The sequence below is a fragment of the Pseudomonas sp. TWI628 genome (assembly GCF_039673865.1).
Lineage (GTDB): Bacteria > Pseudomonadota > Gammaproteobacteria > Pseudomonadales > Pseudomonadaceae > Aquipseudomonas.
This window is the reverse complement of sequence record NZ_JBDJMM010000004.1, coordinates 56,819-112,716: the sequence shown is the minus strand read 5'-3', so window position 1 is coordinate 112,716 and position 55,898 is coordinate 56,819. Positions and strand designations below refer to the sequence as shown.

Sequence of the window (55,898 nt, the reverse complement as noted above, 5' to 3'; positions counted from 1 at the left end):
GCACGCTTGGCGATGGCCTGGCCAACCGCGCCGAGGCCCAGCAGGCCCAGGCGCTTGCCACTGACCGACGGGCTGATCACCCGGTTCCACTCGCCACGACGGGTGCTGGCGTCTGCGCGAGGAATGTCGCGCAGCAGCGCCAGCAGCATGGCCAGGGTGTGGTCGGCAACTGCCGCAGCATTGGCGCCGGCGCCATTGGTGACAGTGATGCCACGGGCGGCAGCGGCGGCCAGGTCGACCTGCTCGTAGCCAGCACCGATCACGCAGATGATCTGCAGCTTGGGCAAGGCGGCGATTTCAGCGGCGGTCAGGCCCAACGGGCCACGGGTCAGCACGGCATCGATCTCGCCAGCATGGCGAAGGATGGCGTCGGCGCGCATTTGTGGGGATGGGGCACGGATCAGGCGGTAGCCGGCCTGTTCGAGTAATGGCAGATAATCGTCGACGGTTTCTACCAGTACCAGGACTGTCTTGCTCATGCCACCTCCTTGATTATCAGAGGGGCATTATGCGGAGTCACCAGCCAGTACAGTCAACTGAAATATCCAGCTAAAACTGTACTGTACCGGCACAAGGATTACTGCCCGTAGGCGCGCCCCAACCCACCCGGCACACCACTGCTGTCGGTCTCCTGCCATGGCCCATCCGGGTTCAGCGACCAGCTCCAGCCGTTGTCATAACGGTAATAGGTACGCTGCCGGTAAAAGACATTGGTCTTGTTCTCCAACACATATACCCCGAGCTTCGGATCCCAATGGCTGGCGCCACCCGGCGGTGGCGCGAAGCTGGCGGAGGTGCGTGGCATCGGCTTGGGAATGGCCGCTGGCTTGCTCGGCTGCGTCGATGGCTGCCCGCCCGGCAACGGCTTTACCGCAGGCCCCTGGTGCGGTGGCACGGTCTCGATGGGAGGCGACGGCTGCTCATACGGCTGCTGCGAGGTACAGGCGGACAAACCCAGGGCCAGGGTAATCAGGGTCAGGCGGACGGCGCTATGCATGGCGTTGCTCTCTTACTGGTCTGGGCTGTCGATGGTCAGGTGCTGGGTGGCCTGGGTGGTATTGGCCAAAGGCGCGCCCTGGCCGATCCATTCGCCGCGGGTCGGCTGGCCGGCGCGGGATACACGTGCAACCAGTTGGACTTCGGCGAACTGGGACAGTTTCATCTGCGGCAGCATAGCGTCAGCGTCGGACAATTCCACTTCCAACGGCAATTGCGCCACGGTGACCCGCTTTGCCGCCAGCGGCATGGGCGGGCCGTTGCTGGCTCGGGCAAAGATGAACACGGTGTCGTCAGGCTTGACCTTGTCCTTGAGCGCCGCCGCCAGCTCCACCCGCACCTTCAGCCGGGCTGCCGCAGTAGCCTGCGGTTTCGCGCCGCTGCCCAGGCGCTCTGCCGCGCGGTCGATGCCGCCTTGCAGCGCCGCCCGCGAGGCATCACCTTCGGGCAGTTGCGCCAGCAGGCGGTTCCAGTAGTCGATGGCTTCCTGGTAGCGCTCGCCCTCGAAGGCAGCGATGCCCCTCAGGCCCAGGCTGGTGACCTCGTTCGGGTCGGCCTTGAGCGCTTCGTCGGTCAGCGCCTGCACCTGCGGGCTCCATTTCTTGTCTGCCGCGAAGTACAGCGCCTGGGCCCACTGGCCCAGCAGCTCGGGCTGGCGACCGGCCAGGGCGACGGCGCGCTCGTAGGCCCGTGCCGCATCAGCTGGGCGCTGCTGGGCCATGTAGGCCCTGCCAAGGAAGTACAGGCCTTCGGCCGAGTCCGGCTGAGCCTCCACGGCACGCTCCAGGCGCGTGGTCATTTCGTCCATGGTCTTCGGTGCGGCGGCGAATTCCTGGGTCAGCTCGACCTTGTCCGCCGCGCCGAAGTGCAGGTACAGCCCCAATGCAAGGGCTGGCACCAGCACTGCCGCCAGCAATGGCAGGGCCTTGCCCAGGTGCCCCTGGCGCGCGGGTTCCGCGCCTTCGGTGTCAGCCAGCAGCTCACGGGCCGCCTCATCGCGGCCCTTGGCCATTTGCGCCTCGTCGAGCACGCCAGCGGCCTGCTGGGCGGCCAGTTCGGCGACGCGCTCCTGGTACAGGGCGACGTTCAGGGCGGTGCGGTCTTCTTCCTGCTGCTGGCGACGGCCACGCAGGATCGGGATCAGCAGAAAGCCGAGGGCAGCGAGCAGCAGCAGGCCCGCGCTAAGCCAGAATTCAGTCATGGGTCTGTTCTTTTTCCAGCAGTTTGGCGAGACGCTCGCGTTCTTCGACGGACAGTTCCTGTGCAACCTGGGTCGCCGGGCCACGGCGGCGGCGGACAATCACCGCCAATACCACGAAGCCACCGGCCAGCAGGATGCCCGGGCCGAACCACAGCAGCCAGGTGCGGCTGCTGAGCGCCGGTTTGTAGCGCACGAAGTCGCCATAGCGATCGACCATGAAGTCGACGATCTGCTGGTTGCTCTTGCCTTCGCCGAGCATGCGGAAAATCTCGCGGCGCAGGTCGGCGGCGATCGGTGCGTTGGAGTCGGCGATGTCCTGGTTCTGGCACTTGGGGCAGCGCAGTTCCTTGGTCAGTTGCTGGTAACGCTCGCGCTCGGCGTCATCGCGGAACTGGTAGGTATCGATGGCCGCCTTGGCCACACCGGCCAGGCTCATGCCCAACACGGCGGCTGCCAGCCAGCGCCTCATGGCTTGGCCTCGTCAACCAGGCCCTGGTACAGCGGCGCCAGTTGCTCGCGCCAGACGTCGGCATCGACGATGCCGACATGCTTGTAGCGGATGATGCCCTTGGCGTCGATGAGGAAGGTTTCCGGCGCGCCATACACGCCCAGGTCCAGCCCCAGGCTGCCCTGCTCGTCACGGATATCCAGCTGGTACGGGTTGTGGAATTCGGCCAGCCACTTCTGCGCGGCAGCGTTGTCGTCCTTGTAGTTGATGCCGTGAATCACCACGCCCTGCTGGGCCAGCTGGTTCAGGTACGGGTGCTCGACCTTGCACGACGGGCACCAGGTGGCCCACACGTTGACCAACGCCGGCCGGCCGTGCAGGTCGGCCTGGGTCAGGTTGCGGTCACCCTGGGTCGATGCCAGGGCGAACGCCGGGAACGGCTTGCCGATCATCGCCGATGGCAGCTCGTCGGGCTTGAGGAACAGCCCCTTGTAGAGGAAAACCGCCATCAGCAGGAATACCGCCAGTGGCACGACCATGATCCAACGCTTCATGCAACAGCTCCAGACACGCCCAGGGCCTCGCGCACCTGGGTCTTGACCTTGACGCGATAACGCCGGTCGAACGCCGCCAGCAACCCGCCCAGGCCGGTCAGCAGACCGCCCAGCCAGATCCAGCGGACGTAAGGCTTGATATGCACGCGCACCGCCCAGGCGCCGTTTTCCAGCGGCTCACCCAGGGCAACGTACAGGTCGCGGGTGAAACCGGCATCGATGCCGGCCTCGGTCATCATCGACTGCTGCACGGTGTACAGGCGCTTTTCCGGATGCAGGGTGGTCACTTCACGGCCGTCGCGGGTGACCACGATGGTGCCCTTGTCGGAGATGAAGTTCGGCCCCTCGAAGTGCTTGGCGCCCTCGAACAGGAAGTGATAACCGCCCAGCTCGACGCTCTCGCCCGGCGCCATGCGCAGGTCGCGCTCGGCGCTGTTGTTGCTCGACAGCACCACGCCCAGGGCACACACCGCCAGGCCCAGGTGCGCCAGCTGCATGCCCCAGTAGCTGCGGGTCAGGCCGCGCACGCCCTTGGCCAGGCCTTTGTGGCGGGTCTTGTCGACGATGTCGCGCAGGCCGCCGAGCACCACCCAGGCCGCCAGGGCGAAGGCGCTCAGCACCGGCCAGTCGAGATCGTCGACGATGAAGCCGGCAACCGGCGCCAGCACCGCGCTGCCGATCAGCACCGGGGTCATCATGTTCGCCAGCCATTTGCCGGGGGTGTCTTTCCAGCGCACCACCACACCCACGCTCAGCACCACCATCAGCAGCGCCATCAGCGGCAGGAACAGGGCATCGAAGTAAGGTGGGCCGACCGACAGCTTGGCCCCGGTCAGGGCATCGAGCACCAGCGGGTACAACGTACCCAGCAGGATCATCGAAGCCGCCACCACCAGGATCAGGTTGTTGGCCAGCAGCAGGGTTTCACGCGACCACAGAGCGAAGCCGACCTGGCTCTTGACCACCGGGGCGCGCAGGGCGAACAGGGTCAGCGAGCCACCGACCACGAACAGCAGGAAGATCAGGATGAACACGCCACGCGCAGGGTCGGCAGCGAACGCGTGCACCGAGGTCAGCACACCGGAGCGGACCAGGAAGGTGCCCAGCAGGCTCAACGAGAACGCGGCAATCGCCAGCAGCACGGTCCAGCTCTTGAACACCCCGCGTTTTTCCGTCACCGCCAGCGAGTGGATCAGCGCGGTACCCACCAGCCACGGCATGAACGAGGCGTTCTCCACCGGGTCCCAGAACCACCAGCCGCCCCAGCCCAGTTCGTAGTAGGCCCACCACGAGCCCAGGGTGATACCCACGCCGAGGAAGGCCCAGGCGACGATGGTCCAGGGCCGCGACCAGCGCGCCCAGGCCGCGTCCAGGCGCCCGCCAAGCAGCGCGGCAATGGCAAAGGCGAAGGCCACCGAGAAGCCTACATAGCCCATGTACAGCATCGGTGGGTGGACGATCAGGCCGAAGTCCTGCAGCAATGGATTGAGGTCACGGCCGTCGGTTGGCACCTGCGGCAGCAGGCGCTGGAACGGGTTGGAGGTGATGATCAGGAAGCTCAGGAAGCCGACGCTGATCATGCCCATCACCGCCAGCACACGGGCCAGCATCACCTGCGGCAACTGGCGCGAGAAGATCGACACGGCGAAGGTCCAGCCGCCGAGGATCAGTGCCCACAACAGCAACGAACCTTCGTGGGCGCCCCACACTGCACTGAACTTGTAGTACCACGGCAAGGCGCTGTTGGAGTTGCTGGCCACGTAGGCGACCGAGAAATTGTCGGTCATGAAGGCGTGGGTCAGGCAGGCAAAGGCGAAGGCCAGAAAGGTGAACTGGCCCCACGCTGCCGGGCGCGCCAGGCTCATCCACAGGCTGTCACCACGCCAGGCACCAAGCAGCGGCACCGTGGCCTGCACGGCAGCGAAGCAGATCGCCAGGATCATCGCCAGCTGGCCGAGTTCGGGGATCACCAGTGCCGCGTTCATGGCTTGGCCTCCGCACCGCGGGCCGCCTGGCCGCTTTCCTTCAGGGCCTTGGTGACCTCCGGTGGCATGTACTTCTCGTCGTGCTTGGCCAGCACTTCGTCGGCCACCACCACGCCGTCGCCGTTGAGCTTGCCGAGGGCAACGATGCCCTGCCCTTCACGGAACAGGTCCGGCAGGATGCCGCGGTAGGTGATGGGCACGGACTTGTTGAAGTCGGTGACCACGAAACGCACATCGAGCGAATCGGAGGAACGCTGCACCGAGCCCTTCTCGACCATGCCACCGGCGCGGATGCGCGTGTCCAGCGGCGCTTCGCCGTTGGCGATCTGGGTCGGTGTGTAGAACAGGTTGATGTTCTGCTGCAGGGCGCTCAAGGCAAAGCCGACGGCAACCGCAACCCCGGCCAGCAGGCCGAGGATAATGAACAGGCGTTTCTTGCGCTGCGGATTCACTGGTTGTTCTCCCGGCGCAAACGGCGCGCCTCATCTTGCAGGTAGCGACGGCGGGCCAACAACGGTGTGGCGACATTCAGCGCCAACACCGCCAGGCAGATGCCATAAGCCGACCAGACATACAGGGCATGGTGGCCCATGGCGAGAAAATCGCCGAAGGAAGCGAAACTCATCGCACGGCCCTCCGCCCCAGGCTGTTCATCACTTCATCCTTGACCCAACTGGCGCGGGCCTCGCGCTTGAGCACCTCAAGGCGCATGCGCAGCAGCAGCACGGCACCGAAGAAGCAGTAGAAGCCCAGCGCCGTGCACAACAGCGGCAGCCACATCTCGGCCGGCATCGCCGGTTTTTCGGTGAGGGTGAAGGTGGCGCCCTGGTGCAGGGTATTCCACCACTCCACCGAGTACTTGATGATCGGGATGTTGATCACGCCGACGATGGCCAGCACCGCGCAGGCCTTGGCCGCGCTGTCGCGGTTGCTGATGGCCTGGCCCAGGGCAATGATGCCGAAGTACAGGAACAGCAGGATCAGCATCGAGGTCAGCCGTGCGTCCCAGACCCACCAGCTGCCCCAGGTCGGCTTGCCCCAGATGGCCCCGGTGACCAGCGCCACGGCGGTCATCCAGGCGCCGATGGGCGCTGCGCATTGCAGGGCGACATCGGCCAGTTTCATCTTCCACACCAGCCCCACCACGCCGGCCACCGCCAGCAGCACATAGCAGGACTGCGCCAGCATCGCCGCCGGCACATGGATATAGATGATGCGGAAGCTATTGCCCTGCTGGTAGTCCTCGGGGGCGAAAGCCAGGCCCCAGACCACGCCGGTGACCAGCAGCAGCACGGCGGAAACGGCCAGCCATGGCAGCATGCGGCCGCTGATGGCATAGAACCATTTCGGCGAACCCAGTTTGTGGAACCACGTCCAGCTAATTTTCATCAGGTACATCCAGGGTATTAGCCGGGCTTGAGAGCCCGGGACTCGTTATTCACCGACGCTGATCTTCAGGCCGGCCGCTATCGCAAAGGGCGCCAGGGTGACGGCCAGGGCTGTCAGGCTGGCGAGCCAGAGCAGATGGCCGGTCGCAGGCATATTCTGCAATGCCGCCTGCAACGCACCACTGCCCAGGATCAATACAGGGATATACAACGGCAGAATCAGCAGCGCCAGTAACAAACCACCACGCTTGAGACCGACCGTCAGCGCAGCGCCAACCGCGCCCAGCAAGCTCAACACCGGCGTGCCCAGCAGCAGTGAGCCGAGCAGCACCGGCAGGCAATGGCTGGGCAAGCCCAGCATCAGCGCCAGCAATGGCGCCAACAATACCAGCGCCAGCCCGGAAAAGATCCAGTGTGCCAGCACCTTGGCCAGCACCAGCATGGCCAGCGGGTGCGGTGACAGCACCCACTGCTCCAGCGAACCGTCCTCGAAATCGCTGCGGAACAGGCCGTCGAGCGACAGCAGCACGGCCAGCAAGGCCGCGACCCAGACCAGTCCAGGCGACAAGGTTTGCAACAATTGGCTTTCCGGGCCAACCGCCAGCGGGAACAGCGCCACGACGATGGCGAAGAACACCAGCGGGTTGGCCAGCTCCGCCGGGCGGCGGAACAGCAGGCGCGCTTCACGGCGCAGCAACAGAATGAATACGCTCATGCCGCCCATTGCCCCAGATTGAGTTCCCGGTAGCCGGACGGCTTGCGCTCCAGCGTGTGGTGCGTGGTCAGCACCACCGTGCCGCCTTGTTCGCAGTGGGTGGCCAAATGCGCTTCGAGCTGGGCCACGCCTTGCTTGTCGAGGGCGGTGAAGGGTTCGTCGAGGATCCACAGCGGCGGGCTGTCCAGGTGCAGCCGGGCCAGGGCCACGCGGCGCTGCTGGCCGGCCGACAGGGTATGGCAGGGAACATCTTCGAAGCCGCGCAGGCCGACCGCCGCCAGCGCCGCCCAGATCGCTTCGGCGGTGGCCGGCTGATGCAGGGCGCAAAGCCAGGTGAGGTTCTCCTCAGCCGTGAGCAGGTCCTTGATGCCAGCCGCGTGGCCGATCCACAGCAGGATGCTGGCCAGGGCATGGCGCTGTTCGCCAAGCGGCTGGCCACCCAGCAGGATCTGCCCGGCAGTAGGCTGCATCAGCCCGGCCAACAGGCGCAGCAGGCTGGTTTTGCCACTGCCGTTGGGGCCGCTGATCTGCAGCATGTCGCCGGGGCGCAGCTCGAAATCGAGGTGCTCGAACAACAGGCGCCAGTCGCGCTCGCAGGCCAGGCCCACGGCTTGGAGGTGAAGGGTCACGGATTCGCCTTATCTAGATGCTTCTCAAGTCGCCCACCTCGCTGCCGTTATACTGGCAGTGACAGGCGGCAGGCATTATTACATGTGCTGCCACGCTGCCAAGAGGGCGGGCTCCACAGGTTGTATACAATCATGACTGAAATCAATAGTCTCGGCGCACAAACCGCCATCAATCCCCAGGCGCTCAAGGCACAGCTGACCGGTGAACTGCTCAACCTGACCCAGGCGCAGCCGGGCCTGCTCAAACCGGGCGAGACCGCTCAGGCCGAAGTGCTGACGATGCGCCAGAGCGGCAGTACCTTCCAGCTGGTGCTGCAAGTGATTCAGGCCAGCGGCAGCCAGACCCAGGTCCAGGCCACTGCCAACCAGCCGATCCCGCAAGGCAGCCAGTTCACCGTCAGCCAGCCGGAAAGCAATCGTCTGGCCGTGATGGTGCAGCAAGCCAGCGCCAGCAATATCGCCACCCTCACCCAACTGGACACCAGCAAGGTGCCGGTCGGCACCCTGCTGCAGGGCAAGGTCCTGACCAACCAGCCTCTGCCCCAAGCGGCGGGCGAAGCGGCCAGCTTCCGCTCACTGGTCAGCCTGCTCAACACCGCCCAGGCCGGCGCCACGCTGGCCATCGACAGCCCGCGCCCGCTGCCGATCGGCAGCCTGCTCAGCGCCCTGGTGCAAGGCGATCAGTCGCTGCGTTTCGTGCCGCTCAGCGGGCGCCAGGAGCAATTGAACATCGCCCAGCAGTTGCTTGCCCAGCAAGGCCGTCAGGCCTCCTTGCCTGGCCTGCTCAGTGCGTTGCAGCAGCTTGCCAACAGCCCGAGCAGCGACGGCGAACTGCGCAGCACCGCCAACAGCCTGCTGGCCAACCTGCCGGATGCCCGCCAGCTCAGTGACGGCAAAACCCTCGCCCAGGCCCTGAACAACAGCGGTGCCTTCCTTGAGGCCAAACTGCTCGGCGGCCTTGGCGCCAGCGTGGTCACCGACCTCAAGGCGCAGCTGGTGAGGTTGGTGGCGCAGGCTTCGATGGCCGCGCCAAACAGCCCGGTGATCGCCACCACGCCCCTGATGCAAGTGCTGCCGGCCATGGCCCGTGGTGCATTGGGCATGCTCGACCGGGTCGGCCCGAGGACGCTACCCGGCGCATTCCCGCTGCCCTCCCGGCTGTTGCAAGCAATGGAGAACGAAGGCGACCTGCAACAACTGCTGCGCCTGGCCGCCGCCGCCATCTCGCGCCTGCAGAGCCACGCCCTGAGCAGCCTGCAGCAATCCGGCACGCTGGATAACGGCAACCTGCAGACCACCTGGCAAACCGAAGTGCCGATCCGCCATGGCCAGGAGTTCATTCCCTTGCAAGTGAAGCTGCAGCGCGAAGAAACCCCGGAGCAGCAGGCCGAGCGCCAGCAGCGCGAACAGCAAGCCCCTTTGCAGGCCCTGTGGCGGATCGACCTGGCGTTCGACCTGGCGCCACTGGGCCCTTTGCAGGTCCAGGCACAACTGAACCAGGAGCGCTTGTCCGGCCAACTGTGGGCCGAGCGCGAACAGACCGCCCGGCTGATCGGCAGCCAGCTCGGCGAACTGCGCGAGCGCCTGCTTGCCCGTGGCCTGGAAGTCGGCGACCTGGAATGCCACCTCGGCATCCCGCCACAGGGCCCGCGCACGCGGGTGGAACAGCGCTGGGTGGATGAAACCGCATGATCGACAAGCAACCGCGCCAGGCCATCGCCCTGAACTACGACGGCCAGCAGGCCCCCACACTGACCGCCAAGGGTGACGACGAGCTGGCCGAGGCGATTCTGGCCCTGGCCCGCGAGCACGAAGTGCCGATCTACGAAAACGCCGAGCTGGTGCGGTTGCTGGCGCGACTTGAACTGGGTGAGCAGATCCCCGAAGCGCTGTACCTGACCATTGCCGAGATCATCGCCTTTGCCTGGCAATTGCGCGGCAAGGTGCCGGTCGGCTTCAACGACGAGCCACCTGGCGAACGCGATATCACCCCCGACCTGCTGCACCTGCCGCCTGGCCGGGTTCGCTAGATATCTACCACCGTTAGCCGGTCACCACGTAGCAGCCTTGCCAGCTCCTCCGCAAGCAAGGCCATACCTATGTCCGGTAACATCAATGCCAGCGGCGTGCAGTACGTCCGCGACCATCTGAGCAACCTCCCGCGCCCGGATCGCGAAGCCAACCGCCTGATTCGCGCATGGCTCGCGCAACGTGGCTTCGACCTGGACCCGCGACAGATCGACGTGGTGACGCTGCACTACCGCGCCGATGGCGAGGGTGGCCACCTGGCCGCCGTCACCCAACGACAAGACCTGGTCCAGGCCCTGCTGGGCAACTGGCAGGGCGAGTCGAACAACGATCTGTTCGGTACGCTGATTGCCGGGCCTTGGGCCGGCACCCTGCCCACAGGGTCGATTCGACTCGTCGAAACCCTCCCCGCCCCCGGGTTCAATCACTATGGTGCCGAGCATTCCGTGTTCAACGGCTTGTTCAGGCGCACCGAGCCGACCCGTTATGACACCTCGACACACCTGCCGATCAGCGCCGAGGCATTCCAGCAGTTCATCGAGCAACTGGACTTCCAGGCGCCGTTCAGGGCCATGCTCGACAGCTACTGGGGCAGTCATCTAAAGAGCTATCGGTTGTCCTGCAAGCTCAGTTTCGTCACCGCCTGCAACCTTCAGGTCGAGCACGGCAGCCTCAGCGATGCCGGGCGCCAACTGGCCTGGCGCGCCGCCGATCTGCTGCCCAGAGGCAAAGGCCTGCGCCTGAGCACCCTGAGCATCTATGGCTACGCGGCAACCGACCTGCTGTACATCAACGACGCCAGCACCGACCTGACGCTGCTCTACGCCCCGGGCAACAGCGCACCGCTACTGGAGTTCACCAGCGAAACGCTACTCAAGGACTGGGTCGGCCAGCAATGCAAGGACCCCGCCCGGCGCCAGGCACTCAGGCAGCACTTCAGATTGGCCGATGGCCCTCAGGGCCTGGACTTCAGTGGCCTGGACACCGCACTGGAGGGTTTGGCCGAATACCCGCACAGCCATCGCCTGCCGCCGGAACACGGCTTTTTCAACGACGATGGCGTCTGGTCACCCCAGACTTATGTGAACTACCGGCCGGGCAAGTACAACCCCAGGATTACCGGTGACCTGTTCCAGGCGCTGGCCGAGCGGCAACGCCAGCGCAGCTACGACGATGCCGACTTCATCATCACCGCCGACAGCGAGATCACCAAGGCACGCTGGCGCGGCTACCTGGCCACCACACTCAATCTGGTGGCACCGCTGAGCCTGGTGGTGCCGGGCCTGGCACCGCTGCTTGCCCTGGGTGGCATTGCCCAGCTCGGCCTTGGCCTGGACCAGGCAATCAACGGCAAGCACCTGCAGGACAAACAGGACGGTGTCGCCAATATCACCTGGGGCCTGCTCAACGCCCTGCCCCTGATCGTGCATGGCGCAGCCAGGGGCAAAGTGCTCTTCACCACCAAAAGCGAGCGTTTCGTAACGCCCAGCCGCATCAACGAGCAGTACGGCTACCCGTTGAGCCCGCTGATGGCACCGCACCTGCCGGACATCGATGTGGCGCCTTACTTCCACATCCATGACCCAATCGCGCCCTTGCCAGGCGGTGACCAGGCGATTGCCGATTCGGTGATCCGCGTCCCTCGTTACGACGGCGGCCCGGACTTGCTCAACACAGCCATCGACGGCTACCAAGCCCAAGTGATCTACGACATGGAGGCGGACGTATTCATCAACGATCGCGATATCAATGAGGTCGATCCCGTGGGTTACGTTGCCCGCCCAGGGAGCGCTCACCTGCATCCCCTGGCTACCCCGCGTGCAGTCGACGATGCCATGCGTATTAGCAGCCTGCGCGCCCTGGGCGTCGAGTTGCCGTTACCGGTCGAACTGCCTGGCCTGACGCCGCAGAGCACGCCGATACCCAGGCAGATCAGCTGCCTGTGGGTGGGCGACCGGGTGATCAGCCAGAGCCTGATCAATAACCTGGCCAACAATGCCGCGCGCCTGGCCGACAGTGACTACGGCATACGCCTGTTCCTGTCCAACGCAGCGCCCACCGCCTACGCCGAGAACCTGCGCTTGCTCACCGAGCAGGCGCCAGGCCTGCAGGTACTGCCGCTTGAGGAACAGCCGTTCTTCCGCGATTTCCGCCTGGGCCCCTACCATGCGCAGTATCAGGCAGCCCTGGACGGCAACGGCGGTGTGGCCAGCAACTTCTCCTCGGCGTCGGACGTGCTGCGCTATCCGATGTTGCACCATGAAGGGGGGTTGTACATGGATGTCGACGATACCTTGCTGGCACCCGGCGAGCCCGGCGAGCACATCGATCAGGTGCCTCTGCTCGCCATGCCGGATGGCCTGCTGTTGGCACCGCCCCAGTCCAATGAAGCGCTCAGCATGAATTGCCTCTACAACACCAGCTTCATCGGCAGCCACCCTGGCAACCCGACATTGCTGGCGATCTCCGAGGAAATGCGTACCCGCTACCTGAACGAGGCGGACTTCTACGACCACCGGCCGAGCCGGCGCGAGGATCCGCAAGGCTTCTACCACTATGCCAGCCGCCTCAGCCGGCTCACCGGGCCCGCGCTGCTCACTGCGGTGGTCGACCAGCACCTGCCGGCCTTGCGCACCTTGCGCCAGGTCACCAACCTCTATTCCCTACCGCGCATCAACTCCTGGCAGTTCATCAACCTGGAGCATTACCAGACGGCGCTGCATGACCTGCTGCCGCTGAACCGCTTCGCCCGGGTCGGCAGCTTCAACTCCTGGGCGCGCCCCTGACCCTCGGGATGAAAAAAGGCGACCCTGGGGTCGCCTTCTTCGTCACTCGCCGCGATGCAGCTTGCTCATCAACTCTGCCTCGGCCTGGGTCAGGCCGCAGGTTTCGGTGAGCTCGGCCACGCTGGCGCCCATGCCCACCAGCTTGGCGGCCTGGGTGAAGGTCACGCTGTTGGGGTCGCGCTGCTCCAGCTGCTGGAGCTTTTCCGGTAGCGGCGCCACGGTTGCACGCAGCTCATGGATAGCCTCACCCATGCGCACGGTACCGTTCTGGTAGTCGTCCAGGCGCTTGGCCAGGTCCTTGATGCGCTGGTCGCGCAGGGCGTCGCCCACGGCCTGCTGCGCCGCCAGTTCGCGCTGGCGCTTGCTGTAGTTGAGGAAGAACCACAGGCTCAGGGCCCACAGCAGCGCCAGCAAGATTACCGCCACCTCGAAGATCAACTCAGATGTTCTCCAGCTCAGACCATTCTTCCTCGGTCATCATCTTGTCCAGCTCGACCAGGATCAGCAGTTCGCCGTTCTTGTTGCACACGCCCTGGATGAACTTGGCCGACTCTTCGTTACCCACGTTCGGCGCCGTTTCGATTTCCGACTGACGCAGGTACACCACCTCGGCGACGCTGTCGACCAGGATGCCGACCACTTGCTTGTCCGCCTCGATGATGACGATACGGGTGTTGTCGGTCACGTCCGACGGCATCAGGCCGAAGCGCTGGCGGGTGTCGATCACCGTCACCACGTTGCCACGCAGGTTGATGATGCCCAGCACGTAGCTTGGCGCGCCCGGCACCGGAGCGATCTCGGTGTAGCGCAGCACTTCCTGCACCTGCATGACGTTGATGCCGTAGGACTCGTTGTCCAGACGGAAGGTTACCCACTGCAGGATCGGATCTTCAGAACCTTGCGCAGACGACTTTTTCATTCCCCTAGCCCTCTAAATCCGCTGTTGGCGGTTGTGTTCGGTGTCATTTCTGTTTGGCATGCAACTGCTTGACTGCGCCGCTGGCGATCAGCTCGGCCAGTTCGGCGACGTCGAGCAGTGCACACATGTGTTCGATGACCGTGCCGGCCAGCCACGGGCGCTGGCCACGCTGGCTGCGCCACTTGATCTCGGCCGGGTCCAGGCGCAGCGAGCGGCTGACCTGATGCACCGCCAGGCCCCATTCGTAGCCCTGCACGGAAATTACGTAATTCAGGCCCTGGCGGAAGTCGTCGCGGTAGCGGTCGGGCATGACCCAGCGCGCGGTATCCAGCACCTTGAGGTTGCCGGCCTGGCAGGTCAGGATGCCGAGGAACCAGTCCGGCTGGCCGAACAGCGGCGTCAGTTCCTGGCCTTCCAGGCTGTAGATCGAGCCCAGGCACACCAGCGGCACTGCCAGGGTCAGCCCGGCAACGTCGAACAGCAAGCACTCGAACGGCTCGGCAGCCCAGGCCGGGCGGCCATCGACGCTGGCCGGCGGTGTCGGAACGTCAGCCATGCTGGCCGCTGGCAGGTGTACCTCCACCAACGGTGCAACCGGTTCCGGCGTCGGTACTTGGGTCAGGACCGGGATGCTGGCTTCGGCCACCACTTCAGTCTCGACCACCGCCACCACCGGTGGCTCGACCGGCAGCACGGCGGGCAGCACCTTCACCTGCGGCTCGGCGAAAGGCCTGGCTGCGGGTGCCAGCTGGTGAGCGTCGCGCGCCTGCTCTTCACGCACGGCTGCGGCAAATTCGTCGTTCGGCGTGGATGCCATGGCCGGCGCATGCAGGTCGAGGATGTCCTCGGCCTCGGTAGCCTCCTGCAACAACCCATCAAGGTACGACTGCAGGGCCAGTTGCGGCTTGGTGCCGACAGGCCGGTTCATGACGCCACCTGCGCGACCGGCTTGTAGGTCAGCATATGCTTGAGCAGTGCCCGGTAGGCAATCACCCCACGGCTCTTGCCATCGAACTGCGACGGCGTGACGCCGTTGCGGCTGGCATCGCGCAGGCGCGTGTCGACCGGGATGTAACCCTGCCACACCTGGTGTTCATAGGTATCGCGCAGCACCTTCAGCGTGCCCAGTGAGGCCTGGGTACGGCGGTCGAACAGGGTCGGCACGATCTGGTAAGGCAAGGCCTGCTTGCGCGAACGATTGACCATGGCCAGGGTGCCGATCATGCGCTCCAGGCCCTTCACTGCAAGAAACTCGGTTTGCACCGGAATCACCAACTGCTGGCTGGCCGCCAGGGCGTTGACCATCAGCACGCCAAGCAATGGCGGGCTATCGATCAGGGCAAAGTCGAAATCCTGCCACAACTGCGCCAGACTCTTGGCGATCACCAGCCCCAGGCCACTCTGCCCTGGCGACTGGCGCTCCAGTACCGCCAGCGCAGTGCTCGAAGGCAGCAGCGAGATACGCTCATCGCTGGTCGGCAACAGCAGTTGCCCCGGCAGGCCCTCGGGCACGCTGCCCTTGTGCAGGAACAGGTCGTAGCAGCTGTGCTCCAGGGCATCCGGGTTGTGCCCGAAATAGCTGGTCATCGAGCCATGCGGGTCGAGGTCGACGACGACCACGCGCTTGCCCGCCTCGGCCAGCAGGCCGGCCAGGGCGATGGTGGTCGTGGTCTTGCCCACGCCACCTTTTTGATTGGCTACTGCCCAGACTCTCATAGGACAACTCTTGTCTCATTGGTGTCGCCGGCACCCACAGGGCATGCGGTGACGGAGAATTGACGGCTCACTTGGCCGTCGTCGCTGCTGGGGTTGGCGGTGCACTTTGTGTGCCAGCACGGCGCAGCGCTGCATCCGGGGTGGCATTGGCACTGCCCGAGCCTGTCAGGCTGCGGCGCACTTCGAGGTTACGGGAAATCACCAGCACCACCCGACGATTGCGCGCACGCCCTTCGGCCGTGTCGTTGCTGACCACCGGTTGGTACTCGCCATAGCCCACCGAGGCCATGCGCGCCGGGTTTACCCCTTCCATGGCCAGCAGGCGCACGATGCTCGCCGCCCGCGCCGCCGACAGCTCCCAGTTGGTCGGGTACTGCGCCGTGCGGATCGGCAGGTTGTCGGTGAAGCCCTCGACATGCACCGGGTTGGCGAACGGCTTGAGGATGTTGCCGACTTTCTCGATGATGGCGAACGCCTGGTCGCTGGGCATGGCATCGCCACTGCCGAACAGCAAGGACGAGTTCAGCTCGATCTCCACCCACAGCTCGTTGCCGCGCACGGTCATCTGGTCAGACTTGATCAGGTCGCCGAAGGCATCGCGTACGTCGTCGCTGATGGTCTTCAGCGGGTCGACGCTGGTCTGCGCCAGGCCCGCATCGATCTGCTCGCTGTCCTTGATCAAGGGCTCTGCCGGTTTCACGCTGAGCGGCTGCTCATCGCCGATCGGGATCGGCTTCATGCTCCGCTCAGGGTCGTTGAACACCCCGAGCAGCGCTTGCGAGATGACCTTGTACTTGCCCTCGTTGATCGAGGAGATCGAATACATGACCACGAAGAAGGCGAACAGCAAGGTGATGAAGTCGGCGTACGACACCAGCCAGCGTTCGTGATTCTCGTGCTCCTCGGTATGACGGCGACGGCGCATGGCTTACTCCATGAAGCCTTGCAGCTTCAACTCGATCGAGCGCGGGTTCTCACCCTCGGCTATCGACAGCAGGCCTTCGAGCAGCATCTCGCGGTAGCGCGACTGGCGCAGGACGATGGCCTTGAGCTTGTTGGCGATCGGCAGCAGGATCAGGTTGGCACTGGCCACACCGTAGATGGTGGCGACGAAGGCCACGGCAATGCCGTTGCCCAGTTGCGACGGGTCGGCCAGGTTGCCCATGACGTGGATCAGGCCCATGACCGCACCAATGATACCGATGGTCGGGGCGTAGCCGCCCATGCTCTCGAACACCTTGGCGGCCTGGATGTCGCGGCTTTCCTGGGTCAGGAAATCGACTTCGAGGATGCTGCGGATCGATTCCGGTTCGGCGCCATCGACCAGCAGTTGCAGGCCCTTGCGGGCGTATGGGTCGGGTTCGGCATCGGCCACGCCTTCCAGGCCAAGCAGGCCTTCCTTGCGCGCCGTCAGGCTCCAGTTGACCACCCGATCGATACCCCCGGCCAGGTCGACCCGCGGCGGGAAGAAGATCCAGCGCAGGATCTGCAGCGCTCGCTTGAACGCCGACAGCGGCGACTGCAGCAATGCCGCCGCCAGGGTGCCACCGAGCACGATCAAGCCGGCCGGCCCATTGAGCAAGGCACCGACGTGGCCACCTTCAAGGAAGTTGCCGCCAACGATGGCGACGAACGCCAGGATCAGGCCAATCAGGCTGAGCACATCCATCAGACACACGCCTCGACCAGGTGTTTGCCGATTTCATCCAGGCTGTACACCGCGTCAGCCAGGTTGGCTTTGACGATGGCCATGGGCATGCCGTAGATCACACAGCTGGCCTCATCCTGGGCCCACACGGTACTGCCGCCCTGCTTGAGCAGGCGCGCGCCTTCACGGCCGTCGGCGCCCATGCCGGTGAGCACCACCGACAGCACCTTGTCACCGTAGGACTTGGCCGCCGAGCCGAAGGTGATATCCACGCACGGCTTGTAGTTCAGGCGCTCGTCGCCCGGCAGGATCTTCACCGTGCCACGGCCGTCGATCATCATCTGCTTGCCGCCAGGGGCCAGCAGCGCCAGGCCCGGGCGCAGCATGTCGCCGTCCTCGGCTTCCTTGACGCTGATCTTGCACAGCTTGTCGAGGCGTTCGGCAAAGGCCTTGGTGAAGGCGGCGGGCATGTGCTGGATCAGCACGATCGGCGCCGGGAAGCTCGCCGGCAGTTGGGTCAGCACCCGCTGCAGGGCCACCGGGCCGCCGGTGGAGGTACCGATCGCCACCAGCTTGTAAGGCTTGCGCTTGGGCGCCGGGGCATGCGTTGCGGCCGGTGCCGCCGCGCGAGCAGGCGCGGCAGGGCGTACCGGCGCGGCGCTGGCCAGGCTGCTGGCGGCTGCATGGCTGCTGGCCGGCGCAGGTGCGGTGACCGGCGCGTGGCTGGTGTAGCCGCCGAAACGGCGGTTGCTGCGCGAGATGGTGTGCACCTTCTCGCACAGCAGCTGCTTGACCTTCTCCGGGTTGCGCGAGATGTCTTCGAAGTTCTTCGGCAGGTAATCCACCGCACCGGCATCCAGCGCGTCGAGGGTGACACGGGCGCCTTCATGGGTCAGCGAGGAGAACATCAATACCGGCGTCGGGCAGCGCTGCATGATGTGCCGCACGGCAGTGATGCCATCCATCATGGGCATTTCGTAGTCCATGGTGATGACATCGGGTTTGAGCGCCAGTGCCTGGTCGATCGCTTCCCTGCCGTTGGTCGCGGTGCCGACCACCTGGATCGTCGGGTCCGCCGAGAGGATTTCCGAAACGCGGCGGCGGAAGAAACCGGAATCATCCACCACCAGGACCTTGACTGCCATAAACACTCCATTAGGCGACGCAACCCACCAGGGTGCGCCGCCGAAAATCAGATACGCCGTGCCGCGTAACGCTTGAGCATGCTCGGCACGTCGAGAATCAGCGCGATGCGGCCGTCACCGGTGATGGTGGCGCCAGACATGCCCGGGGTGCCCTGCAGCATCTTGCCCAGCGGCTTGATCACCACCTCTTCCTGGCCCACCAGCTGGTCGACCACGAAGCCGATACGCTGGGTACCGACCGAAAGGATCACCACATGGCCCTCATGCTGCTCCTCGTGCACCTGGCCCTGAACCAGCCAGCGCTTGAGGTAGAACAGCGGCAGCGCCTTGTCGCGCACGATCACCACTTCCTGGCCGTCGACCACGTTGGTGCGCGACAGGTCGAGGTGGAAGATCTCGTTGACGTTGACCAGCGGGAAAGCGAATGCCTGGTTGCCCAGCATCACCATCAGGGTCGGCATGATCGCCAGGGTCAGCGGCACCTTGATGACGATCTTCGAACCCTGGCCCTTGGCCGAGAAGATGTTGATCGAGCCGTTGAGCTGGGAAATCTTGGTCTTCACCACGTCCATGCCGACGCCGCGGCCGGACACGTCGGAAATCTCGGTCTTGGTCGAGAAGCCCGGGGCGAAGATCAGGTTGTAGCAGTCCGACTCGCTCAGGCGATCGGCCGCGTCCTTGTCCATCAGGCCCTTTTCCACGGCCTTGGCGCGCAGGATGCTCGGGTCCATGCCCTTGCCGTCGTCGGAGATCGACAGCAGGATGTGGTCACCTTCCTGCTCGGCCGACAGCACCACGCGGCCGGTGCGGGCCTTGCCGGAAGCTTCACGCTCGTCCGGCATCTCGACACCGTGGTCGACGGCATTGCGCACCAGGTGCACCAACGGGTCGGCCAGGGCCTCGACGAGGTTCTTGTCGAGGTCGGTCTCTTCACCGACCAACTCCAGGTTGATCTCTTTCTTCAACTGCCGAGCCAGGTCGCGGACCAGGCGCGGGAAGCGGCCGAAGACCTTCTTGATCGGCTGCATGCGGGTTTTCATCACCGCAGTCTGCAAGTCGGCGGTGACCACGTCGAGGTTGGACACGGCCTTGGACATGGCCTCGTCGCCGCTGTTCAGGCCCAGGCGCACCAGGCGGTTACGCACCAGCACCAGTTCGCCGACCATGTTCATGATCTCGTCCAGGCGCGCAGTGTCGACGCGCACGGTGGTTTCCGCTTCGCTGGCATGCTTTTCCGCGGCCGGGGCCGGAGTACGGGCTGGCGCTGCGGGCTTGGCGGCGGCCGGCACAGCGGCAGCCGGGGCTGCTGCGGGCCTGGCGACCGGTTTGCTCTCAGCCACGGCCGCAACCGGCGCTGCCACGGCGGCAGGTGCTTCGCCAGCAACGGCTTCACCAGTGAACTTGCCCTTGCCGTGCAACTGGTCGAGCAATGCTTCAAACTCGTGCTCAGAGATCTCGTCACTGCTGGCGGGTGCGACAACGCTTTGCACTGCAGCGCTGGCCGCCGGCAAGGCATCGGCCTGGAAGGTGCCCTTGCCGTGCAACTGGTCCAGCAACGACTCGAATTCTTCGTCGGTGATCTCGTCGCTCACCGGCGCGCTGGCATCGGCCAGCGCTTCGACGGCGGCCACTTCGGGCGAGAACTGGCCCTTGCCATGCAGCTGGTCGAGCAGCGATTCGAACTCGGCGTCGGTGATGTCGTCACCCGCGCCGCCCAGGGTCTCGCCCTGCATCTGCGCTTGGGCAGCGGCCGCTTCGGCCTTGACTGCATCGAGTGAGTCGAGCAGCTGTTCGAACTCGGTGTCGGTGATGTCCGCCTCGGCGGCCACAGGCTCCGGCGCGGCCTCGACAACGGCTGCCGGGGCATCGGCGCTGGCAGGTTCGGCCAGGCGCGACAGGGCTGCCAGCAGCTCCGGCGTAGCCGCGGTCACTTCAGTGCGCTCACGCACCTGGCCGAACATGCTGTTGACCGTATCCAGTGCCTCAAGCACCACGTCCATCAGTTCCGCGTCGACCCGGCGCTCACCTTTGCGCAGGATGTCGAACACGTTCTCGGCGATGTGGCAGCACTCCACCAGCTCGTTCAGCTGAAGGAAGCCGGCGCCCCCTTTTACAGTGTGGAAACCGCGAAAGATCGCATTGAGCAGGTCGGCATCGTCGGGCCGGCTTTCCAGCTCGACCAGTTGCTCGGACAGTTGCTCAAGAATTTCGCCGGCTTCTACCAGGAAATCCTGAAGGATTTCTTCATCGGCGCCGAAGCTCATTAAACGTGCTCCTTAAAAACCCAGGCTGGACAGCAGATCGTCGACGTCGTCCTGACCGGACACAACGTCTTCACGCTTATCGGCATGAATCTGCGGACCTTCACCCCGAGTCGGATGTTTTTCTTGATCTTTTTCAGCGCGCAGCTGCTGGTGGTCATGTTCGATACCGGCAAAACGGTCGACCTGACTGGCCATCAGCACGAGCTTGAGCAGATTGCTTTCTACTTCGGTGACCAACGCAGTGACGCGCTTGATCACCTGGCCGGTCAGGTCCTGATAGTCCTGAGCCAGCAGAATGTCATTGAGGTGGCCGGCGACCTTGCGGTTACCCTCGGCGCTGTGCGTCAGGAAACTGTCGACGCGCTTGACCAGCTCGCGAAACTCCGGCGCTGCGACTTCGCGGCGCATGAAGCGCTGCCAGTCGACGCTCAGGCCTTGCGCCTCGGCTGCCAGGTCGTTGAGCACCGGGGTGCTCTCCTCCACCAGGTCCATGGTGCGGTTGGCGGCACCCTCGGTGAGCTTGACCACGTAGGACAGGCGCTCGGTGGCATCGGTAATCTGCGAGACTTCCTCGGCCTGCGGCATCTGCGGGTCGATCTGGAAGCTGACGATCGCGCTGTGCAGTTCACGCGTGAGCTTGCCGACTTCCTGGTACAGGCCACGGTCGCGGGTCTGGTTGAGCTGATGAATCAGCTGCACCGCCTCACCGAAACGCCCCCGTTCCAGGCTCTCGACCAGTTCCTCGGCATGTTTCTTCAGGGTCGACTCGAACTCCCCCAAAGACGTCTGTGTTGATTCCATGGCGCCCCCCTGACGTGACTCAGCCGTTGACGCGTTCGAAGATCTTCTCGATCTTTTCTTTGAGCACCTGGGCGGTGAACGGCTTGACCACATAGCCATTGACGCCGGCCTGGGCCGCTTCGATGATCTGGTCGCGCTTGGCTTCGGCGGTCACCATCAGCACCGGCATGGTCTTCAGGCGATCGTGGGCACGCACCTTGCGCAGCAAATCGATACCGGACATGCCCGGCATGTTCCAGTCGGTCACCAGGAAGTCGTAATGGCCGCTTTCGAGCATCGGCAGCGCGGTAGTGCCGTCGTCGGCTTCATCGGTGTTGGTGAAGCCCAGGTCACGCAACAGGTTCTTGATGATCCGCCGCATCGTCGAAAAGTCGTCAACGATGAGGATTTTCATGTCTTTGTTCAAGTAGACCTCCAAGCAGTCTCAAACGCGCTCGGCCCCGAGCACGCGTATTCAAATTCGGTACAACGTGGAAAACGACTGCAACGACCCCGGGCTCAACGTGCCCGCCATTCCCCCAGGCGGCTGCGCAGGCGCGCGGCACACTGGCTGTGCAACTGGCTGACACGCGATTCGCTGACCCCCAGCACCTCACCAATTTCCTTGAGGTTCAGCTCTTCGTCGTAGTACAGCGCCAGCACCAGGCGCTCACGCTCCGGCAGGTTGGCGATCGCATCGGTCAGGGCAGCCTGGAAGCGCTCGTCCTCCAGATCGCGCGACGGCTCGACCTGGCCACTGGCGCCGTCCTCGTGCAGCCCTTCGTGTTCGCCGTCCTGCAACAGGTCGTCGAAACTGAACAGGCGGCTACCCAAGGTATCGTTCAAGATCCCGTAGTAATCATCGAGACTCAATTGGAGTTCGGCAGCAACTTCATGATCTTTAGCGTCGCGGCCAGTTCTTGCTTCCACGGCACGCATCGCATCACTGACCATGCGCGTATTGCGGTGCACCGAACGCGGTGCCCAATCGCCCTTGCGGACCTCGTCGAGCATCGCCCCGCGGATGCGGATGCCGGCGTAGGTTTCGAAGCTGGCACCCTTGCTGGCGTCGTACTTGTTGGCCACTTCCAGCAGGCCGATCATGCCGGCCTGGATCAGGTCTTCGACCTGGATGTTGGCCGGCAGGCGTGCCAGCAGGTGGTAGGCAATGCGCTTGACCAGCGGCGCGTAGCGATCCACCAGCTCGAACTGGGCGTCTTTCGACGCCTTGCTGTACATCTTGAAACCGCTCGCATTCATAGCACGGGTCCTGCGCTGGTGGGTTGCACCAGGCGCTCGACGAAGAACTCCAGGTGCCCGCGCGGGTTGGCTGGCAGCGGCCAACTGTCGACCTTCTGCGCGATGGCCTTGAAGGCCAGGGCACACTTGGAGCGAGGGAAGGCTTCGTACACTGCGCGCTGCTTCTGCACCGCCTTGCGCACGCTCTCGTCGTAGGGCACGGCGCCGACGTATTGCAGGGCGACGTCAAGGAAGCGGTCGGTGACCTTGGTCAACTTGGCGAACAGGTTGCGCCCTTCCTGCGGGCTCTGCGCCATGTTGGCCAGCACGCGGAAGCGGTTCATGCCGTAGTCGCGGTTGAGCAGCTTGATCAACGCGTAGGCGTCGGTGATCGAGGTCGGCTCGTCACACACCACCAGCAGCACTTCCTGGGCGGCGCGGACAAAACTGACTACCGAGTCACCGATACCTGCAGCCGTGTCGATCACCAACACGTCGAGGTTGTCGCCGATTTCGCTGAAGGCCTGGATCAGCCCGGCATGCTGGGCCGGGGCCAGGTGCACCATGCTCTGGGTGCCGGAGGCGGCCGGCACGATGCGCACACCGCCAGGCCCCTGCAACAGCACGTCACGCAGTTCGCAGCGGCCCTCGATGACATCAGCCAGGGTGCGCTTGGGCGTCAGCCCGAGCAAAACATCGACGTTGGCCAGGCCGAGGTCGGCGTCCAGCAGCATCACCCGGCGGCCAAGTTCGGCCAAGGCCAGTGACAGGTTCACTGAAACGTTAGTCTTGCCGACGCCACCTTTGCCACCGGTTACGGCGATCACCTGTACGGGATGCATGCTACCCATGTTCGTTGTTTACCTTGTCTCGCTTGGACCCAGACCACGCGCAGCGCACGACAGCCAGCTCCGGAATGTAGGTACTTTGCATACGCTTGCCCCTCAACCCGCACGTCGCGGATTGTGGTAGAGATCAGCGAACATGTCGGCCATCGCCTCTTCGCTGGGCTCGTCCTGCAACTGCACGTTGACTGCGCGAGTCACCAGCTGGTGCGGGCGCGGCAGGTGCAGGTCGTCAGGAATGCGCGGGCCGTCGGTGAGGTAGGCCACGGGCAGTTCATGACTGATGGCCAGGCTCAGCACATCGCCGAGGCTCGCCGTTTCATCAAGTTTGGTCAGGATGCAGCCGGCCAGGCCGCAGCGCTTGTAGCTGTGATAGGCAGCCGTCAGCACCTGCTTCTGGCTGGTGGTGGCCAGCACCAGGTAGTTCTTCGCGGCAATGCCACGCCCGGCCAGGGTTTCCAGTTGCATGCGCAGGGCCGGGTCACTGGCCTGCAGGCCGGCAGTATCGATCAGCACCACGCGCTTGCGCAGCAGCGGCTCCAGCGCTGCTGCCAGCGACTGGCCCGGGTCGACATAGGTAACCGGCACATTGAGGATGCGCCCCAAGGTCTTAAGCTGCTCCTGGGCACCGATGCGGAAACTGTCCATGCTCACCAGGGCCAGGTTCTGCGGGCCGTACTTGAGCACATAGCGTGCTGCCAGCTTGGCCAGGGTGGTGGTCTTGCCCATGCCGGCCGGGCCGACCATGGCGATCACGCCGCCCTCTTCGATCGGTTCGATCTGTGGCACGTCGATCATTCGCGCCAGGTGCGCCAGCAGCATGCGCCAGGCCTGGCGCGGCTCCTGGATTTCACTGGTCAGGTCGAGCAGCTCGCGGGCGATCGGGCCGGACAGGCCGATACGTTGCAGGCGACGCCAGAGGTTGGCCTGCGCCGGCTTGCTGCCCTGCAGCTGGTTCCAGGCCAGCGAGCCGAGCTGCACTTCAAGCAGCTCGCGCAGGCCCGACAGTTCCGAACGCATGGCATCGAACAGGCGCGGGTCAACAGCCGGCTGCGCTGGCGCAGGCGCTGGAGGCGGCAAGTCGACGTGCGGCTCGACCAATGGCTCGGCCGCGGTCAACGACTGGCCGGCGAACAATTGGCGGTTGCCTTCGCTGGCCTCGGCGCGGTTGTCCAGCTCGGCCTGGGCAGTGGCGATGCGCGACTGGGTCTTGCGCAGCTCTTCTTCCAGTTCGGCGTTGGGCACGCGCGGGGCCAGCGCGGACAGTTTGTAGTCCAGCGCGGCGGTCAGTTCGACACCGCCGGCGATGCGGCGGTTGCCGATGATGGCGGCATCGGAGCCCAGCTCATCACGAACCAGCTTCATGGCCTGACGCATATCGGCGGCGAAAAAACGCTTGACTTGCATAACCCACTACCTCAGCCGTTGGGGCCCACTGTGGCAACGATGGTGACTTGCTTGTTATCCGGTATTTCCTGATACGCCAGAACATGCAAATTCGGTACAGCCAGGCGGCCGAAGCGCGACAGCATGGCACGGATCGGGCCAGCTACCAGGAGAATGGCCGGTTGGCCTTGCATTTCCTGGCGCTGGCAGGCGTCGATCAACGAACGCTGCAGCTTTTCGGCCATGCTCGGTTCCAGAAGAACACCGTCTTCCTGACCTTGCCCGGCCCTTTGCAAACTATTGAGCAAGATCTGTTCCAACCTTGGCTCAAGGGTGATCACAGGCAGCTCGGGCTCAACGCCGACAATGCTTTGGACGATGGCACGACACAATCCGACGCGCACTGCTGCCACCAGCGCGGCGGTATCTTGACTCTTGCCGGCATTGTTGGCGATGGCCTCGGCAATACTGCGGATGTCACGCACCGGCACTTGCTCGGACAACAATGCTTGCAGGACCTTGAGCAGCCCCGACAAGGAAATGACACCGGGCACCAGTTCTTCTGCAAGTTTAGGCGAAGCCTTGGACAATACCTGCAACAGCTGCTGCACCTCTTCGTGGCCGATCAGCTCGTGGCAGTGCTTTTGCAGGATCTGGTTGAGGTGGGTGGCAACCACGGTACTGGCGTCGACCACGGTGTAACCCAGCGACTGCGCCTGAGCGCGCTGCCCGACGTCGATCCACACCGCCTCAAGGCCGAATGCCGGGTCGCGCGCGGCGATGCCGTTGAGCACACCGAACACCTGGCCAGGGTTGATCGCAAGCTCGCGATCCGGGTAGATATCGGCCTCGGCGAGGATCACCCCCATCAGCGTCAGGCGATAGGCGCTGGGCTGCAGGTCGAGGTTGTCGCGGATATGCACGGTCGGCATGAGGAAGCCCAGGTCCTGGGACAGCTTCTTGCGCACCCCCTTGATCCGCGCCAGCAGCTGGCCACCCTGGTTGCGGTCGACCAGCGGAATCAACCGGTAGCCGACTTCCAGGCCGATCATGTCGATCGGCGTGACGTCGTCCCAGCCCAGCTCCTTGGTTTCCTGCGCCCGCTGAGGCGACGGCAGCAGGTCCTGCTGGCGCTGCACTTCCTTCTGCGCTTCGATCTTGGCCTTCTGTTGCTTCTTCCACACCAGGTAGGCACCGCCACCGGCCAGCAGGCCGAGGCTGAGGAAGGCAAAGTGCGGCATGCCCGGCACCAGGCCCATGATGATCATCAGCGCCGCAGACACACCCAGCGCCTTGGGCGAGTCGAACATCTGACGATTGATCAGCTTGCCCATGTCCTCGGAGCCCGAGGCACGGGTGACCATGATCGCGGCGGCAGTGGACAACAGCAGTGATGGCAATTGCGCCACCAAACCGTCACCGATGGTCAGCAAGGCGTAAACCTTGCCCGCATCGCTGAACGACATGTTGTGTTGCAGCATACCGATCAGCATGCCGCCGATCAGGTTGATGAAGAGGATCAGCAGGCCGGCGATGGCGTCACCGCGGACGAACTTGCTGGCACCGTCCATGGAACCGTAGAACTCGGCCTCCTGGGCTACCTCGGCGCGGCGCGCCTTGGCTTGGGCCTGGTCGATCAGGCCGGCATTGAGGTCGGCGTCGATGGCCATCTGCTTGCCGGGCATGGCATCGAGGGTGAAGCGCGCGCTCACCTCGGAAATCCGCCCGGCGCCCTTGGTGACCACCACGAAGTTGATGATCATGAGGATGGCGAACACCACCGCACCCACGACGTAGTTGCCGCCGATCACCACCTCACCGAAGGCCTGGATCACTTTACCGGCGGCGCCGTGACCTTCCTGGCCATGGAGCATGACCACCCGCGTGGAGGCCACGTTCAGCGCCAGGCGCAGCAAGGTCGCCACCAGCAGGATGGTGGGGAACGCGGCGAAGTCCAGCGGGCGCAGGGCGTATACGCAGACCAGCAAGACCACGATCGACAGGGCGATGTTGAAGGTGAAGAACACGTCGAGCAGAAACGGCGGTATCGGCAACATCATCATTGCCAACATCACCAGCAGCAGCAACGGCACGCCCAGGTTGCCCCGGCCGAGCCCGGCCAGGTTGTTGCGGGCGTTGCTGATTAACTGAGTGCGATCCACCGCGAGTCCTCTTCATGCAAAACTTTGACGCCCAAGGGGCGCTTGGGCGTGGCTTTGCAAGAAGCCTTCCAACTTTGCTCGGCTAAGGATTTATGTTGCCTGTACCGGCCTCTTCGCGGGTTTACCCGCGAAGAGGCCAGTACAGGCTGGAATCAGTTGTCGCGGCGCAGATCAGGCGGAATCGGCAGGTCTTCCTTGAGCGGCTCAGGCCGCTTGCCCTTACCCGAGCGGTACTGGCGGATCTGGAACACGTAGGCCAGCACCTGCGCCACGGCCAGGTAAAGCCCCGCCGGGATCTCCCCTTCCACCTCGGTGGAGTAGTAGATCGCCCGCGCCAGGGCCGGCGATTCGAGGATCTGGATCTTGTGCTCGACGCCGATCTCGCGAATTTTCAAGGCAATGAAGTCGGTCCCCTTGGCCACCAGCAACGGCGCCACGCCACCCTTCTCCGGGTCGTATTGCAGGGCCACGGCATAATGCGTCGGGTTGGTGATGATCACGTCAGCTTCGGGCACTGCAGCCATCATGCGCCGCTGCGACACCTCGCGCTGCAGCTGGCGAATGCGCTGCTTGACCTCGGGCTTGCCTTCGCTGTCCTTGTATTCGTCCTTGATCTCCTGCTTGGTCATCTTCAGCTTCTTGTGCGTCTGCCACAGCTGGAACGGCACGTCCGCGGCAGCAATCAACAGCAAACCGGCAGCCATCCACAAGGCACTCCAGCCAACCACCTGAACACTGTGGATGATCGCCTGTTCCAGCGGCTCGTTGGCAATGGCCAGCAGCGCCTGACGATCATTGCCCAACACCACCAGCGCCACGACCAGGATCACCATGAACTTGGCCATCGCCTTGAGCAATTCGGTCAGCGAGTTCAGCGAAAACATCCGCTTGATACCCGACAATGGGTTCATGCGGCTGAATTTTGGTTGCAACAGGCTGCCCGAGAAAATGAACCCGCCAAGGGCAATGGGGGACACGAAGGCGATGACGAACAGCAGCATGAGAATCGGCTGCACCGCCCAGATCGCCATCTTGCCCGACGCCAGCAGGAACATGCCCATCGAGCGCTCGTCGACCAGCACTTCGCGAGTCAGGGAGAAGTTCATGCGCATCAGCGCCATCAACGTTTCCGCCAGGTTGCCGCCGAAGGCCAGCAGCGCGCCGGCACCGGCCAGGGTCGAGGCAACGGTGTTGAGCTCCTTGGAGCGGGCGATCTCACCTTTTTCGCGCGCGTCGCGCTTGCGCTTGTCGGTGGGGTCTTCCGTCTTGTCCTGACCGCTCTCGCTTTCTGCCATGCTCAGGGCGCCCTCGCCAGCTCACGCAGCCATTGCAGCGCTTCACTGGCCAACGCCTGGTAATGGGAAAGCACATCGGCCAGGCCTATCCAGAAGATGCCCATGCCCAGCACCAGGGTCAGCGGGAAACCGATGGAAAAGATGTTCAGTTGCGGCGCGGCGCGGGTCATCACGCCGAAGGCGATGTTCACCACCAGCAGCGCGGTGATCGCCGGCAGGATCAGCAACAGGCCGGCACCGAACACCCACCCCAGGCGGCCAGCCATTTCCCAGAAGTGATTGACCACCAGGGCGTGGCCCACCGGCAACGTGGTGAAGCTCTCGGTCATGACCTCAAACACCACCAGATGGCCGTTCATCAGCAAGAACAACACACTCACCAGCATGGTCATGAACTGGCTGACGACCGCCACGTTGACCCCGTTGGCCGGGTCGACCATCGAGGCGAAGGCCATGCCCATCTGCACGGCAATGATCTGCCCGGCGATGACGAAGGCCTGGAACAGCAACTGCAGGGAGAAACCGAACAATGCGCCGACGATCACCTGCTCGCCACACAGCAGCAGGCCACGCAGGCTCAGCGGGTCGAATTCAGGCAATGGCGGCAGTGCCGGCACGATCACCACGGTGATGGCCACCGCCACGTACAGGCGGATGCGCGCCGGCAGCATGCGCGTGCCGAAGATCGGCATGGTCATCAGCACTGCGGTCACCCGGAACAGCGGCAGGATGAAGGTGGCGACCCAGGTGCCGATCTGCGCGTCGGTCAGCTCCAGCATGGCAGGCTCAACCGATCAGCTGCGGGATGCTGGTGTACAGGCCGGTGATGTACTCCATGAACTTCTGCACCAGCCAGGGCCCGGCGACGATCAGCGTGACCAGCATCACCAGCAGGCGCGGCAGGAAGCTCAAGGTCTGTTCGTTGATCTGCGTGGCGGCCTGGAACATCGCCACGATCAGCCCGACCAGCAGGCTCGGCACCACCAGCACGGCCACCATCAGGGTGGTCAGCCACAGCGCGTCTCGGAACAGGTCGACAGCGACTTCAGGTGTCATGCAAGGGCTCTCCCAGGCGGCGTCAGACGCCGCCGAAACTGCTGGCCAAGGTGCCCATGATCAGAGCCCAGCCATCGACCAGGACGAACAGCATGATCTTGAATGGCAGCGAGATGATCAGCGGCGACAGCATCATCATACCCATGGCCATCAGCACACTGGCCACCACCATGTCGATGATCAGGAACGGGATGAAGATCATGAAGCCGATCTGGAACGCGGTTTTCAACTCCGAGGTGACGAACGCCGGCACCAGGATCGTCAGCGGCACCTGGTCGGGGCCGGCGATGTCGGTGCGCTTGGACAGGCGCATGAACAGGTCGAGGTCACTCTGCCGGGTCTGTGCCAGCATGAAGTCCTTGAGCGGGCCCTGGGCCTTCTCGATGGCTTGCTGGGCGGTCATCTTCTCGCTCAGGTACGGCTGCAGGGCATCCTGGTTCACCCGGTCGAACACCGGCGCCATGATGAACAGGGTCAGGAACAGCGCCATGCCGGTCAGCACCTGGTTCGAGGGTGTCTGCTGCAGGCCCAGGGCCTGACGCAGGATCGAGAACACGATGATGATGCGGGTGAAGCTGGTCATCAGGATGACGAACGCCGGGATGAAGCTCAGCGCCGTCATGATCAGCAGAATTTGCAGGCTGACCGAATACTCCTGCTGCCCGTCCGCGGTGTTGGACAGGGTAATGGCCGGGATCGACAGCGGGTCGGCGGCCAAGGCCAGCGGCGCGGCCAGCAGCAGCGCGATTGGCAACAAGGTGCTCAACAAAATGCGCAGCGCGCCACTCATCACTTCTTGTCCTTCTGATCCTTGCCCATCAGCTCCATCAGCCGCTGGGCAAATTCTGGCGTCGCCTGGCGGGCGTTGGCGGGTACTTCGACGGGCTCGGCCATGACATATAGGGTTTCGATGCTGCCTGGGGTATGACCGATGAGGATCTGCTCCTTGCCGACCTGCACCAGCAGCAGCCGGTCACGCGGGCCGATGGCGCGGCTGCCGACGATCTCGATCACCTGCCCGCCCTTGGGCGTGGCGCCCTGCATGCGGCGCAGCGCCCAGGCCAGGAAGAAAATCAGGCCCACCACCAGCAACAGGCCGAACACCATTTGCGCCAACTGCCCGCCCAGGCTACCGGGCGCAGCGGTCGGCGCCGCAGCCGGGCTGGCTGCAGGCGTGGCGGCGGCAATGGCCAGGTCGCTGACCAGCAGCGTGGCCAGGGCCATCACGGCCCGCATCAAACCCTTCACTCAGCGCAGCTTCTTGATACGTTCGCTGGGGCTGATCACGTCGGTCAGGCGGATGCCGAACTTCTCGTTGACCACCACCACTTCGCCATGGGCGATCAGCGTGCCGTTGACCAGCACATCGAGCGGTTCACCGGCCAGGCGGTCGAGTTCGATCACCGAGCCCTGGTTGAGCTGCAGCAGGTTGCGGATGTTGATTTCGGTACTGCCCACTTCCATGGAAATACTCACCGGAATGTCCAGGATCACATCCAGGTTCGGGCCTTCAAGGCTGACGATCTCGTTCGGCCGCGGGGAGCTGGCGAACTCTTCCATTGGCAGGCGACCGGCACCGGGCTTGCCGCTATCACCGGCAAGCAGTGCGTCGATATCGGACTGGCCGGCATCACCGGTTTCTTCCAGGGCCGCAGCCCACTCATCGGCCAAGGCCTGGTCTTCAGCGGAAGTGATCTCGTTTTCGTTAGCCATGATGTCCTCGACAGGCATTCAATTCGTAAAGAGCGACCGGCACGCGTTCAGCGGCGTTCGATCGGGTCGATGATCTGCAGGGCCAGGTTGCCCTTGTGCGAGCCCAGGCGCGCCTTGAACGACGGCACGCCATTGGCGCGCAGTACCAGGTGCTCGGGCAGCTCCACCGGGATCACGTCGCCGGCCTGCATGTGCAGGATGTCGCGCAGCTTCAGCTGGCGACGGGCAACGGTGGCGGTCACCGGCACGGAGACGTCCAGCACGTCCTCGCGCAGGGCCTTGACCCAGCGCTCATCCTGGTCGTCGAGGTCGGACTGGAAGCCGGCATCGAGCATTTCCCGCACCGGCTCGATCATCGAGTACGGCATGGTCACATGCAGGTCGCCGCCACCGCCGTCCAGTTCGATATGGAAGGTGGAGACCACCACCGCCTCGCTCGGGCCGACGATGTTGGCCATGGCCGGGTTGACCTCGGAGTTCATGTACTCGAAGTTGACCGGCATGATCGCCTGCCAGGCTTCCTTGAGGTCGACGAAGCACTGGTCCAGCACCATGCGCACCACGCGCAGCTCGGTGGGGGTGAATTCGCGGCCCTCGATCTTGGCGTGACGACCGTCACCGCCAAAGAAGTTGTCCACCAGCTTGAACACCAGCTTGGCATCGAGAATGAACAGCGCGGTGCCACGCAGGGGCTTGATCTTGACCAGGTTGAGGCTGGTCGGTACGTACAGCGAATGCACGTACTCGCCGAACTTCATCACCTGCACGCCACCTACCGCCACGTCCGCAGAGCGGCGCAGCAGGTTGAACATGCTGATGCGGGTGTAGCGGGCGAAACGCTCGTTGATCATTTCCAGGGTCGGCATGCGACCCCGCACGATCCGATCCTGGCTGGTCAGGTCGTAGCTTTTGATGCTGCCGGGCTCGGCAACGCTCTCGGTCTGTACCAGCCCATCGTCGACGCCATGCAACAGGGCATCGATCTCATCCTGGGACAGCAGGTCCTGTACGGCCATTGCGGACTCCTACTGCAATACGAAATTGGTGAACAGCAGCTGGTCGACCACCGGCCTGCCGACTTCCTTCTGCGCCACTTCCTGAACCACCGCGGTGGCTTTCTGACGCAGCATTTCCTGGCCCACCGAGCTGGCCGCCAGGGTGTCGAAGCCCTGCCCGGAGAACATCATCACCAGGTTGTTGCGGATCACCGGCATGTGCACCGAGAGTGCGTCCAGGTCGGCCTGACTGCGGCCTTGCAGGGTGATGCTCAGTTGCATGTAGCGCTGGCGGCCGTTCTGGTTGAAGTTGACCACGAAAGCGGGCGCCAGCGGCACGTAGATGGCTGGGGCCTTGACGTTGGTTGCGGCCGCTTCGGGGGCGGGTGCCGATTCACTTTTGTGCATGATGAACCAGGTGGCACCCACCGACAGGCCGACTGCCAGCAACAGGGCCAGCACCAGCAGCAGGATCAGCTTGAGTTTGCCTTTTGCGGCGGGGTCTTTCACTGCGTCGCTCTTCGCCATGCCAATAATCCGTCGTCCATCGGGGTTTCAAAGGAGGATGACGTGGCTTGAGCAAGTGTTATGCCATGTTTGGCTTGAGAGGTGTGCCGCCCGTGAGATAGCGCGCCGCCCGCGCGGCGCTCGACCTCACAGGCGCTGAAAATCCCATGGCAGGCCCATCAGGCGTAATAATCGACGGCACTGTCGCCAACAACCACCTGCTGCTCGACAGCCCGGGAGACGTCGCCCGACCCGCCCTGCTCGCCCTCACCACCTTGAGCCCGGCGCGCGGCTACCCCGGACAGCTGCGAGGCCTCCTGCTGCGCCTGCTGCTGTTGCTGACGCGACTGGTCGGCGACATTCACGTCCGGCTGTGCCAACCCCTGCTGGGCGAACAGCTCGCGCAGGCGATACACCTGGCTGTCCAGCGCATCACGCACGCCAGCATGGCCACTGACGAAGGTGATCTGGGTGGACTGGTCGGTCGCTACATTGACACGGATATCAAGGCGCCCAAGCTCAGCCGGCTCCAACTGGATATCCGCCGACTTCAGGTTCTGACTGGACAGGTACATGACCCGGTTGACCAAGCCTTCGGCCCAGGCGCCCTGATTCATCTGCAATGGCTGATGCAAGGGATTGGCGCTGACCGGCAACGCATTGGCGGTCTTGGCGGTAACGGCCTGGGTCAGGCTGGCCAGGCGGTTGGCGAAGTCGTCGACACGGGTATCGCTGCTGGCGCTCTTGGTATCCTTGAGCCCGTCTTCGAGCAAGGCACCGAAAGCCTTGTCGCCGGTCTCGGACTTGCCTGCTTCGCCCTCGACCTTGTCGACCAGGGTCGCCAACGGATTGACGGCCGCCTGCCCATCATCGGCTTGGGCTTTGCCAGGTTCCACTGCATGCGCCGACGTCGTGCCTTTGGCCTGGGCGCTCTGCTCCAGGGCCAGACGCAACGTTGGCAGGTTGGCCAAGGGATCGGCATCCGGATCGAAGGCCTCGGCGTCAGTCTCGGACTGCCCCGGCAATGGCGCGGCAACCGCTGCCACCGGCGGCTGCTGGATTGCCGCTTGCAACACCGGCGCCACCGCTTCGGCCTGGGCCTGCAGCAATTGCGCGCCAGGCTGCGCGTCGGTCACCTGGCCCGCCACCAGGCTGGCGTCGAGCGACCCCGAGTCACTGGGCGGCGCCGTATCGGCAGTGGCCGACGCCGTATCGTCTGCTGGCAATTTGTTGCCGTCATCGGCAACCGCCGGTTTATCGGCAGCCTGCTTCTTGCCGCCCTGGGCTACGTCGGGTTTGTCCTTCGGGTCGGGCTGAGCCACCTTGTCGTTGCGCACGGGCGCCTTGTCCCGCCCCTGCCCGGCCATGACCTGATCGAAGCCGCCGCCCTGCCCACCCGCCGGCTGCAGTGGCTTGTCCACCCGCGAGGAACCCGCGCTCGACGGCTTGCTCAGGGTGTTGGCTTGCAACAAAGGGTTGGGTGCGACAGGCATTGAGCGGTCTCCGCGCCAGAAACTGGAATATCATCTGGCCAGAGAGCTGCAAAAGTTGCGCCAACTTGCCATCAGCTCGCCGAAACGCGCTCATGCTCGCCACGATAGAAGCACTGCACTTCCAGATATTCCTGGTCGATGCGGTTGATCAGGTCTTCGATGCCATACAGCGGTCGCACCCTCACCCGCTCTTCCAGCTGCTGGCACAACTGCGCAAGGCCGACAGCACCCATGTTGCTGCTGCTGCCCTTGAAGCTGTGCGCGGCCATGCCGAGCTCATCGGCGCTCTTGGCCTCATGCAGCTGGCTCAGGCGCCGCTCGGAGTCTTCCAGAAAGGTTTCCAGCAGTTGCAGGTAGCCATCTTCCATGACCTCCTGCAAGTCGCTGAGTACCTTGTGGTCAATATGCATGTCAGTCACTTGCTCACTCCTTGATCAAGCCGGATTATGCCTGAGCCGCCCTGCGGCCCTCCAGACACATCACCAATCGAACAGCACCCGCGCGCAGCGGCCGCCTTCGCACCACTGGGCCTGGCTGCCAAGCCGCTGCACCAGGTGCAACCCGCGCCCGCTCAACGCCTGCTCCACGGACGGACGCGACAACACACGCTGCACATCGAACCCTGCGCCACTGTCGCGGACCTCGATGGTAAGACGCCCGCCCGCCGCCAAGGGTTCCACCTTCAGGTCGATGCGCACGAAGCCTTCGACCAACGTCACCAGGCGCCGGGCCCGCTCCTGATAGTAGTCGGCAAAACCCTGCACATCACGTTTGAGCTGTGAATCAAGGCCCAGCACACCATGCTCCAGGGCATTGGAATACAGCTCACTGAGCACGCTGTGCAAGGCGCCAGTGCGCGGCCGCAGACCATGGATTTCCTGCAACAACTGCACCAGATAAGGCACCGGGTTGAATCGCTTGAGGCTTTCGCCACGCAATTCGAACCCCAGCGCCCAGTCCAGCGGGCTGGAGCGCCCACTGTCGGAATACAGCGTCGGCGCAGGCACCCGCTCTTCGCCACTGAACATGCGAATGTCGCACAGACTGATGTCATCCCGAGGTCGCCCGCCAAAACGCGCCAGGGCCTGCATCACCTCATCGAACAGCTGCACCGGGTCACGATTGGCGGCCAGCACCTCGCGCAAGCGCTCGACACCGAACAGGCGCTCCTGCTCGTCCGCGGTATCGACCACGCCATCGGACAGCAGCAACAGGCGCTCCCCCGCCGCCAGCGGCAACACTTCGGTGCTGTCATCGAAGCGCTCCGGCGCCAGGATCCCCAGCGGCAGGTGACGCGAACCCAGGCAGTCAAGCACGTCACCGTCGGCCGACAGCCGGTAGCCGTCCGGCATGCCACCATTCCACACTTCCACCGCACCGCGCTGCACACTCAGGTTGAGCAGCAGCGCGCAGCAGAACATGTCCACCGGCAGGATGCGTTTGAGCTTGGCGTTCATCTCGCGGAGCATCTGTGCCAGGCCGTAGCCCTTCGCGGTCATGCCATAGAACACTTCCGCCAGCGGCATCGCGCCGACTGCGGCCGGCAAGCCATGGCCGGTGAAATCACCCAGCAGCACATGCATATCGCCGGACGGCGTGAAGGCTGCCAGCAGCAGGTCGCCATTGAACAGCGCATAGGGTGACTGCAAGTAACGGATGTTCGGCGCCGTGATGCAACCGGAATGCGCGACCTTGTCGAACACCGCCTTGGCCACTCGTTGCTCGTTGAGCAAGTGGTGATGGTGACGGGTGATCTGGTCCCGCTGCTCGAGCACGGTCGCCTGCAAGCGGCGCAGGCGGTCCATGGCGCGGATCTTGGCAGCGAGGATCACCGCACTGTAGGGCTTGGCCATGAAGTCGTCACCCCCGGCCTCCAGGCAACGCACCAGGGCATCCTCCTCGTTCAGCGAGGTCAGGAAGATGATTGGCACCAGCGCCTCGCCAGCCAGTATCTTGATCTGCCGCGCCGCCTCGAATCCATCCATCACCGGCATCAAGGCATCGAGCAACACCAGCTGCGGACGCTTCTCGGCGAACAGCGCCACGGCCTGCTCGCCATTTTCTGCGGTGTACACATGATGGCCCTGGCGGCGGACGATCTGCGCCAGCAGCATGCGGTCGACTGCACTGTCCTCGGCCACCAGTACGGTCAATGCCTGTTCGGCCGGCATCGGGGCACTCAACTGATGTCGAACAGTTTTTCGAAATTGGAAATGGCCAGGATCTTGCGCACGTCGGAGCTGGCATGTACCACACGCACGTCCGAGTCATCACCGCCGGCATGGTCACGCAGCAACAGCAGCATGCCCAGCGCAGAGCTGTCCAGATAGGTGGCTTCCTTCAAGTCGACCACCACCGAGTCGGGCCTGTCAGGCTGGCGTTCGTAGGCATCACGAAATTCCTGATGCTTGCCGAAATCGAAGCGCCCCTTGACCTTGATCGTGAGCTTTTTCCCGTCCTGCGAAAAATCAGTCTCGACTGCCATGCTAGCGATTCCTTCGATGATGGCGAATGCAACTCTTCAAGGTTTAGCAGCCCGTGGCAGGACTATCAAGGCCAGCACTGGCTACAAATGCCCCTGCCGCGGCAAGCGCTGCGACAATTCGTCCAGCAACCGCTGCTCGCGCTTGTCTTCGGCCCGCCGCGCCTCGTCCATGTAGCGCTGCACCAGCTTGCGCAGCCCTTCCACCCGAGCATAGGCCTGCTGCCAGGTACCACGGGCATTTTTCAGGTTGTTTTCATGCCAGAGCAGGCTTTGCCGCTGCTGGGTCATGGCCGTTTCCAGCTGGGCCAGGAAGCGCTGATAGTTGAGCAGCCAGCTGCCATTCACGCCCTGCCCGCCGCGATTGATCCACTGCGCCTGGTACCCTTCGCGGAACGATTCCAGCTCGGCCAGCTTGGCCTGGGCCTGAACCACCTGCTGCTGGAAGTGCCCCACACGCTGCGCGGCCTTGCGCTCAGCCTCTTCGGCCATGTTGACCACAGGGGCCAGGCGCGCGGCGCGTCCGGGCTGGCTCATGGCCTATCAGCCCTTGGCCGGAGGCGTGAAGATCGCCCCCAGCTCGTCGCGGCTCTGGCCCATGCCGACATTCTCGTCCAGGCCCTGGCGCAGGAAGTCCACCAGCCTCGGCTGCAAGGCAATGGCCAGGTCGGTTTCCGGATCGCCGCCGGCGACATAGGCGCCAACGCTGATCAGGTCACGGCTCTGCGACAGGCGCGACCACAGTTGCTTGAATTTCTGCGCCTGACGCAGATGATCGGCATCCACCACCTGCGGCATGACCCGGCTGATCGAGGCCTCGATGTCGATGGCCGGATAATGGCCTTCCTCGGCCAGGCGCCGCGACAGCACGAAGTGACCGTCAAGCACGCCCCGCGCCGAGTCGGCGATCGGGTCCTGCTGGTCGTCGCCCTCGGACAGCACGGTGTAGAACGCGGTGATCGAGCCACCGCCAGGCTCGCCGTTACCGGCGCGCTCCACCAGCTTGGGCAGCTTGGCGAACACCGAAGGCGGGTAGCCGCGCGTGGCCGGCGGCTCGCCGATGGCCAGGGCAATTTCGCGCTGGGCCTGGGCGAAACGGGTCAGCGAGTCCATCAGCAGCAGGACGTTCTTGCCCTTGTCGCGGAAGTACTCGGCAATGCGCGTGCAATACATGGCGGCGCGCAAGCGCATCAGTGGCGCATCGTCAGCGGGCGATGCCACCACCACCGAGCGCTTGAGCCCCTCTTCGCCGAGGATGTGCTCGATGAATTCCTTGACTTCGCGGCCCCGCTCACCAATCAGGCCGACCACGATGATGTCCGCTTCGGTAAAGCGGGTCATCATGCCCAGCAACACCGATTTACCCACACCGGTACCGGCGAACAGGCCCAGGCGCTGGCCGCGGCCGACGGTGAGCAGGCCATTGATGCTGCGAATGCCCACGTCCAGCGGCTTGCTGATCGGGTCACGGTTGAGCGGGTTGATGACCGGGCCATCCATCGGCACCCAGTCTTCGGCACGCATGCCGCCCTTGCCGTCGAGGGCGCGCCCGGCACCATCGAGCACCCGGCCAAGCATGCTCATGCCCATGGGCAGGCGGCCACTGTCATCCAGCGGCACCACGCGCGCACCCGGCGCAATGCCGGCAATGCTGCCCACCGGCATCAGGAAGACCTTGTTGCCGGCAAAGCCCATCACCTCGGCCTCGACCTGCACCGGGTGGTAGCTGTCGTCGTTGATCACCAGGCAACGCCCGCCTACTGCGGCGCGCAAACCTTCGGCTTCAAGGGTGAGGCCGACCATGCGCAACAGGCGGCCTTCGACCACCGGCTGCACCGGCAGCTCGATCGCCTGGGCGTAGCCGCCCAGGCGCTTGCCGAAGCTGGTGCGGTCAAGGCGCATCGCGGGCATCCAGTTCAACCGACAGGTCCGCTGCCGCCGGGTGCAGGGCCTGATCGTGCAGTTGGTCGAACAGTTGCGCCACGGCTTTCTCGATGCGGGTTTCCATGGTCGCGTCGATGCGGCTGTGCAGCGTCTCGATGCGGCAGCCGCCTGGCAGCAGGGCTTCGTCTTCGAGCAGCTTCCAGCTCTCCTCATGGCGTTCGCGCAGGGCTTTGGCCAGCTCGAAGTCCTGCGGGTTGAGGTGGATGCGGATGTTGTCGGCGCCCATCGGCAGCAGCTTCAGCGCCTCGCGCAGCACCTGGGTGATCTGGCTGGAGTCGCTGCGCAGTTCACGGCCGATAACCTGGCGCGCCATGTGCGCAACCAGATGCACCATGCTTCGTTCGATCTGCGTGTCCTGCTCGGCGATCGGCTCCAGCAAATGCCCCATCAGCTGCTCCAGGCTGGCCAGCTTGACAGCGAGCGCTTCTTCGGCCTCCTGGCGCACCTTCAGTTGGGTGCTGTGGAAGCCCTCACGCTCGCCGGTGGCGAAGCCTTCGTTGTAGGCCTCCTGGCGGATCGCTTCGAGCTCTTCGAGGGTCAGCGGCTGGACTTCTTCCAGCGGCACCTCCTCGACTTCTTCCTCGATGACTTGCGGCTCTGGCTCGGGTTCTGGCTCAGGCTCCGGGTCGAAGCTGGGCAGCGCCCAGACATCGACGCCCTCGAGGTCGCGGGCACGGATCAGGTCGCTGGGATGGGATTCTTTGGTGGGCATGTTTTCAGGTACTCAAAACCAACAAGGCCCCTGCACATGGCAGGGGCCTGTGGATCAGATCATTTCCTCGGCACCCTTGCCGCCGAGCACGATCTCGCCGGCCTCGGCCATGCGGCGGGCGATGGTGAGGATTTCCTTCTGCGCCGTCTCCACGTCGCTGACGCGAACCGGGCCCTTGGCCTCAAGGTCATCACGCAGCAGTTCGGACGCACGCTTGGACATGTTCTTGAAGATCTTGTCCTTGACCCGCTCGTCGGCGCCCTTGAGCGACACCACCAGCACGTCGGACGAAACTTCGCGCAGCAGCGCCTGGATGCCGCGGTCGTCGACATCGGCCAGGTTGTTGAAGACGAACATCAGGTCTTCGATCTGCTCCGACAGGTCGCTGTCGATTTCGCGAATCGCGTCCATCAGCGCACCTTCCACCGAGCTGTCGAGGAAGTTCATGATGTCGGCGGCGCGCTTGATGCCGCCCAGGGTGGTGCGCGCAGCATTGGAGTTGCCCGAGAACTGCTTCTCGAGAATCTGGTTCAGCTCCTTGAGCGCCGCCGGCTGCACGGTATTGAGCGACGACACGCGCAGGACGATGTCCAGGCGCACCTTGTGGTCGAAGTTGCTCAGCACTTCGCCGGCCTGGTCGGGATCGAGGTAGGCGACCACGATCGCCTGGATCTGCGGGTGCTCGTAACGGATCACATCGGCCACGGCACGTGGCTCCATCCACTTGAGGCTGTCCAGGCCGCTGGTGTTGCCACCGAGCAGGATGCGGTCGACCAGGCCGTTGGCCTTGTCCTCGCCCAGGGCCTGGTTGAGCATCTTGCGGATGTAGGCGTCAGAGCCCACGCCCAGGCTGGTCTGGTCGCCGACAATCTCGACGAACTCGCTCATCACCTGCTCGACCTGCTCGCGGTGCACGGTGCCCATCTGCGCCATCGCCACACCCACCCGCTGCACTTCCTTCGGGCCCATGTGCCGCAGCACTTGCGCAGCATCGGTCTCACCGAGCGACAGCAGCAGGATCGCGGCCTTGTCGACACGGCTCAGCTTGGCGGTAATGGCTCGATTGTCACTCATCGGCGTTGATCCACTCTTTGACGACCTGGGCTACGCGGCCCGGGTCTTCGGCCACCAGGCCTTTGATTGCGTTGAGCTGTGCTTCGTAACCCTCGGTCGGGCTCGGCAACAGAATGCTTGACGGGCCACCGAGGCTGACACGGTCGCTGGCCAGTTCGCCATCCAGACCGATCATCCCGCCCAGTTCCATGTCGCTGTCCGCAGCAGCCTGCTTGCCGCCACCGGTGATGTTGTTGAGGACCGGACGCAGCACACCGAACACCAGCACCAGGATGAACAGCACGCCCAGCACCTGCTTGACGATGTCCCAGAACCACGGTTGCTGGTAGAACGCGATATCGGCGATCTCTTCGCCACGGTCGGCGGCGAACGGCACGTTGATCACGGTCACACTGTCGCCACGGCTGGCATCGAAGCCCACCGCGTCCTGCACCAGGCGAGTGAAGCGCGCCAGGTCTTCGGCACCCCATGGGGCACGGCTGGTTTCACCATTGGCATCCACCTTGACCTGGTCGTCGACCACTACCGCCACCGACAGGCGGGTCAGGCGACCTTGCTGCTGGCGGGTGTGGCTGATCGAGCGGTCCAGTTCGAAGTTCTTGGTGGTCTGCTCACGCTTGTCCGACGGGTATGGCGCCAGCATCGGCTGGCCAGTGGCCGGGTCCATGATCTGCTGGCCATTGGCATCCACCAGCGGCTGACCAGGCTGGATGGCAGCGGCCGCCCCGGCTGCGCCCCCGGTGGTTTGCGGCGCCGACGCCGGGCCTGGCGGCTGGTTGCTCAGCGCACCCGGTACACCTTGCGGGCCCTGGCTGCTGGCGCGCTGCTCATTGACCGCCTGCTCGCTGCGCAGCGCCGGCTGGTCCGGGTTGAACTGCTCGGAGGTCGACTCGACCGCACTGAAGTCCAGATCGGCGGACACCTCGGCCTTGTAGCGATCATTGCCCAGCACCGGCTGCAGGATGTTATGCACACGCTGGGTGAGCATGCCTTCCATGCGGCGGCTGTAGTCGAACTGCTTGCCGGCCATGGTCAGCGCGGTGTCCTGCAACTGCTCGGAGAGCAGGTTGCCGCGCTGGTCGACCACGGTGACTTGCGACTTGTCCAGCTCGGGCACACTGGTGGCGACCAGGTTGACGATGGCCATGACCTGGCCCGCTTCCAGCGAACGGCCCGGGTACAGCTCGACCAGCACCGAAGCGCTTGGCTTGCGCTCGTCACGCACGAACACCGAGCTTTTCGGGATCGCCAGGTGCACGCGCGCGGCCTTGACGTTGTTCAGGCTGGAAACGGTTCGCGCCAGCTCGCCTTCCAGGCTGCGGCGATAACGGGTGGCTTCCATGAACTGGCTGGTGCCCAGCCCCTGTTCCTTATCGAGCAGTTCGAAGCCGACATTGCCATCGCTCGGCGCAACGCCGGCAGCCGCCAGTTTCAGGCGCGCACGGGAGAGGTCGTCGGCCTTGACCAGCAGAGCACCGGAGTTGGGCTCGACGTGATAGGGAATATCGGCAGAGGCCAGGGTGTCCATGACCTGCTTGGTGTCCATGCCGGCCAGGCTGCCGTACAGCGGCCGGTAATCCGGCTGCTGCGACCACAGCACCACGGCGAAGCCGATCGCCACGCTCGCCGCCAACCCGACCAGCAGGCCGACCTGACGCAGCATGGGCATCTGCGAGATGTTTTCCAGGAACGCCATGTTGAAACGCGCTGGCTTGGAACCTGGCGCACCGCTCTTGGCGGGGGCGTTATCGACGACTGCTTCAGCCATGACTTACTTCCGTCCTCAAACCGGCATCTGCATGATGTCCTGGTACGCCTGGACCAGCTTGTTGCGTACCTGAGTCAACGCCTGCATGGACACGCTGGCTTTCTGCGAGGCGATCATCACGTCAGTCAGGTCGACGCCGCTCTTGCCGATCTCGAAGGCATTGGCGAGCTGGGTCGACGCCTGCTGGGTCTGGTTGACCTTGCCGATGGCCTGGCCAAGCATGTCGGCGAAGCTGCTTTGACCAGGCGCCAGCTCGGGGGCAGCGGTGGTTTTGGGCAGCGACATGGCATCGGCCTGCATGGCCCGCATGTCCAACATCAGACGATTGAATTCAACACCTTGGCTCATGAACTTCTCTCTCCGGCGGCCGCATTTTTTTGACACTCATGCGGCGGATAGCCCTGAACTAGCAACTCATGTGCCAGCACGCAGCGCAAAGATATAAATGACTGTTTCAGCCGAACAGGCTGGCTTCAACATCGAGCCCGGCATCACGCATCTGCGCGAGCTTATAGCGCAAGGTACGCGGGCTGATGCCCAGTTTCTCGGCTGCTTCCTTGCGCCGACCGCGCTCGGCGCGCAGGGTGTCGATGATCATCTGGAACTCATGGCGACGCATGTCGTCGCCCAAGCCACCCGAGTCCATCGTCACATCCGCCGGCAGTGGCGATACAGTGGCCACCACGCCTGCCGACAATGGAATGGCGCCTGCCAGACAGAAATCCGCCGCTTCAATCACCCCGCCCTGCTGCAGGATCAACGCCCGCTGCAAGGCGTTGTCCAGTTCGCGCACGTTGCCCGGCCAGGCATGCGCCTGCAGGCAGGCACGCGCCTCGGCAGACAGCCGTACCGGCGCGTGCTTCATCTTCGCCACGTGGCGCGCCAGCAAGCGCTCGGCCAGCGGCAGGATATCGCCAGCACGCTCGCGCAACGGCTGCCAAGCCAGCGGGAATACCGAGAGGCGGTAGTACAGGTCTTCACGGAAGCGCCCCGCCGCCACTTCACCTGCCATGTCGCGGTTGCTGGTAGCCAGCACCCGGATGTCCAGGGCGATCGGCTTGCGCCCACCCACCCGCTCCACTTCACGCTCCTGCAACACGCGCAACAACTTGGCCTGCAGGCCAAGGGGCATCTCGGAGATCTCGTCGAGCAGCAAGGTGCCGCCCTCAGCCTGCTCGAACTTGCCGGCCTGGGCAGCGATGGCACCGGTGAAGGCCCCCTTTTCGTGACCGAACAGCGTGGCCTCGAGCATGTTGTCCGGAATCGCCGCACAGTTGATCGCCACGAATGGCTGCGCCGCCCGCGGCGACTGCTGATGGATATAGCGCGCCAGCACTTCCTTGCCGGTCCCCGACTCACCAGAGATGAGCACGGTCGAGTCGCTGCGGGCCACGCGCGCAGCCAACTCCAGCAGGTGTCGGCTGGCGGCCTCGCATGCCACCGGCCCCTCGTTGTCGGTCGCTGTCAGGCGCCCGGCGGCGTGGCGCTCGACCAGGCTCAGCAACGCCTTGGGCTCGAACGGCTTGACCAGGTAATCCGCAGCCCCCTGGCGCATGGCCTCCACGGCGCGCTCGACGGCCGCGTGGGCGGTCATCAGCAACACCGGCAACTGTGGATGGTGCCGTCGCAGTTGGGCCAGCAATTCATGCCCATCCATACCCGGCATGTTCACGTCGCTGACCACCAGGCTGTAAGCCTCGCCCAGCACTGCCTCCAGCGCCTCCTCGGCACTGCCGACCGCATCGAAGGCAAACCCGCCGATCTCCAGGGTATCGCCCAGTGCTTGGCGCAAAACGCGGTCATCCTCGACCAGCAGCACCTTGATTGCCATTACACGACCTCCGCTGCCTGCCCGTCGATCAGCGGCAGTTCAACCTTTACACAGGTGCCACGCCCGACTTTCGAGCGCAGCTGAAGCTTGCCCTGGTGCGCACGCACCACGGCCTTGACCACCGCCAGCCCAAGCCCGGTGCCAGTGGCCTTGGTGGTCAGGAAGGGTTCACCCAAGCGTCCCAGCAGATCGGCATCGATACCGCTGCCGGCGTCGCTGATATTCAGGTACAGGGTGTATTCACGACGGAACAGGTGCACCTTGAGCCGCGCCGGGCTGTCACTGGCCTGCAAGGCGTTCTCGATCAGGTTGAGCAAGGCACCGACCAGGGTGTCGCGATTGCACAGCAACTCACCCAGATGGCTGTCGCACTGCCAGCGCACCGCATGCCCTTGCACATGGGGCTGGGCAGCTTGCTGGAGGGCCTGGAACAGGCCCTTCGGGGTCAGCCGATCCCCCAGCGGCAGCTCGCCACGGGCAAACACCAGCATGTCGCGCACCTGGTGTTCCAGTTCGTGCAGGCGCTCCTTGAGGCTAGCGGCAAAGCGCTGGCGGGTTTCTGGCGCAAGCTCACGCTCGCTGTCGGCCAGGTGGCTGGCATAGAGCATGGCCGCCGACAGCGGCGTGCGGATCTGATGCGCCAGCGAGGCGACCATGCGCCCCAGCGAAGACAAGCGCTCATGCCGGGCCAGCTGATCCTGCAGGCGACGGGTTTCAGTCAGGTCGTTGAGCAACACCAGCTGGCCAGGTTCGGCGTCCAGCGAGCGGGTAGCAATGGACAGGCGTCGGCCATCACGCAGCGAGACTTCATGGCCGTCGTCCTTGCGCGGGGCGAAGCTGCGGGCGATGACCTGGCGCCACAGCTGGCCGACCAGAGGCTCGCCGAGCAATTCGCAGGCTGCCGGATTGGCTTCACGCACCAGGCCTTGGTCGTCGATCACGATCACTCCGCCCGGCAACAGGTCGAGCAGGTTCTGCAGGCGGTTGGCCAGGCGCTCCTTCTCGTTCAGCTCGACCATGCGCTGCTGGCCGACCACCGCCAGCTCGCCCTTGAGCTCGCTGACACGGGCTTCGAGCATGCCGTAGGACTGGTTGAGCTGGCTGGATACCTGATCGAACAGGGCGAATGCCTGCTCCAGCCCCTGTCGACTCTCCTGTTCGACCGGGGTACGCCCCTGCGGATCAGGGACTCGGGAAAAGTGGGCGGCCTGGGGCATCGTGCTCTCTCGCGTGGCTGACCGTCATAAAAACGGTGTGGTGCCAGCGGTGTAGCAATAGCCGTGCCGGGGATGGGGATTTGCCTCTACAAGCCCGGCCTCTTCGCGGCGGTTCGGCGCGAAGAGGCCGGCACAGGCGGAATCAGTCTTCCGCCTGGTCCTCACCACCCTGGCGACTCATGCCGTACTTGCGCATCTTCTCGACCAGGGTGGTCCGGCGTATGCGCAAACGTTCAGCCGCGCGCGCAACGATACCGTTGGCATCGTCCAGCGCCTGCTGGATCAGGCCCTGCTCGAGGCTGCCCAGGTAGTCCTTGAGGTCCAGCCCCTCTGGCGGCAACATCGCATGGTTGCTGAAGTTCGGGGTGTGACCATTGATTGCCACGCGCTCTTCGAGGTCGCTGCGCAGGCTGTCGACCAGATGCTCGTCTTCATCATCGATGTAGCGGAACTTCTTCGGCAGCTCCGACACCCCGATCACGCCGTACGGGTGCATGATCGCCATGCGCTCGACCAGGTTGGCCAGCTCGCGGACGTTGCCCGGCCAGCCGTGGCGGCACAGCGACATGATCGCCGCCGAGTTGAAGCGGATCGAACCGCGCTTCTCGTGCTCCATGCGCGAGATCAGCTCGTTCATCAGCAGCGGAATGTCTTCCACCCGCTCGCGCAGTGGCGCCATCTCGATCGGGAACACATTGAGGCGGTAATACAGGTCTTCGCGGAACGTCCCGTCCTCGATCATGGTTTCGAGGTTCTTGTGGGTCGCCGCAATGATGCGCACGTCGATGCTCTGGGTCTTGTTGCTGCCCACGCGCTCGAAGGTGCGCTCCTGCAGCACGCGCAGCAGCTTGACCTGCATCGGCAGCGGCATGTCGCCGATTTCGTCGAGGAACAGGGTACCGCCGTTGGCCAGCTCGAAGCGCCCGGCACGGCTGGTGATCGCGCCGGTAAAGGCGCCCTTCTCATGGCCGAACAATTCGCTTTCCAGCAATTCGGCCGGGATCGCCCCGCAATTGACCGGCACGAACGGCGCTTCGCGGCGCTTGGAATGGTAGTGCAGGTTGCGCGCCACCACTTCCTTGCCAGTGCCGGACTCACCGAGGATCAGCACGCTGGCGTCGGTATCGGCCACCTGCTGCATCATCTGCCGCACGTGCTGGATGGCACGGCTGGTGCCGACCAGGCTGCGGAACAGGTTGGGCTCGCGCTGACGACCGCGCTCGCGGGCCTGGTCGTACATTTCACGGTAGACCTGGGCACGGTGCAGCGAATCGAGCAGCTGGCTGTAGCTCGGCGGCATTTCGAGGTTGGACAGAACCCGACGGCGCAGCTCTTCCGGGAAGTCCGCAGAAGAAATTTCGCCAATCAGCAGAACCGGAAGGAACTCATCCCACCCAGCCACTGTCTTAAGCAACCCAAGCACAGTGCCCGGAGCATTGACGGTACCGATCAACACGCAGAGCACTTCGCGACTCGAAGACAGGCTCCCTACTGCCTGCTGCCAGTCCTGGCTGGAGCATGGGAGGTTTTCTTCGCCGAGAAAGTTCAGAACCACCGCCAGATCGCGGCGGCGGGCGCTGTCGTCATCGATCAGGAGAATCTTGGTTTCACGCCACATGCAATAGCAACTTCCCTAGTCATATCGGCGCCCCTCTCAGGGCATGCTCGACATCTCCGACTGAATGGTCAGTGTTCGGACGTCTGAAATTCGAAAACAGCCACTAGTAAAGTCAAAAAAACCCATGCAGTCAAATTAATGGCGCACGGCTTTTTGCGAATCTGTGGTCAAGTGAACAGATGGTATACCTTGGCCGCGCTTTTCGCCTGACGGATTTGTGTCATCTCGTCGACTATTGATTGACGCTCGCCGCTTGCAACATCAATCAATTGCCCGTAGACCACCAGCAACTCCTCAAGACTCGATCGCACCGCAGCCTCATTGCTGAGCGCTTCGGCCAGCACATCCTCGACACAGACACGGCACGCAAGGTCAAGCTCGCCGACCGCCTGCCAGTCGCGACTGGCCAACGCCGCCAGCAACTCGTCACGGGTCTGCTCGATACGCTCGATTACCTTGCTCATACACCCCCCTACTGCGCGCCGATCGCGTCCCAGCCTTCCTTGACAGTGATCAGCAGGTCCCTGACCTCGTCGAGGATTGCCGGATCGTTCTGCATGTTGGCCTCGCTCAGGCGACGCGTCATGTACAGATAGAGGCTGTCGAGACGATTGAGCTCGTCGGTCATGTTGTCGCGGTCCAGGCCTTCACGCAGCCCGCCGATGATGCCGATGGCCTTGCCGATGGCGATACCCTTGCCGGCGATGTCCTTGCGCTGCATCGCACCATGGGCCTGCGCAATGCGGTCCAGGCCGCCTTCCATCAACATCTGCACCAGACGATAAGGGCTCGCCTCGGAGGTCTGCGCCTGGGCGCCAATCTTCTGGTACTGCCGAAGGGCTAACATTGGATTCATGGGGTACCTCGTCACTACGGGGTTGCTGTATGACCGGGCTATCGGCGCGGCGTCAAAAAACTTTAGGGAGAATACAAAAAGCCCGACAGAGCGTCACGCGCTGTCGGGCTTTTGGCACTGGAGCACAGCGCCATGGCTGCGCCCGCACTATGCATCACGCCCCGTCAGGAGTTCTTCTGCTGGGCGGACATGGCTTCGAAGATCGACAGCACACTGTCTCGCTGCGAGTTCAACTGCCCCACCAGGGTGTCCATGGTGTTGTACTTCTTGGTCAGCGAGGCTTCCAGGTCCTTGATGCGCGCATCCAGGGAGCTCTGCTCCAGGCTCAGGCTCTTCTTGGTCGCTTCGAGCGACTTGCTACGCTCATCCAGCACACCACCGGTCGCAGAGAACGGCTCCATGGCCTTGCTCATGCGATCGAGCAGGCCGCCATCACCATTGAACAGGTTCTGGACTTCGCCACCCAGCTTCTGATCATTGATCGCCTTGGTGAACTTGGTGCTGTCGAACTCCAGCAGGCCAGTTCCCTGGACGGTGTTGATACCCAGCTGCGAGAGCACGCTGAGCTGCCCTGAGCCATTGCTACCCGGCACCACCAGCTCGTTGCGCAGCGCCGTCAGCATGCTGCGCACTGCAGGGTCACCCGACAGCGCCGGGGTGTTCCAGGTGCCATCTGCAGCCTTGGTCGACACACTGACGTTGTTGATGGTGCCGACCAGGGCGTTGTAGGCATCGACGAAAGACTGCACCGACTTCTTCAGGCCGTCGGTGTTCGCTGTGACGGTGATGGACACCGGCGACAGGGCTTCGGTCTTGGACAGCAACTCGAAGGTCATGCCGCTGATAGCATTATCGACCTTGTTCGATTTGCTGGTGAGCTTCATGCCGTCGATGTCGAACTCGGCATCCATGGCCAGGTCACCGATGCGGCCAGCACCTCCGGCATCGGTCATCTGTGTCGAAGGATCGATGGTCAACACGCCCGAAACGGTGATGTCCGAATCCTTGCCCATGGTCTCGGAGCTCAGCACCAGGCGCGAACCGGTACCGTCGTTGACGATGTTGGCAGTAAAGCCCTTGGACGTGGCCTGGGCGTTGATCGCGTCGCGGGTCTGCTGCAGCGTGGCGTTGGCCGGGATGGTGACATCGAGGCTGGTACCATTCTGGGTAAGCGTCAGCGTACCGCCACTGGCGGAAACCACCGAACTGCTGTCGGTATAGCGCTGGCTGGCCACACGCGAGGCCGTTGCCAGCTGCGAAACCTGAACCGAGTAGTTGCCGTTGACTGCCGTGCTGCCGGCAGTGGCCTTGACATACTTGTCATTGGAAGTGGCAGCCACAGAACCGATGAACGCAGGGTTGGCGCTGTCATTGAGCTTGTCCATCGCAGTCTTGTAGGCAGCCAGCGCACTTTTCAGGCTACCTACCGCCGAGATCGAGGCCGTGTTTGCCGACGTGCGACGATCGAGCTGCCCCTGCTTGGGGGTTTTCTCAGCATTAACCAGGGCCTTCACAATGGCCGTAGTATCGAGACCGGAACCCAGCCCCAAACTCGGTAGAATTGGACTTGCCATTACATCCTCCTTTTCTGGTTGACGCCGAAAAACCGGGATGCCTCAGCGACACCCGCGCAACCGTTCAAATGACCTGCGGGCCGTCAGGCTTTCTCATCGAAGAGCAGACTATTGACGTCATGCAGGCTGCGAGCCAGCTCCAGCGCGGTTTCCGACGGAATCTGTCGGATCACTTCCCCGCTGTCGCGGGCAACGACCTTGACGACCCACGTACCGGTGGAATCATCCACCGAAAATTCCAGGTTGCGCTGCAACGACTGGACAAAATCCTGTATTTCCTTGACGGCCGAATGCAACTCGACCTCGCTCTTGGGAGCGTCTTCCTGCGATGCCTTGCGGGCTTGCCCGGAGGCCTTGTCAGCCGAGTCATCCTTCTGGATGCTGGCGACTACCGATGACATCTGATACGACGGGCTCGACTTGACGCTTATGTCCATCGCACTTCACCTCTGAAAGTAAAAAGCGAGAGAGTGCGCACGCACCCCCTCGCCGAACTTCATCGCACTATTACTGAAGCAGCTTCAGTACGGCGGATGGCAGCTGGTTGGCCTGGGCCAGAACTGCGGTCGAAGCTTGCTGCAGGGTCTGCTGCTTGGTCAGCTGAGCGGTTTCTGCGGCGAAGTCGGTGTCCTGAACACGGCCCATGGCGGCAGCCGAGTTCTCGTTCATGCTCTGCAGGTTGTTGATGGTCGACTGGAAGCGGTTCTGGATGGCACCCAGGTCCGACTTCTTGTTGTCAACGGTTTGCAGGGCGGCGTCGATCGCGGTGATGGCACCGTCAACAGCGGTGTGAACGGCGGAGTCCGAAGTACCCGAGATCGCCAGGGTGCCGGTGCCGACAGCCAGGGTCGAAGCGGCGAACGACGAAGTCATGGTAACGCTCAGGATCTGGCTGGTGCCAGTCATCGCGCCAACCTGGAACTCCATGGTGCCAGCGGAACCGTTCAGCAGCTGCTTGCTGGTGCCGTAGGTGGTGGACGAAGCGATACGAGTGATCTCGTCCGACTTGGCCGCGAATTCTTTGTTCAGCGCTGCGCGTTCAGTGGTGCCGTTGGAGTCGTTACGTGCCTGCAGGGCCAGTTCACGCATACGCTGCAGGATGTTGGTGATTTCCGACAGCGCGCCTTCAGCGGTCTGGGTGATCGAGTTACCGTCGTTGGCGTTCTTGATCGCAACGGTGGTACCGGTGACCATGGTCTGCAGCTTGTTGGCGATCTGCTGGCCGGCGGCGTCGTCTTTGGCGCTGTTGATACGCAGGCCGGAAGACAGACGGGTCATCGAGGTGCTCAGCGAGTCGGAAGCTTTGTTCAGGTTCTTCTGCACGCCCAGCGAAGTGGTGTTGGTGTTTACGGTTAATGCCATGACGAATTCCTCGTTGGATGGATACTGCGGCTTCCGGCCCTGGCGTCCGCCGGGTGTGGCCTAGAGAACCTTCGTAATGGTTATCGTCGGGTTTGCAAGTTGCTTTAGGGGTTTTCCAAAAAAAAATGCCATCACCGCGCCACCCCTTGCAAACCGGGCCTTGCAGCCCTGCCCTGCGGCACGACAGCCGCAAGCGGAATGTGACGCTCGTCACACTTCAGGGCAAAGGGGCCTGTTCGATCAGGTGCAGCAGTTCGTATTCGAGGTAGTCGGCCAGTGCCAACCAGTCCTGGCGTTGCTGCGCATCAAGCATGGCCTGAAGGACCACCGCCCCCGCCTGGGGTTCGACCAGCGACAACACACCGTCGAACAGCTCGACCATGCGCAGCGCCCCCTGCACATCCCGCCCCAGACGGAACAGCGCGGCGCACTCGCGGGCCGCAGCACAGTGCCTGGCAGCATTCATGGGCAGAACTCCGGGTCGTAGGTGGTGCCAGCGATCAGCGCGCCGGCCCGGCTGGTGTTGTGGAAGCGCACCTCGGGATGCTGCGCGATAAAGCGCTCCAGTTCGATCAGATAGCCACGGAAGTTCAATTGGGTACGCACACGCTGGCCATTGCCATCCAGCACCCAGTGACGTGCTGCCGAGACCACCGGGCCGAGCACCCCATCATCCCAGCCGGTGTGGGTGCGGTCGCCAGGAAAGGCGAAATCGGCACCGAACAGCGTGATTGTGCCAGCCCCCATCTTCACCGCCAGGTCCGTCGCCGGGTGAATCACGCTGCCGCCCACGAACAGTTCGGCACGCGGTATCGCTTCACGCACCTGGGCATACAGCGCACTGCCGGAATAGGCGCTGTAGCGCGGCCCGCGCCAGCTGCCGAGCAACTCGACATCCAGCATCGGCATGTACACCAGGGTGGTTGCCGCCGAATCATCCGGCGGCAAGTGATGGATGCGGATCTTGTGGTCGACGCTGACCACGATGTCCGGCTGGATGCCAGCGCGCAGCAGTGGCAGGTATGCGGTGTCGACGCAGATGAACAGCGGCCGCTCGGCCTGCGCACGAACCCTTGCCAGGGCCGGCAGGTGCCCGGCCAGGCTCGGCCCCGTGGCAATCACGTAGCAGTCACGCCCCGCCTGGGTCGCGAACAGGCCAGCCACATCAGGATCCTGTCGCAGCAGCGGCAAGCTGTCTTCAAGCAGCTGCTGCAGGCGCGGGTCGGCCACATCGAAGGCACGATTGTTGTCTGCCAGGTGAGCTTCGCTGATCAACCGATCGCGAATCTTCGCATTGAAGTCATCGGCCAGCACCAGCTCCGACGGCAAGGCGAAGAACGGCAGGGCGATTTCCCCACTGTCGCCAGCGTAGGCCAGCTCGACCCGGGGGTCGGCCAGCCAGTCGGACTGATCGAGCAGTTGCAGCACCAGCTGAAACAGGGCGCCATTGAGCAGGTACACGCGAAGCCGTACAAGCCCTGGCCGCTCCAGCAGCACGCGCTGCAGATCGCCCAGGCCGGCGCCATAGAGGTGAAGTGTGGAACTGTCTGCAGGCAGGCTCTGCGCCTGCAGGCGCGCTTCTGCGAGACGGTCGTGGCGGCTGGTGAGCTGGATGCCGGAGACGTTCAGGGTCGACCCCAGGCCTTCCACCAGATCGACCTCGAGGGCCTCGCCTGCCTCGCCCTGCAGGCGCTCCAGCAGCGCCGGCCAGCGGCGCTGCAGCACTTGCGCGTTACGCTGGAAAAACTCGCTCATGGGTTGAGCTTCCCTTACCTGCGAAACGCCGAAGGTTAACCTAATGGCCGCAGTTATTCAGCCTTGTAGAGAATCGCCGAGCCCCACGACAGGCCGACGCCGAAGCCGCTGATGGCCACACGCTTCCAGCTGCCGTCGAACATGTGCTTCTGCAACAGCAGCGGAACACTGGACGATACGGTATTGCCAGTCTCCAGCATGTCCTTGACGAATTTGTCGGCCTGGGATTTTTCCGGGTCTTCCTCGAAGCGCCGCGCCACGGCATCGACGATCGCCGCGCTGCCCTGGTGGATGCAGAAGGCATCGATATCCTTGTTCTCCAGGCCCGACTCGCCCAGCAGCTCATGCAGGTGCGCCGGCACCTTGATCAGGGCGAAATTGAACACCTGACGGCCGTTCATGTAGAACTCGCCATCGGTCACCTTGAGGTGCGGTGCGCCAGCGCCGTCGGTGCCGAACTTCGACTTGCCCAGCTGCCAGGTGGCATCTTCACCCATCCAGGTGGCGGTGGCGGCATCGCCGAACAGCATGGTGGTATTGCGGTCTTCGGGGTTGACGATCTTGGAATACGGGTCAGCCGTCACCAGCAGGCCGTTCTTCAGGCCCGTGGCCTCCATGAAGCCCTTGAGCGCATAGATGCCATAGACGTAGCCGGAGCAACCCAGGGAAATGTCGAAAGCCGCGACGTGGGTCGGCAGGCCGAGCTTGTGCTGGACGATAGCTGCGGTGTGCGGCAGGCCTTCCTCGTCGCCATTCTGGGTAACCACGATCAGCGCATCGATCGACTCGCGCTTGAGTTGCGGGTTGGCAGCGAACAGGTTGTTGACCGCCTCCACGCACAGATCGGAAGTTTCCTGCTCAGCATCCTTGCGCGGCAGGAAGCTCGCGCCGATCTTGCCGAACATGAACTCTTCGTCCTTGCCGAATTTCGCGCCTTGCACATAGTTGTCCAGGCCGGAAGCGGGCACATAGCTCGCGATGCTTTTAATGCCGATCATCATGGCTTCCCAAAAAAAAACAGCTCGATACCGCCGCCCGGATGACTCGAGCAGCGCCAGAATAACGGGATCTGCTGCCGGGTGGACCGGGCAGCAGGCGGAGCAGGCAAGCGACGGTTTGCGCGCCAGCCCCATTAACGGTTACAGAGGGAGATGCCCGCTCTGACCGATAGGTCACGAATATTTCGAGACAATCGCACATTTTGCCCAGATGCGTCACCTCGACTTTGCGCTGGTAGCCCCGCGTTCTGGGAAGCAAACCCCGATCGGGGCGTGCTTCAGTCGAGCAGCGACCAGTCCAGTGCCGTACCACGCTTGAGCGGCTGGCGGGCCTTGCGCCCTAGTACCGCATCGAGATGCCGTGGCGCCAGCCCCAGGCCCGGACGGATGGCGCGCACATTGCTGCGGTCGAAGACCTCGCCGGCAGCCATGTCGCGCACCACGTACAGCGAGCGACGGAAGCGTCGCGAAGCCTGCTCGGCCTGGGTTGCGCCGTAGTGCACCTGCCCCAGCGCCTGCCAACCGCGCTCGGTTTCCTGCACCAGCGCGGCCATTTCCCCCGGCTCCAGGGAGAACGCCGCATCCACGCCACCTTCGCTACGGTCGAGCGTGAAGTGCTTCTCCACGACCGTAGCCCCCAGGGCCACCGCTGCCACGGCCACACCGACACCCAGCGAGTGATCGGACAACCCGACCTGGCAACCGAACAGTTCGCGCATGTGCGGGATGGTCAGCACGTTGCTGTTGTGCGGGCTCGCCGGGTAGGTGCTGGTGCACTTGAGCAGCACCAGGTCGCGACACCCCGCCTCCCGCGCCGCCTGAACGGTGCGCTCGAGTTCCGCCAGGCTGGCCATGCCCGTGGAGATGATCAGTGGCTTGCCGGTGGCCGCCACTTTGCGGATCAGCGGCAGGTCGGTGTTCTCGAAGCTGGCGATCTTGTAGGCCGGCACATCCAGGCTTTCCAGGAAGTCCACCGAGGTTTCGTCAAAGGGCGTGGAAAACGCCAGCATGCCCAGTTCACGGGCCCGCTCGAAGATCGGTCGATGCCATTCCCAGGGGGTATGGGCCTTCTGGTAAAGCGCGTAGAGCGACGACCCCTGCCAGAGGCTGTCCGGGTCGGCGATGAAGAACTCGCCATGGGCGAGATCCAGGGTCATGGTGTCGGCGGTGTAGGTCTGCAACTTCAGTGCATGGGCACCGGCAGCAGCGGCAGCCTCGACGATCTCCAGGGCGCGCGCCAGCGATTGATTGTGATTGCCGCTCATCTCCGCGATCACCAGCGGTGGCTGGTCCGCGCCGACAAGGCGATGGCCGATGTTGAAACTGTGCATGGGCTACTCCTGGAAAACCCGCTCGAACGAGCACGGCGACTGCACGAAACCGGCACCCGCGAATAATTGCAATGACGCCTGATTGTCCGGTAGCACCTGGGCCTCGATCGCCTGCAGGTCCGGCCATCGCTGGCGTGCACAAGCCTCGCCCCGGGCGAGCAGCGCCCTGCCCCAGCCCAGCCCGAAACGCCCCGCGAAGAGGTACAGCGACACCCGTGCACGCTGCCCCGGCAAGCGGTCGTAGCGCACGCTGCCGACCGGTCCGTCGGCGCTCTCGGCGATCAACAGCAGCCGCTGCCGGTCGGCCAGGGTCGCAGCCAGCCAGGCTTGATGTTCGGGCCAGTGCAGCGCTTGCCCCTGCTGCGAACGACGCCGTACTTCCGGCGCGTCACGCCCGTCGAACAACAGCCGTGCATCTTCAGTACGGGCCGGGCGCAGCACCAGGTGCTCGCCCAGCAGGGCCACCGCCACGCGCTGCGCACCGCGGCCATCGACGAGAGAACGACTGCGCTCGGCGAAACTCTGGCGCAGCCCCTGGTTACCCAGCAGCAAGGCGATCGCCTGGCGCAGCGCCGGCACGTCGACCTGCTCGGCATCGCCCAGGTAGAGGTGCATGCCCGCCCGGGCCATGGCTTCGGCAGCGCCCCGCTGGTTGTCCGCCACGCTCACGCACAGGCTCGGCAAACCCAGCGCGGCGCGCTCCCAGGTGGTGCCGCCGGCGGCGCCGATGAACAGGTCTGCCGCCGCCATCCGCGCCGGCATGTCATCGACATAGTCATGCAGCTCCCAGCCCTCCCGCCCGGCGCATAGCCGGACCAACTCTTCGCCCTGGGCGCTGCCGAGCCCGGCGATGCAGGTCACCTGCAGCCCCTCCAGCCCGGCCAGCGCCTGCAAGGTGCGCGGCAGCATGCCTGCCACGTCGAAACCACCAAAGCTGACCAGCACCCGTCGCGCCTGCGGCGGCGGGGTAATCGCCGGGCCCTGGAAGGCAGGCCGGACCAGCGCATAGCGTGGCCCCAGCAAACGCCGACAGGCCGCTGTCAGGCGGGTTGCGTAACGCGCCTCGCTGGCGCCGAAATTCTGATCCAGCAGCAGGTCGGCCGCGTGATCACGGTCGGCCAGGTCATCGATCACTGCGATACGCCGGGCGAATGCCCGGGCAGCCTGCTCCCAGCGCGCATCCAGGGCGTAATGATCGACGATCACCCAGTCGAACCCGGCATTCGCCGGCAATACGGCGCGCAGCGCGGCGATGTCCGCCGCCCAGTGCTCGATGCCCGGCACCTGCTCGGGTTGCCGCCAGGCAAAGACCTCGAACCCCGCCTGCTCGATGGCAACCCGGCGGTGGCCGTCAAGCAGGCAACAGGCAAAACTGACCTGCGCCCCCTGCGCACGCAGCGCCTGGGCCAATGTCAGGCAACGCGCCGTGTGACCAATCCCGATGGACGAGGACGCGTCAGCCCGGATCAGCACCTTCATGAGT

Annotated in this window: 60 protein-coding genes (2 of these 60 running past the window's edge); 3 read left to right on the top strand and 57 right to left on the bottom strand. The window is 64.0% G+C overall.

What is annotated here, in order from left to right:
* From ABE528_RS04485 to ccmA, 11 genes are all read right to left on the bottom strand, one after another.
* Window positions 1–479 carry the 5' portion of a 2-hydroxyacid dehydrogenase gene (locus tag ABE528_RS04485; RefSeq protein ID WP_152958875.1) on the bottom strand. The gene continues 460 nt to the left of window position 1, outside the view, so 479 of the gene's 939 nt are visible here — the first part of the coding sequence; its start codon is at window positions 477–479; its stop codon lies beyond the left edge, outside the window.
* Between the two features lie 98 nt (window positions 480–577).
* Window positions 578–997, bottom strand: a complete 420-nt coding sequence (locus ABE528_RS04480; protein ID WP_152958874.1) for a hypothetical protein — start codon at window positions 995–997, stop codon at window positions 578–580.
* 12 nt (window positions 998–1,009) lie between these two features.
* Complete coding sequence (ccmI, locus tag ABE528_RS04475; protein ID WP_152958873.1) at window positions 1,010–2,197, bottom strand: c-type cytochrome biogenesis protein CcmI; 1,188 nt, start codon at window positions 2,195–2,197, stop codon at window positions 1,010–1,012.
* Window positions 2,190–2,666, bottom strand: coding sequence for a cytochrome c-type biogenesis protein (locus tag ABE528_RS04470; RefSeq protein ID WP_152958872.1), 477 nt, complete (start codon window positions 2,664–2,666; stop codon window positions 2,190–2,192). The genes ccmI and ABE528_RS04470 overlap by 8 nt, the downstream gene beginning before the upstream one ends.
* A complete protein-coding gene (locus ABE528_RS04465) occupies window positions 2,663–3,199 on the bottom strand; it encodes a DsbE family thiol:disulfide interchange protein (RefSeq protein ID WP_152958871.1) in 537 nt (178 codons plus the stop codon). Before ABE528_RS04465 ends, ABE528_RS04470 begins: the two co-directional genes overlap by 4 nt.
* Window positions 3,196–5,169, bottom strand: coding sequence for a heme lyase CcmF/NrfE family subunit (locus tag ABE528_RS04460; protein WP_346652362.1), 1,974 nt, complete (start codon window positions 5,167–5,169; stop codon window positions 3,196–3,198). Before ABE528_RS04460 ends, ABE528_RS04465 begins: the two co-directional genes overlap by 4 nt.
* 11 nt (window positions 5,170–5,180) lie before the next feature.
* On the bottom strand, window positions 5,181–5,636 hold the full coding sequence (ccmE, locus tag ABE528_RS04455) for a cytochrome c maturation protein CcmE (RefSeq protein ID WP_346652317.1): 456 nt from the start codon (window positions 5,634–5,636) through the stop codon (window positions 5,181–5,183).
* Window positions 5,633–5,809, bottom strand: coding sequence for a heme exporter protein CcmD (gene ccmD / locus ABE528_RS04450; protein ID WP_152958869.1), 177 nt, complete (start codon window positions 5,807–5,809; stop codon window positions 5,633–5,635). The genes ccmE and ccmD overlap by 4 nt, the downstream gene beginning before the upstream one ends.
* Window positions 5,806–6,573: a heme ABC transporter permease gene (locus ABE528_RS04445; RefSeq protein WP_152958868.1), complete on the bottom strand. Its 768-nt coding sequence runs from the start codon at window positions 6,571–6,573 to the stop codon at window positions 5,806–5,808. The genes ccmD and ABE528_RS04445 overlap by 4 nt, the downstream gene beginning before the upstream one ends.
* Before the next feature lie 45 nt (window positions 6,574–6,618).
* A complete protein-coding gene (ccmB, locus tag ABE528_RS04440; protein ID WP_008096270.1) occupies window positions 6,619–7,287 on the bottom strand; it encodes a heme exporter protein CcmB in 669 nt (222 codons plus the stop codon).
* Complete coding sequence (gene ccmA / locus ABE528_RS04435; protein ID WP_346652316.1) at window positions 7,284–7,916, bottom strand: cytochrome c biogenesis heme-transporting ATPase CcmA; 633 nt, start codon at window positions 7,914–7,916, stop codon at window positions 7,284–7,286. The genes ccmB and ccmA overlap by 4 nt, the downstream gene beginning before the upstream one ends.
* 132 nt (window positions 7,917–8,048) lie before the next feature.
* Here ccmA and ABE528_RS04430 point away from each other — a divergent pair, with 132 nt between their 5' ends.
* From ABE528_RS04430 to ABE528_RS04420, 3 genes are all read left to right on the top strand, one after another.
* Complete coding sequence (locus ABE528_RS04430; RefSeq protein ID WP_346652315.1) at window positions 8,049–9,608, top strand: flagellar hook-length control protein FliK; 1,560 nt, start codon at window positions 8,049–8,051, stop codon at window positions 9,606–9,608.
* Window positions 9,605–9,946: an EscU/YscU/HrcU family type III secretion system export apparatus switch protein gene (locus ABE528_RS04425; protein ID WP_152958866.1), complete on the top strand. Its 342-nt coding sequence runs from the start codon at window positions 9,605–9,607 to the stop codon at window positions 9,944–9,946. The genes ABE528_RS04430 and ABE528_RS04425 overlap by 4 nt, the downstream gene beginning before the upstream one ends.
* A gap of 69 nt (window positions 9,947–10,015) precedes the next feature.
* Entirely contained in the window at window positions 10,016–12,730 is a 2,715-nt protein-coding gene (locus ABE528_RS04420; RefSeq protein WP_346652314.1) for a DUF6543 domain-containing protein, read from the top strand.
* Window positions 12,731–12,772: 42 nt separating this feature from the next.
* Here ABE528_RS04420 and ABE528_RS04415 read toward each other — a convergent pair whose 3' ends face one another.
* The 46 genes from ABE528_RS04415 to pseF all read right to left on the bottom strand — a co-directional run.
* Window positions 12,773–13,168 (bottom strand): DUF2802 domain-containing protein, encoded by a 396-nt coding sequence (locus tag ABE528_RS04415; protein WP_103446511.1) that lies wholly within the window; start codon window positions 13,166–13,168, stop codon window positions 12,773–12,775.
* A 1-nt stretch (window position 13,169) separates the two neighbouring features.
* Window positions 13,170–13,649 (bottom strand): chemotaxis protein CheW, encoded by a 480-nt coding sequence (locus ABE528_RS04410; RefSeq protein WP_016393802.1) that lies wholly within the window; start codon window positions 13,647–13,649, stop codon window positions 13,170–13,172.
* Window positions 13,650–13,692: 43 nt separating this feature from the next.
* Window positions 13,693–14,577, bottom strand: coding sequence for a CheW domain-containing protein (locus ABE528_RS04405; RefSeq protein ID WP_346652313.1), 885 nt, complete (start codon window positions 14,575–14,577; stop codon window positions 13,693–13,695).
* Window positions 14,574–15,365, bottom strand: coding sequence for a ParA family protein (locus tag ABE528_RS04400; protein ID WP_110636578.1), 792 nt, complete (start codon window positions 15,363–15,365; stop codon window positions 14,574–14,576). The genes ABE528_RS04405 and ABE528_RS04400 overlap by 4 nt, the downstream gene beginning before the upstream one ends.
* A gap of 67 nt (window positions 15,366–15,432) precedes the next feature.
* Entirely contained in the window at window positions 15,433–16,290 is an 858-nt protein-coding gene (gene motD, locus ABE528_RS04395) for a flagellar motor protein MotD (RefSeq protein WP_346652312.1), read from the bottom strand.
* Between the two features lie 3 nt (window positions 16,291–16,293).
* Entirely contained in the window at window positions 16,294–17,034 is a 741-nt protein-coding gene (locus ABE528_RS04390) for a flagellar motor protein (RefSeq protein WP_152958862.1), read from the bottom strand.
* Window positions 17,034–18,158, bottom strand: coding sequence for a chemotaxis response regulator protein-glutamate methylesterase (locus ABE528_RS04385; RefSeq protein ID WP_346652311.1), 1,125 nt, complete (start codon window positions 18,156–18,158; stop codon window positions 17,034–17,036). Before ABE528_RS04385 ends, ABE528_RS04390 begins: the two co-directional genes overlap by 1 nt.
* Window positions 18,159–18,205: 47 nt before the next feature.
* Window positions 18,206–20,422, bottom strand: a complete 2,217-nt coding sequence (locus tag ABE528_RS04380; protein WP_152958860.1) for a chemotaxis protein CheA — start codon at window positions 20,420–20,422, stop codon at window positions 18,206–18,208.
* Between the two features lie 12 nt (window positions 20,423–20,434).
* Window positions 20,435–21,223, bottom strand: a complete 789-nt coding sequence (locus ABE528_RS04375; protein ID WP_152958859.1) for a protein phosphatase CheZ — start codon at window positions 21,221–21,223, stop codon at window positions 20,435–20,437.
* Window positions 21,224–21,242: 19 nt separating this feature from the next.
* Window positions 21,243–21,617, bottom strand: coding sequence for a chemotaxis response regulator CheY (locus tag ABE528_RS04370; RefSeq protein ID WP_103446503.1), 375 nt, complete (start codon window positions 21,615–21,617; stop codon window positions 21,243–21,245).
* Between the two features lie 104 nt (window positions 21,618–21,721).
* Window positions 21,722–22,462 (bottom strand): RNA polymerase sigma factor FliA, encoded by a 741-nt coding sequence (fliA, locus tag ABE528_RS04365; protein ID WP_152958858.1) that lies wholly within the window; start codon window positions 22,460–22,462, stop codon window positions 21,722–21,724.
* Entirely contained in the window at window positions 22,459–23,292 is an 834-nt protein-coding gene (gene fleN, locus ABE528_RS04360) for a flagellar synthesis regulator FleN (protein WP_054884183.1), read from the bottom strand. Before fleN ends, fliA begins: the two co-directional genes overlap by 4 nt.
* Before the next feature lie 93 nt (window positions 23,293–23,385).
* Window positions 23,386–24,693: a flagellar biosynthesis protein FlhF gene (gene flhF / locus ABE528_RS04355; RefSeq protein WP_152958857.1), complete on the bottom strand. Its 1,308-nt coding sequence runs from the start codon at window positions 24,691–24,693 to the stop codon at window positions 23,386–23,388.
* An 11-nt stretch (window positions 24,694–24,704) separates the two neighbouring features.
* Window positions 24,705–26,834 (bottom strand): flagellar biosynthesis protein FlhA, encoded by a 2,130-nt coding sequence (flhA, locus tag ABE528_RS04350; protein WP_346652310.1) that lies wholly within the window; start codon window positions 26,832–26,834, stop codon window positions 24,705–24,707.
* 152 nt (window positions 26,835–26,986) lie between these two features.
* Complete coding sequence (gene flhB / locus ABE528_RS04345; protein ID WP_152958855.1) at window positions 26,987–28,129, bottom strand: flagellar biosynthesis protein FlhB; 1,143 nt, start codon at window positions 28,127–28,129, stop codon at window positions 26,987–26,989.
* Window positions 28,130–28,131: 2 nt separating this feature from the next.
* Window positions 28,132–28,908 (bottom strand): flagellar biosynthetic protein FliR, encoded by a 777-nt coding sequence (gene fliR / locus ABE528_RS04340; protein ID WP_152958854.1) that lies wholly within the window; start codon window positions 28,906–28,908, stop codon window positions 28,132–28,134.
* Between the two features lie 7 nt (window positions 28,909–28,915).
* Window positions 28,916–29,185: a flagellar biosynthesis protein FliQ gene (gene fliQ, locus ABE528_RS04335; protein WP_027921194.1), complete on the bottom strand. Its 270-nt coding sequence runs from the start codon at window positions 29,183–29,185 to the stop codon at window positions 28,916–28,918.
* 22 nt (window positions 29,186–29,207) lie between these two features.
* Entirely contained in the window at window positions 29,208–29,975 is a 768-nt protein-coding gene (gene fliP / locus ABE528_RS04330; protein ID WP_346652309.1) for a flagellar type III secretion system pore protein FliP, read from the bottom strand.
* Window positions 29,975–30,421, bottom strand: a complete 447-nt coding sequence (gene fliO / locus ABE528_RS04325; RefSeq protein WP_346652361.1) for a flagellar biosynthetic protein FliO — start codon at window positions 30,419–30,421, stop codon at window positions 29,975–29,977. The genes fliP and fliO overlap by 1 nt, the downstream gene beginning before the upstream one ends.
* A gap of 12 nt (window positions 30,422–30,433) precedes the next feature.
* Window positions 30,434–30,898: a flagellar motor switch protein FliN gene (gene fliN, locus ABE528_RS04320; RefSeq protein ID WP_152958851.1), complete on the bottom strand. Its 465-nt coding sequence runs from the start codon at window positions 30,896–30,898 to the stop codon at window positions 30,434–30,436.
* Window positions 30,899–30,945: 47 nt separating this feature from the next.
* The gene (fliM, locus tag ABE528_RS04315; protein WP_110636537.1) at window positions 30,946–31,914 is read right to left on the bottom strand and encodes a flagellar motor switch protein FliM; all 969 of its coding nucleotides are present in this window, start codon (window positions 31,912–31,914) and stop codon (window positions 30,946–30,948) included.
* 9 nt (window positions 31,915–31,923) lie between these two features.
* On the bottom strand, window positions 31,924–32,421 hold the full coding sequence (fliL, locus tag ABE528_RS04310; protein WP_346652308.1) for a flagellar basal body-associated protein FliL: 498 nt from the start codon (window positions 32,419–32,421) through the stop codon (window positions 31,924–31,926).
* 158 nt (window positions 32,422–32,579) lie between these two features.
* Window positions 32,580–33,893: a flagellar hook-length control protein FliK gene (locus ABE528_RS04305; RefSeq protein ID WP_346652307.1), complete on the bottom strand. Its 1,314-nt coding sequence runs from the start codon at window positions 33,891–33,893 to the stop codon at window positions 32,580–32,582.
* A 71-nt stretch (window positions 33,894–33,964) separates the two neighbouring features.
* The gene (locus tag ABE528_RS04300) at window positions 33,965–34,312 is read right to left on the bottom strand and encodes an Hpt domain-containing protein (protein ID WP_346652306.1); all 348 of its coding nucleotides are present in this window, start codon (window positions 34,310–34,312) and stop codon (window positions 33,965–33,967) included.
* Between the two features lie 60 nt (window positions 34,313–34,372).
* Window positions 34,373–36,064 (bottom strand): fused response regulator/phosphatase, encoded by a 1,692-nt coding sequence (locus tag ABE528_RS04295; RefSeq protein ID WP_152958848.1) that lies wholly within the window; start codon window positions 36,062–36,064, stop codon window positions 34,373–34,375.
* Between the two features lie 8 nt (window positions 36,065–36,072).
* Entirely contained in the window at window positions 36,073–36,378 is a 306-nt protein-coding gene (locus ABE528_RS04290) for an STAS domain-containing protein (RefSeq protein WP_152958847.1), read from the bottom strand.
* Between the two features lie 81 nt (window positions 36,379–36,459).
* Window positions 36,460–36,912 (bottom strand): flagellar export protein FliJ, encoded by a 453-nt coding sequence (fliJ, locus tag ABE528_RS04285; protein WP_152958846.1) that lies wholly within the window; start codon window positions 36,910–36,912, stop codon window positions 36,460–36,462.
* 6 nt (window positions 36,913–36,918) lie between these two features.
* The gene (gene fliI / locus ABE528_RS04280) at window positions 36,919–38,277 is read right to left on the bottom strand and encodes a flagellar protein export ATPase FliI (RefSeq protein WP_152958845.1); all 1,359 of its coding nucleotides are present in this window, start codon (window positions 38,275–38,277) and stop codon (window positions 36,919–36,921) included.
* Entirely contained in the window at window positions 38,267–39,031 is a 765-nt protein-coding gene (fliH, locus tag ABE528_RS04275) for a flagellar assembly protein FliH (protein ID WP_152958844.1), read from the bottom strand. The genes fliI and fliH overlap by 11 nt, the downstream gene beginning before the upstream one ends.
* 54 nt (window positions 39,032–39,085) lie before the next feature.
* Window positions 39,086–40,105: a flagellar motor switch protein FliG gene (fliG, locus tag ABE528_RS04270; RefSeq protein ID WP_054887156.1), complete on the bottom strand. Its 1,020-nt coding sequence runs from the start codon at window positions 40,103–40,105 to the stop codon at window positions 39,086–39,088.
* Window positions 40,098–41,873, bottom strand: coding sequence for a flagellar basal-body MS-ring/collar protein FliF (fliF, locus tag ABE528_RS04265; RefSeq protein WP_346652305.1), 1,776 nt, complete (start codon window positions 41,871–41,873; stop codon window positions 40,098–40,100). The genes fliG and fliF overlap by 8 nt, the downstream gene beginning before the upstream one ends.
* 15 nt (window positions 41,874–41,888) lie before the next feature.
* Window positions 41,889–42,221, bottom strand: a complete 333-nt coding sequence (gene fliE, locus ABE528_RS04260) for a flagellar hook-basal body complex protein FliE (RefSeq protein ID WP_152958842.1) — start codon at window positions 42,219–42,221, stop codon at window positions 41,889–41,891.
* A 106-nt stretch (window positions 42,222–42,327) separates the two neighbouring features.
* On the bottom strand, window positions 42,328–43,704 hold the full coding sequence (locus tag ABE528_RS04255; protein WP_346652304.1) for a sigma-54 dependent transcriptional regulator: 1,377 nt from the start codon (window positions 43,702–43,704) through the stop codon (window positions 42,328–42,330).
* On the bottom strand, window positions 43,704–44,921 hold the full coding sequence (locus ABE528_RS04250; protein ID WP_346652303.1) for an ATP-binding protein: 1,218 nt from the start codon (window positions 44,919–44,921) through the stop codon (window positions 43,704–43,706). Before ABE528_RS04250 ends, ABE528_RS04255 begins: the two co-directional genes overlap by 1 nt.
* A 142-nt stretch (window positions 44,922–45,063) precedes the next feature.
* The gene (fleQ, locus tag ABE528_RS04245) at window positions 45,064–46,539 is read right to left on the bottom strand and encodes a transcriptional regulator FleQ (protein ID WP_152958839.1); all 1,476 of its coding nucleotides are present in this window, start codon (window positions 46,537–46,539) and stop codon (window positions 45,064–45,066) included.
* Between the two features lie 167 nt (window positions 46,540–46,706).
* Entirely contained in the window at window positions 46,707–47,003 is a 297-nt protein-coding gene (locus tag ABE528_RS04240) for a flagellar protein FliT (RefSeq protein ID WP_346652302.1), read from the bottom strand.
* Window positions 47,004–47,011: 8 nt separating this feature from the next.
* Window positions 47,012–47,395 (bottom strand): flagellar export chaperone FliS, encoded by a 384-nt coding sequence (gene fliS, locus ABE528_RS04235; RefSeq protein WP_152958837.1) that lies wholly within the window; start codon window positions 47,393–47,395, stop codon window positions 47,012–47,014.
* 164 nt (window positions 47,396–47,559) lie between these two features.
* On the bottom strand, window positions 47,560–48,969 hold the full coding sequence (gene fliD / locus ABE528_RS04230) for a flagellar filament capping protein FliD (RefSeq protein WP_152958836.1): 1,410 nt from the start codon (window positions 48,967–48,969) through the stop codon (window positions 47,560–47,562).
* 83 nt (window positions 48,970–49,052) lie between these two features.
* Complete coding sequence (locus ABE528_RS04225) at window positions 49,053–49,406, bottom strand: flagellar protein FlaG (RefSeq protein ID WP_152958835.1); 354 nt, start codon at window positions 49,404–49,406, stop codon at window positions 49,053–49,055.
* Window positions 49,407–49,476: 70 nt separating this feature from the next.
* Window positions 49,477–50,331, bottom strand: a complete 855-nt coding sequence (locus ABE528_RS04220; protein WP_152958834.1) for a flagellin domain-containing protein — start codon at window positions 50,329–50,331, stop codon at window positions 49,477–49,479.
* Window positions 50,332–50,548: 217 nt separating this feature from the next.
* Window positions 50,549–50,797 (bottom strand): hypothetical protein, encoded by a 249-nt coding sequence (locus tag ABE528_RS04215; protein WP_152958833.1) that lies wholly within the window; start codon window positions 50,795–50,797, stop codon window positions 50,549–50,551.
* Window positions 50,794–52,086 carry a 6-hydroxymethylpterin diphosphokinase MptE-like protein gene (locus ABE528_RS04210; RefSeq protein ID WP_346652301.1) on the bottom strand — a complete coding sequence of 431 codons (1,293 nt, stop codon included), beginning with the start codon at window positions 52,084–52,086 and terminating at the stop codon, window positions 50,794–50,796. Before ABE528_RS04210 ends, ABE528_RS04215 begins: the two co-directional genes overlap by 4 nt.
* A gap of 53 nt (window positions 52,087–52,139) precedes the next feature.
* The gene (locus ABE528_RS04205) at window positions 52,140–53,084 is read right to left on the bottom strand and encodes a ketoacyl-ACP synthase III (protein WP_152958831.1); all 945 of its coding nucleotides are present in this window, start codon (window positions 53,082–53,084) and stop codon (window positions 52,140–52,142) included.
* A gap of 278 nt (window positions 53,085–53,362) precedes the next feature.
* Window positions 53,363–54,415: a pseudaminic acid synthase gene (gene pseI / locus ABE528_RS04200; RefSeq protein ID WP_152958830.1), complete on the bottom strand. Its 1,053-nt coding sequence runs from the start codon at window positions 54,413–54,415 to the stop codon at window positions 53,363–53,365.
* Window positions 54,416–54,418: 3 nt separating this feature from the next.
* Window positions 54,419–55,894 (bottom strand): UDP-2,4-diacetamido-2,4,6-trideoxy-beta-L-altropyranose hydrolase, encoded by a 1,476-nt coding sequence (gene pseG / locus ABE528_RS04195; protein WP_346652300.1) that lies wholly within the window; start codon window positions 55,892–55,894, stop codon window positions 54,419–54,421.
* Window positions 55,891–55,898 carry the 3' portion of a pseudaminic acid cytidylyltransferase gene (gene pseF / locus ABE528_RS04190; protein WP_346652299.1) on the bottom strand. 718 nt of this gene lie beyond the right edge of the window, so the window shows 8 of its 726 coding nt (coding positions 719–726); its start codon lies beyond the right edge, outside the window; it ends in the stop codon at window positions 55,891–55,893. Before pseF ends, pseG begins: the two co-directional genes overlap by 4 nt.

Bases quoted from the DNA above. Each gene is read 5' to 3' on its own strand.
- ABE528_RS04205 (WP_152958831.1), bottom strand. From the start codon at position 53,084: ATGATCGGCATTAAAAGCATCGCGAGCTATGTGCCCGCTTCCGGCCTG.
- ABE528_RS04410 (WP_016393802.1), bottom strand. From the start codon at position 13,649: ATGAAAAAGTCGTCTGCGCAAGGTTCTGAAGATCCGATCCTGCAGTGG.
- ABE528_RS04220 (WP_152958834.1), bottom strand. From the start codon at position 50,331: ATGGCATTAACCGTAAACACCAACACCACTTCGCTGGGCGTGCAGAAG.
- ABE528_RS04470 (WP_152958872.1), bottom strand. From the start codon at position 2,666: ATGAGGCGCTGGCTGGCAGCCGCCGTGTTGGGCATGAGCCTGGCCGGT.
- ABE528_RS04480 (WP_152958874.1), bottom strand. From the start codon at position 997: ATGCATAGCGCCGTCCGCCTGACCCTGATTACCCTGGCCCTGGGTTTG.
- fleQ (WP_152958839.1), bottom strand. From the start codon at position 46,539: ATGTGGCGTGAAACCAAGATTCTCCTGATCGATGACGACAGCGCCCGC.
- ABE528_RS04390 (WP_152958862.1), bottom strand. From the start codon at position 17,034: ATGGATGTGCTCAGCCTGATTGGCCTGATCCTGGCGTTCGTCGCCATC.
- ABE528_RS04370 (WP_103446503.1), bottom strand. From the start codon at position 21,617: ATGAAAATCCTCATCGTTGACGACTTTTCGACGATGCGGCGGATCATC.
- ABE528_RS04400 (WP_110636578.1), bottom strand. From the start codon at position 15,365: ATGAGAGTCTGGGCAGTAGCCAATCAAAAAGGTGGCGTGGGCAAGACC.
- ABE528_RS04465 (WP_152958871.1), bottom strand. From the start codon at position 3,199: ATGAAGCGTTGGATCATGGTCGTGCCACTGGCGGTATTCCTGCTGATG.
- fliS (WP_152958837.1), bottom strand. From the start codon at position 47,395: ATGAATCCAATGTTAGCCCTTCGGCAGTACCAGAAGATTGGCGCCCAG.
- pseI (WP_152958830.1), bottom strand. From the start codon at position 54,415: ATGCACAGTTTCAACATCGGCCATCGCCTTGTCGGCGCGGACCAGCCA.
- ccmI (WP_152958873.1), bottom strand. From the start codon at position 2,197: ATGACTGAATTCTGGCTTAGCGCGGGCCTGCTGCTGCTCGCTGCCCTC.
- ABE528_RS04420 (WP_346652314.1), top strand. From the start codon at position 10,016: ATGTCCGGTAACATCAATGCCAGCGGCGTGCAGTACGTCCGCGACCAT.
- flhF (WP_152958857.1), bottom strand. From the start codon at position 24,693: ATGCAAGTCAAGCGTTTTTTCGCCGCCGATATGCGTCAGGCCATGAAG.
- ABE528_RS04250 (WP_346652303.1), bottom strand. From the start codon at position 44,921: ATGCCCCAGGCCGCCCACTTTTCCCGAGTCCCTGATCCGCAGGGGCGT.
- motD (WP_346652312.1), bottom strand. From the start codon at position 16,290: ATGCGCCGTCGCCGTCATACCGAGGAGCACGAGAATCACGAACGCTGG.
- ABE528_RS04405 (WP_346652313.1), bottom strand. From the start codon at position 14,577: ATGAACCGGCCTGTCGGCACCAAGCCGCAACTGGCCCTGCAGTCGTAC.
- fliA (WP_152958858.1), bottom strand. From the start codon at position 22,462: ATGAATGCGAGCGGTTTCAAGATGTACAGCAAGGCGTCGAAAGACGCC.
- ABE528_RS04295 (WP_152958848.1), bottom strand. From the start codon at position 36,064: ATGCCGGCCGAACAGGCATTGACCGTACTGGTGGCCGAGGACAGTGCA.
- fliM (WP_110636537.1), bottom strand. From the start codon at position 31,914: ATGGCCGTACAGGACCTGCTGTCCCAGGATGAGATCGATGCCCTGTTG.
- fliD (WP_152958836.1), bottom strand. From the start codon at position 48,969: ATGGCAAGTCCAATTCTACCGAGTTTGGGGCTGGGTTCCGGTCTCGAT.
- fliJ (WP_152958846.1), bottom strand. From the start codon at position 36,912: ATGAGCCAGCCCGGACGCGCCGCGCGCCTGGCCCCTGTGGTCAACATG.
- ABE528_RS04240 (WP_346652302.1), bottom strand. From the start codon at position 47,003: ATGAGCAAGGTAATCGAGCGTATCGAGCAGACCCGTGACGAGTTGCTG.
- flhB (WP_152958855.1), bottom strand. From the start codon at position 28,129: ATGGCAGAAAGCGAGAGCGGTCAGGACAAGACGGAAGACCCCACCGAC.
- fliE (WP_152958842.1), bottom strand. From the start codon at position 42,221: ATGAGCCAAGGTGTTGAATTCAATCGTCTGATGTTGGACATGCGGGCC.
- ABE528_RS04385 (WP_346652311.1), bottom strand. From the start codon at position 18,158: ATGGCAGTCAAGGTCCTGGTGGTGGATGATTCCGGTTTCTTCCGCCGC.
- ABE528_RS04425 (WP_152958866.1), top strand. From the start codon at position 9,605: ATGATCGACAAGCAACCGCGCCAGGCCATCGCCCTGAACTACGACGGC.
- ABE528_RS04445 (WP_152958868.1), bottom strand. From the start codon at position 6,573: ATGAAAATTAGCTGGACGTGGTTCCACAAACTGGGTTCGCCGAAATGG.
- ABE528_RS04290 (WP_152958847.1), bottom strand. From the start codon at position 36,378: ATGGCAGTCGAGACTGATTTTTCGCAGGACGGGAAAAAGCTCACGATC.
- fliQ (WP_027921194.1), bottom strand. From the start codon at position 29,185: ATGACACCTGAAGTCGCTGTCGACCTGTTCCGAGACGCGCTGTGGCTG.
- fliR (WP_152958854.1), bottom strand. From the start codon at position 28,908: ATGCTGGAGCTGACCGACGCGCAGATCGGCACCTGGGTCGCCACCTTC.
- ABE528_RS04380 (WP_152958860.1), bottom strand. From the start codon at position 20,422: ATGAGCTTCGGCGCCGATGAAGAAATCCTTCAGGATTTCCTGGTAGAA.
- fliO (WP_346652361.1), bottom strand. From the start codon at position 30,421: ATGCGGGCCGTGATGGCCCTGGCCACGCTGCTGGTCAGCGACCTGGCC.
- ABE528_RS04305 (WP_346652307.1), bottom strand. From the start codon at position 33,893: ATGCCTGTCGCACCCAACCCTTTGTTGCAAGCCAACACCCTGAGCAAG.
- ccmD (WP_152958869.1), bottom strand. From the start codon at position 5,809: ATGAGTTTCGCTTCCTTCGGCGATTTTCTCGCCATGGGCCACCATGCC.
- ABE528_RS04430 (WP_346652315.1), top strand. From the start codon at position 8,049: ATGACTGAAATCAATAGTCTCGGCGCACAAACCGCCATCAATCCCCAG.
- ABE528_RS04210 (WP_346652301.1), bottom strand. From the start codon at position 52,086: ATGAGCGAGTTTTTCCAGCGTAACGCGCAAGTGCTGCAGCGCCGCTGG.
- fliN (WP_152958851.1), bottom strand. From the start codon at position 30,898: ATGGCTAACGAAAACGAGATCACTTCCGCTGAAGACCAGGCCTTGGCC.
- fliP (WP_346652309.1), bottom strand. From the start codon at position 29,975: ATGAGTGGCGCGCTGCGCATTTTGTTGAGCACCTTGTTGCCAATCGCG.
- fleN (WP_054884183.1), bottom strand. From the start codon at position 23,292: ATGGGTAGCATGCATCCCGTACAGGTGATCGCCGTAACCGGTGGCAAA.
- ccmB (WP_008096270.1), bottom strand. From the start codon at position 7,287: ATGAGCGTATTCATTCTGTTGCTGCGCCGTGAAGCGCGCCTGCTGTTC.
- ABE528_RS04225 (WP_152958835.1), bottom strand. From the start codon at position 49,406: ATGGACATAAGCGTCAAGTCGAGCCCGTCGTATCAGATGTCATCGGTA.
- ABE528_RS04255 (WP_346652304.1), bottom strand. From the start codon at position 43,704: ATGGCAATCAAGGTGCTGCTGGTCGAGGATGACCGCGTTTTGCGCCAA.
- ABE528_RS04215 (WP_152958833.1), bottom strand. From the start codon at position 50,797: ATGAATGCTGCCAGGCACTGTGCTGCGGCCCGCGAGTGCGCCGCGCTG.
- fliI (WP_152958845.1), bottom strand. From the start codon at position 38,277: ATGCGCCTTGACCGCACCAGCTTCGGCAAGCGCCTGGGCGGCTACGCC.
- fliL (WP_346652308.1), bottom strand. From the start codon at position 32,421: ATGGCGAAGAGCGACGCAGTGAAAGACCCCGCCGCAAAAGGCAAACTC.
- fliH (WP_152958844.1), bottom strand. From the start codon at position 39,031: ATGCCCACCAAAGAATCCCATCCCAGCGACCTGATCCGTGCCCGCGAC.
- ABE528_RS04375 (WP_152958859.1), bottom strand. From the start codon at position 21,223: ATGGAATCAACACAGACGTCTTTGGGGGAGTTCGAGTCGACCCTGAAG.
- pseG (WP_346652300.1), bottom strand. From the start codon at position 55,894: ATGAAGGTGCTGATCCGGGCTGACGCGTCCTCGTCCATCGGGATTGGT.
- fliG (WP_054887156.1), bottom strand. From the start codon at position 40,105: ATGAGTGACAATCGAGCCATTACCGCCAAGCTGAGCCGTGTCGACAAG.
- fliF (WP_346652305.1), bottom strand. From the start codon at position 41,873: ATGGCTGAAGCAGTCGTCGATAACGCCCCCGCCAAGAGCGGTGCGCCA.